This is a genomic window from Rhizobium lentis, assembly GCF_014200175.1.
GTDB lineage: Bacteria > Pseudomonadota > Alphaproteobacteria > Rhizobiales > Rhizobiaceae > Rhizobium > Rhizobium mulingense.
Genome location: NZ_JACHBD010000007.1, coordinates 281,913 through 339,106, shown reverse-complemented (window position 1 = coordinate 339,106; position 57,194 = coordinate 281,913). Strand labels below are relative to the sequence as shown.

52 protein-coding genes, 1 tRNA gene and 1 pseudogene (2 of these 54 cut by a window edge) are annotated in these 57,194 nt (G+C 62.2%); 17 read left to right on the top strand and 37 right to left on the bottom strand.

Annotated features, from left to right (window positions below; all coding sequences use genetic code 11):
- Positions 1-193 carry the 5' portion of a hypothetical protein gene (locus tag GGI60_RS18820; protein WP_183917645.1) on the bottom strand. It extends 41 nt beyond the left edge of the window, so only the first 193 of its 234 coding nucleotides appear in the window; its start codon is at positions 191-193; the stop codon falls past the left edge of the window.
- A gap of 113 nt (positions 194-306) precedes the next feature.
- Between GGI60_RS18820 and GGI60_RS18815 the strand changes: the two genes are divergently transcribed.
- Both GGI60_RS18815 and GGI60_RS18810 read left to right on the top strand, forming a co-directional pair.
- Positions 307-1,212 carry a CoA ester lyase gene (locus tag GGI60_RS18815; protein ID WP_183917643.1) on the top strand — a complete coding sequence of 302 codons (906 nt, stop codon included), beginning with the start codon at positions 307-309 and terminating at the stop codon, positions 1,210-1,212.
- Entirely contained in the window at positions 1,212-1,418 is a 207-nt protein-coding gene (locus GGI60_RS18810; RefSeq protein ID WP_009996762.1) for a DUF1737 domain-containing protein, read from the top strand. The genes GGI60_RS18815 and GGI60_RS18810 overlap by 1 nt, the downstream gene beginning before the upstream one ends.
- A 25-nt stretch (positions 1,419-1,443) precedes the next feature.
- Here GGI60_RS18810 and GGI60_RS18805 read toward each other — a convergent pair whose 3' ends face one another.
- Complete coding sequence (locus GGI60_RS18805; RefSeq protein ID WP_183917641.1) at positions 1,444-1,881, bottom strand: metallopeptidase family protein; 438 nt, start codon at positions 1,879-1,881, stop codon at positions 1,444-1,446.
- A 163-nt stretch (positions 1,882-2,044) separates the two neighbouring features.
- Between GGI60_RS18805 and GGI60_RS32095 the strand changes: the two genes are divergently transcribed.
- The 5 genes and pseudogenes from GGI60_RS32095 to bfr all read left to right on the top strand — a co-directional run bounded on the left by GGI60_RS32095 (position 2,045) and on the right by bfr (position 8,865).
- A complete protein-coding gene (locus GGI60_RS32095) occupies positions 2,045-2,989 on the top strand; it encodes an ImuA family protein (protein ID WP_246720435.1) in 945 nt (314 codons plus the stop codon).
- A complete protein-coding gene (locus tag GGI60_RS18800; protein WP_312862807.1) occupies positions 2,901-4,448 on the top strand; it encodes a DNA polymerase Y family protein in 1,548 nt (515 codons plus the stop codon). The genes GGI60_RS32095 and GGI60_RS18800 overlap by 89 nt, the downstream gene beginning before the upstream one ends.
- Complete coding sequence (locus tag GGI60_RS18795) at positions 4,445-7,891, top strand: error-prone DNA polymerase (protein WP_183917637.1); 3,447 nt, start codon at positions 4,445-4,447, stop codon at positions 7,889-7,891. Before GGI60_RS18800 ends, GGI60_RS18795 begins: the two co-directional genes overlap by 4 nt.
- A gap of 123 nt (positions 7,892-8,014) precedes the next feature.
- Positions 8,015-8,414, top strand: a pseudogene (locus GGI60_RS18790) ((2Fe-2S)-binding protein).
- On the top strand, positions 8,380-8,865 hold the full coding sequence (gene bfr, locus GGI60_RS18785; protein WP_047615824.1) for a bacterioferritin: 486 nt from the start codon (positions 8,380-8,382) through the stop codon (positions 8,863-8,865). The pseudogene GGI60_RS18790 and the gene bfr overlap by 35 nt, the downstream one beginning before the upstream one ends.
- Before the next feature lie 72 nt (positions 8,866-8,937).
- Here bfr and GGI60_RS18780 read toward each other — a convergent pair whose 3' ends face one another.
- The 6 genes from GGI60_RS18780 to rsfS form a co-directional block, all read right to left on the bottom strand.
- Entirely contained in the window at positions 8,938-9,471 is a 534-nt protein-coding gene (locus GGI60_RS18780) for an RNA pyrophosphohydrolase (protein WP_183917635.1), read from the bottom strand.
- A 24-nt stretch (positions 9,472-9,495) separates the two neighbouring features.
- Positions 9,496-10,686 (bottom strand): divergent polysaccharide deacetylase family protein, encoded by a 1,191-nt coding sequence (locus GGI60_RS18775; protein ID WP_183917633.1) that lies wholly within the window; start codon positions 10,684-10,686, stop codon positions 9,496-9,498.
- A 77-nt stretch (positions 10,687-10,763) separates the two neighbouring features.
- A complete protein-coding gene (locus GGI60_RS18770; protein WP_183917631.1) occupies positions 10,764-12,086 on the bottom strand; it encodes a S41 family peptidase in 1,323 nt (440 codons plus the stop codon).
- The gene (locus tag GGI60_RS18765) at positions 12,076-13,476 is read right to left on the bottom strand and encodes a murein hydrolase activator EnvC (protein ID WP_183917629.1); all 1,401 of its coding nucleotides are present in this window, start codon (positions 13,474-13,476) and stop codon (positions 12,076-12,078) included. The genes GGI60_RS18770 and GGI60_RS18765 overlap by 11 nt, the downstream gene beginning before the upstream one ends.
- A gap of 181 nt (positions 13,477-13,657) precedes the next feature.
- Positions 13,658-14,140: a 23S rRNA (pseudouridine(1915)-N(3))-methyltransferase RlmH gene (gene rlmH / locus GGI60_RS18760; protein WP_183917627.1), complete on the bottom strand. Its 483-nt coding sequence runs from the start codon at positions 14,138-14,140 to the stop codon at positions 13,658-13,660.
- A gap of 114 nt (positions 14,141-14,254) precedes the next feature.
- Positions 14,255-14,698, bottom strand: a complete 444-nt coding sequence (gene rsfS / locus GGI60_RS18755) for a ribosome silencing factor (protein WP_168295087.1) — start codon at positions 14,696-14,698, stop codon at positions 14,255-14,257.
- A 210-nt stretch (positions 14,699-14,908) separates the two neighbouring features.
- Between rsfS and GGI60_RS18750 the strand changes: the two genes are divergently transcribed.
- Entirely contained in the window at positions 14,909-15,286 is a 378-nt protein-coding gene (locus GGI60_RS18750) for a winged helix-turn-helix domain-containing protein (RefSeq protein ID WP_183917625.1), read from the top strand.
- Here GGI60_RS18750 and modC read toward each other — a convergent pair whose 3' ends face one another.
- The 8 genes from modC to obgE all read right to left on the bottom strand — a co-directional run bounded on the left by modC (position 15,287) and on the right by obgE (position 22,745).
- Positions 15,287-16,357 (bottom strand): molybdenum ABC transporter ATP-binding protein, encoded by a 1,071-nt coding sequence (modC, locus tag GGI60_RS18745; RefSeq protein WP_183917623.1) that lies wholly within the window; start codon positions 16,355-16,357, stop codon positions 15,287-15,289.
- Positions 16,354-17,055, bottom strand: coding sequence for a molybdate ABC transporter permease subunit (modB, locus tag GGI60_RS18740; protein WP_183917622.1), 702 nt, complete (start codon positions 17,053-17,055; stop codon positions 16,354-16,356). Before modB ends, modC begins: the two co-directional genes overlap by 4 nt.
- 256 nt (positions 17,056-17,311) lie before the next feature.
- A complete protein-coding gene (gene modA, locus GGI60_RS18735) occupies positions 17,312-18,103 on the bottom strand; it encodes a molybdate ABC transporter substrate-binding protein (protein ID WP_183917619.1) in 792 nt (263 codons plus the stop codon).
- A gap of 4 nt (positions 18,104-18,107) precedes the next feature.
- Entirely contained in the window at positions 18,108-18,494 is a 387-nt protein-coding gene (locus GGI60_RS18730; protein WP_183917617.1) for a hypothetical protein, read from the bottom strand.
- Between the two features lie 93 nt (positions 18,495-18,587).
- Complete coding sequence (locus tag GGI60_RS18725) at positions 18,588-19,187, bottom strand: nicotinate-nucleotide adenylyltransferase (RefSeq protein ID WP_210314501.1); 600 nt, start codon at positions 19,185-19,187, stop codon at positions 18,588-18,590.
- Between the two features lie 37 nt (positions 19,188-19,224).
- Positions 19,225-20,508, bottom strand: coding sequence for a glutamate-5-semialdehyde dehydrogenase (locus tag GGI60_RS18720; protein ID WP_183917615.1), 1,284 nt, complete (start codon positions 20,506-20,508; stop codon positions 19,225-19,227).
- Positions 20,501-21,670, bottom strand: coding sequence for a glutamate 5-kinase (gene proB, locus GGI60_RS18715; RefSeq protein ID WP_183917613.1), 1,170 nt, complete (start codon positions 21,668-21,670; stop codon positions 20,501-20,503). The genes GGI60_RS18720 and proB overlap by 8 nt, the downstream gene beginning before the upstream one ends.
- A complete protein-coding gene (obgE, locus tag GGI60_RS18710) occupies positions 21,657-22,745 on the bottom strand; it encodes a GTPase ObgE (RefSeq protein WP_183917611.1) in 1,089 nt (362 codons plus the stop codon). Before obgE ends, proB begins: the two co-directional genes overlap by 14 nt.
- 84 nt (positions 22,746-22,829) lie before the next feature.
- On the opposite strand from obgE, the gene GGI60_RS18705 reads away from it, so the two are divergent.
- On the top strand, positions 22,830-23,696 hold the full coding sequence (locus GGI60_RS18705) for an endonuclease/exonuclease/phosphatase family protein (protein ID WP_183917609.1): 867 nt from the start codon (positions 22,830-22,832) through the stop codon (positions 23,694-23,696).
- Between the two features lie 95 nt (positions 23,697-23,791).
- Here GGI60_RS18705 and GGI60_RS18700 read toward each other — a convergent pair whose 3' ends face one another.
- The 4 genes from GGI60_RS18700 to rplU all read right to left on the bottom strand — a co-directional run bounded on the left by GGI60_RS18700 (position 23,792) and on the right by rplU (position 25,779).
- Positions 23,792-24,379 (bottom strand): GNAT family N-acetyltransferase, encoded by a 588-nt coding sequence (locus GGI60_RS18700; RefSeq protein ID WP_183917607.1) that lies wholly within the window; start codon positions 24,377-24,379, stop codon positions 23,792-23,794.
- Positions 24,376-25,032: a GNAT family N-acetyltransferase gene (locus GGI60_RS18695; RefSeq protein ID WP_183917605.1), complete on the bottom strand. Its 657-nt coding sequence runs from the start codon at positions 25,030-25,032 to the stop codon at positions 24,376-24,378. Before GGI60_RS18695 ends, GGI60_RS18700 begins: the two co-directional genes overlap by 4 nt.
- A 125-nt stretch (positions 25,033-25,157) precedes the next feature.
- Entirely contained in the window at positions 25,158-25,427 is a 270-nt protein-coding gene (rpmA, locus tag GGI60_RS18690) for a 50S ribosomal protein L27 (RefSeq protein ID WP_004676172.1), read from the bottom strand.
- 34 nt (positions 25,428-25,461) lie between these two features.
- Entirely contained in the window at positions 25,462-25,779 is a 318-nt protein-coding gene (gene rplU / locus GGI60_RS18685) for a 50S ribosomal protein L21 (protein WP_064683935.1), read from the bottom strand.
- A 303-nt stretch (positions 25,780-26,082) separates the two neighbouring features.
- On the opposite strand from rplU, the gene GGI60_RS18680 reads away from it, so the two are divergent.
- A tRNA-Ser gene (locus tag GGI60_RS18680) sits at positions 26,083-26,172 on the top strand.
- A 570-nt stretch (positions 26,173-26,742) separates the two neighbouring features.
- Here the strand turns inward: GGI60_RS18680 and GGI60_RS32500 are convergent.
- The gene (locus GGI60_RS32500; RefSeq protein WP_281414026.1) at positions 26,743-26,868 is read right to left on the bottom strand and encodes a hypothetical protein; all 126 of its coding nucleotides are present in this window, start codon (positions 26,866-26,868) and stop codon (positions 26,743-26,745) included.
- A 280-nt stretch (positions 26,869-27,148) separates the two neighbouring features.
- Between GGI60_RS32500 and GGI60_RS18675 the strand changes: the two genes are divergently transcribed.
- From GGI60_RS18675 to GGI60_RS18665, 3 genes are all read left to right on the top strand, one after another.
- Positions 27,149-28,591, top strand: coding sequence for a M81 family metallopeptidase (locus GGI60_RS18675; protein ID WP_183917603.1), 1,443 nt, complete (start codon positions 27,149-27,151; stop codon positions 28,589-28,591).
- A gap of 47 nt (positions 28,592-28,638) precedes the next feature.
- The gene (locus GGI60_RS18670; protein ID WP_183917601.1) at positions 28,639-30,423 is read left to right on the top strand and encodes a gamma-glutamyltransferase family protein; all 1,785 of its coding nucleotides are present in this window, start codon (positions 28,639-28,641) and stop codon (positions 30,421-30,423) included.
- 251 nt (positions 30,424-30,674) lie between these two features.
- Positions 30,675-32,006 carry a glucoamylase family protein gene (locus GGI60_RS18665; RefSeq protein WP_183917600.1) on the top strand — a complete coding sequence of 444 codons (1,332 nt, stop codon included), beginning with the start codon at positions 30,675-30,677 and terminating at the stop codon, positions 32,004-32,006.
- 2 nt (positions 32,007-32,008) lie between these two features.
- Here GGI60_RS18665 and GGI60_RS18660 read toward each other — a convergent pair whose 3' ends face one another.
- The 6 genes from GGI60_RS18660 to GGI60_RS18635 all read right to left on the bottom strand — a co-directional run bounded on the left by GGI60_RS18660 (position 32,009) and on the right by GGI60_RS18635 (position 40,356).
- The gene (locus GGI60_RS18660) at positions 32,009-33,046 is read right to left on the bottom strand and encodes an ABC transporter ATP-binding protein (RefSeq protein ID WP_183934846.1); all 1,038 of its coding nucleotides are present in this window, start codon (positions 33,044-33,046) and stop codon (positions 32,009-32,011) included.
- Entirely contained in the window at positions 33,043-34,710 is a 1,668-nt protein-coding gene (locus GGI60_RS18655; RefSeq protein WP_183917596.1) for an ABC transporter permease, read from the bottom strand. Before GGI60_RS18655 ends, GGI60_RS18660 begins: the two co-directional genes overlap by 4 nt.
- Before the next feature lie 63 nt (positions 34,711-34,773).
- Positions 34,774-35,796, bottom strand: coding sequence for an iron ABC transporter substrate-binding protein (locus GGI60_RS18650; RefSeq protein ID WP_183917594.1), 1,023 nt, complete (start codon positions 35,794-35,796; stop codon positions 34,774-34,776).
- Between the two features lie 198 nt (positions 35,797-35,994).
- Positions 35,995-37,533, bottom strand: coding sequence for an aldehyde dehydrogenase family protein (locus GGI60_RS18645; protein WP_183917593.1), 1,539 nt, complete (start codon positions 37,531-37,533; stop codon positions 35,995-35,997).
- A gap of 59 nt (positions 37,534-37,592) precedes the next feature.
- Complete coding sequence (locus GGI60_RS18640) at positions 37,593-38,876, bottom strand: NAD(P)/FAD-dependent oxidoreductase (RefSeq protein ID WP_183917591.1); 1,284 nt, start codon at positions 38,874-38,876, stop codon at positions 37,593-37,595.
- Between the two features lie 67 nt (positions 38,877-38,943).
- Positions 38,944-40,356 (bottom strand): VOC family protein, encoded by a 1,413-nt coding sequence (locus GGI60_RS18635; RefSeq protein WP_183917589.1) that lies wholly within the window; start codon positions 40,354-40,356, stop codon positions 38,944-38,946.
- Between the two features lie 103 nt (positions 40,357-40,459).
- Between GGI60_RS18635 and GGI60_RS18630 the strand changes: the two genes are divergently transcribed.
- From GGI60_RS18630 to GGI60_RS18620, 3 genes are all read left to right on the top strand, one after another.
- Complete coding sequence (locus tag GGI60_RS18630; RefSeq protein ID WP_183917587.1) at positions 40,460-41,368, top strand: LysR family transcriptional regulator; 909 nt, start codon at positions 40,460-40,462, stop codon at positions 41,366-41,368.
- A 68-nt stretch (positions 41,369-41,436) separates the two neighbouring features.
- Positions 41,437-41,673 (top strand): Lrp/AsnC ligand binding domain-containing protein, encoded by a 237-nt coding sequence (locus tag GGI60_RS18625; RefSeq protein ID WP_010029047.1) that lies wholly within the window; start codon positions 41,437-41,439, stop codon positions 41,671-41,673.
- 144 nt (positions 41,674-41,817) lie between these two features.
- The gene (locus GGI60_RS18620) at positions 41,818-42,996 is read left to right on the top strand and encodes a glycosyltransferase family 4 protein (RefSeq protein WP_183917585.1); all 1,179 of its coding nucleotides are present in this window, start codon (positions 41,818-41,820) and stop codon (positions 42,994-42,996) included.
- A gap of 22 nt (positions 42,997-43,018) precedes the next feature.
- On the opposite strand, the gene GGI60_RS18615 is transcribed toward GGI60_RS18620, so the two are convergent.
- The 9 genes from GGI60_RS18615 to epmA form a co-directional block, all read right to left on the bottom strand.
- Positions 43,019-46,330: an oligosaccharide flippase family protein gene (locus GGI60_RS18615; RefSeq protein WP_183917583.1), complete on the bottom strand. Its 3,312-nt coding sequence runs from the start codon at positions 46,328-46,330 to the stop codon at positions 43,019-43,021.
- Between the two features lie 90 nt (positions 46,331-46,420).
- Positions 46,421-47,599, bottom strand: a complete 1,179-nt coding sequence (locus GGI60_RS18610) for a glycosyltransferase family 4 protein (RefSeq protein ID WP_183917581.1) — start codon at positions 47,597-47,599, stop codon at positions 46,421-46,423.
- Between the two features lie 40 nt (positions 47,600-47,639).
- Positions 47,640-50,120, bottom strand: coding sequence for a glycoside hydrolase family 2 protein (locus GGI60_RS18605; RefSeq protein WP_183917579.1), 2,481 nt, complete (start codon positions 50,118-50,120; stop codon positions 47,640-47,642).
- Positions 50,121-50,136: 16 nt separating this feature from the next.
- Entirely contained in the window at positions 50,137-51,099 is a 963-nt protein-coding gene (locus tag GGI60_RS18600; RefSeq protein ID WP_183917577.1) for a DUF1839 family protein, read from the bottom strand.
- Positions 51,100-51,107: 8 nt separating this feature from the next.
- Positions 51,108-52,016 carry an amino acid--[acyl-carrier-protein] ligase gene (locus tag GGI60_RS18595; protein WP_183917575.1) on the bottom strand — a complete coding sequence of 303 codons (909 nt, stop codon included), beginning with the start codon at positions 52,014-52,016 and terminating at the stop codon, positions 51,108-51,110.
- A gap of 5 nt (positions 52,017-52,021) precedes the next feature.
- Positions 52,022-53,203 carry an acyl-CoA dehydrogenase family protein gene (locus GGI60_RS18590; protein ID WP_183917573.1) on the bottom strand — a complete coding sequence of 394 codons (1,182 nt, stop codon included), beginning with the start codon at positions 53,201-53,203 and terminating at the stop codon, positions 52,022-52,024.
- On the bottom strand, positions 53,203-53,454 hold the full coding sequence (locus tag GGI60_RS18585; RefSeq protein ID WP_010031713.1) for an acyl carrier protein: 252 nt from the start codon (positions 53,452-53,454) through the stop codon (positions 53,203-53,205). Before GGI60_RS18585 ends, GGI60_RS18590 begins: the two co-directional genes overlap by 1 nt.
- A 262-nt stretch (positions 53,455-53,716) precedes the next feature.
- Positions 53,717-54,769 (bottom strand): lysine-2,3-aminomutase-like protein, encoded by a 1,053-nt coding sequence (locus tag GGI60_RS18580; protein ID WP_183917571.1) that lies wholly within the window; start codon positions 54,767-54,769, stop codon positions 53,717-53,719.
- Positions 54,766-55,827, bottom strand: coding sequence for an EF-P lysine aminoacylase EpmA (gene epmA, locus GGI60_RS18575; protein WP_183917569.1), 1,062 nt, complete (start codon positions 55,825-55,827; stop codon positions 54,766-54,768). Before epmA ends, GGI60_RS18580 begins: the two co-directional genes overlap by 4 nt.
- Before the next feature lie 147 nt (positions 55,828-55,974).
- Between epmA and efp the strand changes: the two genes are divergently transcribed.
- Positions 55,975-56,544, top strand: a complete 570-nt coding sequence (efp, locus tag GGI60_RS18570) for an elongation factor P (RefSeq protein WP_183917567.1) — start codon at positions 55,975-55,977, stop codon at positions 56,542-56,544.
- A 59-nt stretch (positions 56,545-56,603) separates the two neighbouring features.
- On the opposite strand, the gene GGI60_RS18565 is transcribed toward efp, so the two are convergent.
- On the bottom strand, positions 56,604-57,194 hold the 3' portion of the coding sequence (locus tag GGI60_RS18565) for an SIS domain-containing protein (protein ID WP_183917565.1). Its footprint extends 138 nt past the window's final position; 591 of the gene's 729 nt are visible here — the last part of the coding sequence; the start codon falls outside the window, past its right edge; it ends in the stop codon at positions 56,604-56,606.

Genomic DNA, 57,194 nt, shown 5'->3' with positions numbered 1-57,194 from the left:
GCATCTCGCGTTGGCGGTTGTTTGCCTTGGCGCGGACCGGAGCGGGCTTCATCTTCATCGAAAGGGCGCGGCCGACCATGAGAACGGTCAGGATGCCGCCGACGGCAAGCGTCACCGAGAAGGTGAGAAGCAGCATGGCGACAAAAACGGTGGCGCCGGCAAGCATGAAGAAGATGGAGCGAATGTTCTGCATGGGTTTGATACCTTTCTACAGAAAGGAATGTGGTCCTTCTTTTTTCTCTCTGCAAGGCAAGCATGGCTTTTTGTTGTCTTGCAGGGCTTTGCGAAGCTTGGCACTAATGGCTGATGAAGCCAACTATACCTCACCGTTCCCTACATCTGCGCCGCTCGGTGCTGAGCGTGCCCGCGATCAACCTCCGGGCGCTTGAAAAAAGCCATTCCCTTGAGTGCGATGCGGTTATTTTCGATCTGGAGGATTCCGTAGCGCCCGAGAAGAAGGGGCAGGCGCGGGAAAATCTGCGGGCCTTTTTTGCCGGGCCGCCGCTTGAGCGCAAGGAGAGGATCATCCGCATCAATTCTTTGTCATCCGAATTCGGGGCGGCGGACCTCGATCTGGTCAAGGCGCTTTTGCCCGACGCCGTTCTCCTGCCGAAGGTGGATGAGCCTGGCGATGTCCCTGACATCAGCGATCTGCTTGCCGATGCGGAGGCGCCGGAGGGGCTGCGCATCTGGGCGATGATCGAGACGCCGCGCGGTGTGCTGAATGTCGGAGCGATCGCCGAAGCCGGCCGCACGCCGGGCTCGCGGCTCGATTGCCTCGTTGTCGGCCTCAATGATCTGCGCAAAGAAACGGGCGTTTTGCCGCAGCCGGGACGGGGCTATCTCGTGCCGTGGCTGATGCAGGTCGTCCTTGCGGTCAGGGCCTATGGGCTCGATGCGATCGACAGTGTCTTCAATGATTTTAAGGATGCCGAAGGCTTCGACGCCGAATGTGGCCAGGGCCGCGCCATGGGTTTTGCCGGCAAAATGCTGATCCATCCCTCGCAGATCGAGCCCGCGAACCGGCATTTCGGACCGAGTGCGGAGGAGATTGCGGAAGCCGAGGCGGTCATATCAGCTTTTGCCGATCCTGACGCCGAGGGCCTCAACGTCATCAATGCCAACGGACGGATGATCGAACGGCTGCATCTTGTCCAGGCCGAGGCTCTGGTTCATAAAGCTCGCCTGATGTCTGCAAGAAAGCCCGCCTGATGAAACTCTACCGCTTCCTGACCGGTCCCGACGATGCTTCCTTCTGCCACAAGGTCACCGCCGCCCTCAACAAGGGCTGGTCGCTGGAGGGTTCGCCGACTTATGCCTTCAATGCCGCAACCGGCGCGATGCAGTGCGGCCAGGCCGTCGTCAAGACCGTCGAAGGCAAGGACTACGATCCGGAGATGAAACTCTCCGAGCAATAGCGCGTCCTACCGGACGCGCGGTGTTTCAGCGCTCCGCGGCTTCCTCGGCGCTGGCCTCGATCCGCTCCATGTCATCGTCGCTCAGCCCGAAATGGTGGCCGATCTCGTGGATCAGGACATGGGTGATGATATCGCCGAGCGTCTCGTCGTTTTCAGCCCAATAATCGAGGATGGGGCGCCGGTAGAGGCGGATGCGGTTCGGCATCTCGCCGGTTTCCACCGTGAAGCGTTCTGAAATGCCCCTGCCCTCGAAAAGGCCGAGCAGATCGAAAGGGGTTTCCAGCGCCATGTCCTCGAAAACGTCGTCATCGGGGAAATCCTCGATCTCAATCGTGAGGTTGGTTGTCAGCTGGCGGAATTCATCCGGAAGATGGCTGTAGGCCTCCATCGCCAGCGACTCGAAGGTGCTGATCGTCGGCGCATGGCGGTCCCGCCAATCATCGCTCTGGTCTACGCGGGCCATGAATATTCCTTCCTTTGCGGGCCCATATAGAACCTTTATTGCCGATTTTCGAGTGCGGAATCAAAGGCAGGAATAAATTCATAGAAAATGATTGTTGACTCTTCATTAGCTCTCTGGAATCTATAAGAACATAACAGGAACAAAACGGATCGGAGTGAACGCCATGGCGCAGAACGCCCTGGCGCGCGAGCGGCTTTTTGCGCTCCGCGAAACCATTGCCAGGTTGGAAGGAAAGCCCGCGCCGGCACTTGCGGCCGCGGAGCGGGAAGCCTTGGCGCAAGGACGCAAGACGCGCCAGGAGCGCATTCTGCCATCCCTGCCGTTCGGGGTGGAGCCTCTCGATCGAGCGTTGGATGGCGGCCTATCCCTCGATGCGATTACCGAATTCCGTTCCGCGCTGTCTCGCGATGCCGGCGCGGCAAGCGGACTGGCGATGGCTGTTGCCGCGCGGCTGCAGAAACAGGAATCAGATGCCGGCAGGCTTATGCCGTTGCTCTGGATCGGCGATGCAGTCGGTACGCTGGACGCCGGCCGTCCCTATGCTCCCGGGCTTCGGGATTTCGGGTTGAGCCCTGAGCGATTTCTCCATGCCGCGCCGCGCAAGTTGGACGAAGCGCTCTGGCTGGCGGAGGCGGCGGTGGAAAGCGCTGCTTTTTCGGCCGTCATCCTCGAAGTGCGGGGCAATCCTGTGCATTTCGGCCTGACCGAAAGCCGCAGGCTCAGCCTCAGGGCGCATGCTGCCCGCCGTCCGCTCTTTCTCGTGCGGCAGGCAGGGGCGGAGGAGGCCAGCAGTGCCGCCTTGCGCCTGCACGTCGAACCGGGACCGTCTGGTCTGCGGCCGTTGCCGGACGGATCGAAGCTTGCCGGCAGCATCGGCAATCCGATTTTCCATCTCACGCTGGAGAAGAGCCGTAATCCGGCCCCGCTCTCCTTTCTTCTGGAGTGGAGCCCCCATGAACGCGAATTTTTCCCTGTCACCCAACCAAACCTCATTCGTCCTTCAGGCGAACAGTCAGCGTATTCTGGCGCTCAGCTTCCCGCATCTGCCAACCGACCGTATCGCCCGCAGGCGATGGGGGCCCTCCTGGCGTTCGAAAGGGCGTCCTGAGGCGCCGCCCATCGTCTGTTCGGCCAAGCTCAACAATGCCATGCGGCTGACGGCATTGGACGAATTGGCCGAGCGGCTGGGACTCAAAAATGAGCAGGGCGTTGCCGAGGCGCGCGCCATGTATCCGACGCTCGAGGTGGTGGAAGAGGATCCGGCCGCCGACCGCCGGCTGCTGGAGGCAATTGCCGACTGGTGCGACCGTTATACGCCTTTGGTGGCGTTCGACGGCAAGGACGGTCTGTTTCTCGACATTACCGGCTGCACGCATCTTTTCGGCGGTGAGAAGGCGCTTCTCAAGGATGTTCTGTCGCGGCTCTTTCATATGGGGATCGATGCGCGCGGCGCGATCTCATCGTCACCGGGCCTTTCCTGGGCCGTGTCGCGTTTCGGTCAAAGCGGCGTGATCGGGGATGAGGAGATGGAGCGTGTGCTGATGTCTTTGCCGATCGCAGCCTTGCGGCTGCAAGGACAAACCGTCGATGCCCTGAAGAAGCTCGGCCTGAAATATATCGGCGACGTCATCAATGCGCCGCGGGCGCCACTGACCCGGCGGTTCGGGCCGGAATTGCTTCTGCGGCTCGACCAGGCGCTAGGGCATGAAGAAGAACCTGTTTCGCCCCGTCGCCCCGTCGCCAGTCTTTCGGCCGAAAGCCGCCTGATCGAGCCGATCGGAACGGAGGAACAGATCATTGCCGTCACCAGGCAGGTCGCCGTGTCGTTGCAGCCGTCGCTGGAAGCACGAGGTGCCGGCGGGCGGGTGTTCGAATTGGTTCTATTCCGCGTCGACGGCAGGGTCTTCCGTATTTCCGTCGGCGCTTCGCAACCGCTTCGCGAACCGAAATTTATCGCCGCGCTTTTTTCCGAACGACTGCAGGCGGTCTATGACGATCTCGATGCCGGCTATGGTTTCGAGATCGTGCGGCTGAATGTCTTGCAGCATGATCCCTTCAACGAAGCGCAGGCTGATTTCGAGGGCGATCGTCAGGACGAAATCTCCCTTTCGGCTTTCGTCGACCGTGTCTCCGCCCGGTTGGGTGCGGATTGCCTGCAAAGCTTCCAACTCCGTGAGAGCCACGTGCCGGAACGCGCCGTCATCGAAGTTCCGACGATGGATAAGCTTTCAAGACGGGGGAAGGCGGAACAGAGCGGTTCTCTCCCTTTGCGCGAAGAGCGTCCGTTACGGCTTTTTGCAACGCCGGAGCCTGTCGAGACCGTACTCGCCGAAGTGCCGGATGGCCCGCCGCAGATCTTCCGCTGGCGGCGCATGCAGCATCAAGTGACAAAAAGCGAAGGTCCGGAGCGGATTGCCATGGAGTGGTGGATCGACGGAAGCGACGCGGAGGCGCGCGATTATTTCCGTATCGAGGATGAGGCCGGACATCGCTTCTGGATCTATCGTCGAGGTTTCTATGGTCAGGAGCTCGACCCTCGCTGGTTCATGCACGGGGTATTCGCATGAAGGCCGAACGTGCATTCTTCGAGACTGGCGCGAGGACGAATTTCTCGTTTCTCGAAGGCACCTCCGGCCCCGAGGAGATGGTCGTGCAGGCCGCCCATCTCCGGCTCGGCGGCCTCGGGATAGCGGACAGGAATTCGGTTGCCGGCGTGGTCAGGGCGCATGCGCAGGCGTTGCAGATCGAGGAGAAGTACAAGAACAGACATGAGACGGATTTTCAGGCGAAGGAAGGCGAGGAAATTCTCGATCCGGTCAGGGTCCAGCCGGGTGCCCGTCTCGTCTTCTCCGATGATACGCCCGACATTCTCGCCTATCCCAGAAACCGCCGCGGCTGGGCGAATCTCTGCCGGCTTCTCAGCGCCGGCAATCTGAAGGAGGAAGCGGTCAAGGGAACCTGCATCCTGACGGAAGCGGAGCTCATGGAATGGGGAGACGAGATGATGCTTGCCCTCGTTCCGGATCGTACCCTTGTCGATCATCAGCAGGGCCAGTCGACGCTGGAAGATTATCTGGAGCGGTTTCGCAGACGGTTCCGCAAGGCTTTTTTCATGGCTTTGGCGCCGGCCTATGACGGCCGCGACAGGCAGGTCTTTGCGGTGCTTGCCATGCTTGCCGCTCGAAATCGGGTGCCGTTGATTGCCACCAACCAGCCACTTTACCACCATCCTGAACGCCGGCCGCTTTCGGATGTCGTGATCGCGATCCGGGAGCATGTGCAGATATCGCAAGCCGGATTCCTGCTGGCGCCAAATGCCGAGCGTTACCTCAAGGATTCACGTGAAATGGCCCGGATCTTCCGGGACTATCCTGGTGCGATCGAGAATACCCGGGTCTTTTTTGACAAGCTGACCTTTTCACTGAAGGAACTGGAGCATAATTATCCGCCTGAAAACGATCCCGGCGAAACGCCGCAGGAGAGCCTCGAAAGGCTGACGAGAGCGGGAGCAGTCAAACGCTATCCCGAAGGTGTGCCGCCCAAGGTGGCAAAGCAGATCGATTATGAACTGAAACTCATCGGCGATAAGAACTACGCCTCCTACTTCCTGACGGTTCACAGGATCATCCAACACGCCCGTTATGACCTCAAGGTCTTGTGCCAGGGGCGCGGATCGGCGGCAAATTCGGTCATCTGCTATTGTCTCGAAATAACGGAAGTTGACCCTCAGAAGAGCACGCTGCTCTTCGACCGTTTCATTTCGATGGACCGGGACGAACCGCCGGATATCGACGTCGATTTCGAGCATGACCGGCGTGAGGAAGTCATCCAGTTCATCTACGGACGATATGGCATCGAACATGCCGGGCTGACGGCGGGAGTGACCACCTACCGCACCCGTTCGGCTGGCCGCGAGGTCGCCAAAGCCTTCGGCCTGTCGGAGGATGTTCAGTCGGCGATCAGCAGCCTCGTCTGGGGTTGGTCGGAGGACAATCTCTCCGATCGGGATGCCAAGGCGGCCGGTCTCGACGTCAAGGATCCAGTGACCAAGAATGTGCTGCAATATGCCTCCGAGCTTCTCGGTTTCCCGCGCCACCTCACCCAGCATGTCGGCGGCTTCGTCATCACTCGGGACCGGCTCGACGAGGTCGTGCCGATCATGAAGACGGCTATGCCGGACCGCTACATGATCGAGTGGGACAAGGACGATCTCGACAACGTCAAGATCCTCAAAGTGGATGTGCTGGCGCTCGGCATGCTGACCTGCCTGCGGAAGGCGTTCTCGCTGCTTGAACTGCATTATGATGTCAAGAAGACGCTCGCAGACCTCGGCAACAGGGAGCATGGGGAGGAGGGCAAGCCGGTCTATGAGATGATGGGCCGGGCCGATACGCTTGGCGTCTTCCAGATCGAAAGCCGGGCGCAGATGAGCATGCTGCCGCGCCTGAAGCCGAAGATATTCTACGACCTTGTCATCGAGGTGGCGATCGTCCGGCCGGGGCCGATCCAGGGCGATATGGTCCATCCCTATCTGAAACGCCGGGAACAGCGCGCCAGGAACATCCCGATCGAATATCCGAGCAAGGAGCTGGAAGCGGTCCTCGAAAGAACCCTTGGCGTGCCCCTGTTTCAGGAGCAGGCGATGCAGATCGCGATCACCGCTGCAGGCTTCAGGCCGGCAGAGGCCGACAAGCTTCGCAGGGCGATGGCGACATTCAAGCGAACCGGTACGATCGGCGATTTCGAGAAGCGGTTCATCGAGGGAATGGTCTCAAAGAATTACGACCCCGAGTTCGCAAAACAATGCTTCAATCAGATCAAAGGCTTCGGTGAATATGGCTTTCCGGAAAGCCATGCCGCATCCTTTGCGCTGCTTGTCTATGCCTCTTCATGGCTCAAGGCCTACTATCCCGATGTCTTCTGCGCGGCGATGCTGAATTCCCAGCCGATGGGGTTCTATGCGCCGGCTCAGCTGGTGCGGGATGCACGCGAACATGGGGTAAAGATCCTGCCGGTCGACATCAATGAATCGGACTGGGATTGTACTTTGAAAGAGGCTGCCTTCGACCGAAAGACTGTCGATTTCCGACATGGGCGGATGCGGGAGATCATCAGGACCCGGCATGCAGTGCGGCTGGGTTTCCGGCAGATCAAAGGTCTCTCGTCAGACGATATGAAGCGGCTCGTCGACAATCGAGGGCAAGGATATGGTTCGGTGCGTGATCTCTGGCTGCGGTCCGGCCTGCAGAAATCGGTCATCGAGCGGCTGGCGGATGCGGATGCGTTCCGATCCATCCATCTGTCACGGCGCGAAGCGCTTTGGGCTGTGCGGGCACTGGATGTGAAGAGTGCAGCCGAAGAACTGCCCCTTTTCGAAAAGGTTCGTCATGTCGACCTTCAGCCCGAACCCGCGGCGGTGCTGCCGGATATGCTGCCGGGAGAGCAGGTGATCGAGGATTATCGTTATCTCTCGCTGTCGCTCAAAGCGCATCCGGTCTCCTTCCTGCGCGAGGAGCTCCGGAAGATCGGCATCACCCGCAATGTCGATCTTCTGACGGTGCCGAACGGAAAGAGGGTGACGATCGCCGGTCTGGTGCTCGTGCGCCAGCGCCCGGGTTCGGCCAAGGGCGTGATCTTCATGACGCTGGAGGACGAAACCGGGGTCGCCAATGCTATCGTCTGGAACAAGGTATTCGACAAATACCGGGCGATCGTCATGGGGGCTCGGCTCGTAAAAATCCGCGGCAGGCTGCAAAGCCATAGCGGCGTGATCCATACGGTCGTCGAGCATATCGAAGACATGACACCGGCGCTCGGCATCCTGCAACGCGAGGCTCGCCGTTTCGGCGCCTGCGAGCGGTCGGACGAGGTGCTGAGACAGGGAGGCGACCATCGGCAGATCGCCGACGCACGGAAGGGGGCGGAATTGGAAAAACGGGTGCTGGCAGACCGCCAGGCGGGCGTGGCGGAAACCGCTGAAGTCATGCCGCGCGGGCGGAATTTTCATTGACGTGCGGTCGCGCCGGTCGGGGATCATCCGGACATACGTTCAATGTGTGTGTGGACGTTACCGGCCGGAATCGCCCCATAATTTAGACAATCTGCAACAAGCGTTGCCCATCGTCGCTGCCCGATGGCGCCGGACTCGAATTTTTTCTTGACAGCCACCATCTTCTTTAGCAGAAAACACGATAGTCAGTGTCATGTTTGGAAATGAAGACGTGCTTGTCTGCAGCTGCAATTATATAACCGACAAGGAAATCCGGGAGGTTATCACCAACCTTCTCGACGAAGACTGTTGGCAGCTTATCGTGCCTGCGAAGGTCTATCACGCCATGGAAAAACGCGGCCGTTGCTGCGGCTGCTTCCCCAATGTGGTCGATATCATTATCCAGACGACCGAGGAATATCACGCCCGTCGCCACTCGACGGAGACCGAAATCTTTGATTTCATGTCACGCTTGAAACAGTTCCATGAGGAAAACAGGAGAGCGGACATTGAAAGGCGACAAAAAGGTCATCGAGCGGCTTAACGAGGCACTGTTCCTCGAGCTCGGGGCGGTCAATCAATATTGGGTTCATTATCGACTTCTCGAGGACTGGGGCTACACCAAGCTCGCCAAGAAAGAGCGGGCCGAATCCATCGAAGAAATGCACCATGCCGACAGGCTTGTCGCGCGCATCATCTTCCTCGAAGGCCATCCCAATCTGCAGACTCTGGCGCCCCTGCGCATCGGCCAGAACGTCAAGGAAGTGCTGGAAGCCGATCTTGCCGGCGAATATGACGCCCGCACCGCCTACAAGAAGTCGCGCGATATCTGTCACGAGGCCGGCGACTACGTTTCCATGAAACTCTTCGAAGAACTGCTGGCGGATGAGGAAGGCCATATCGACTTCCTCGAAACGCAGATCGATCTGCTCGAGAAAATCGGCGAGAGTAAATACGGCCAGCTCAACGCCGACTCCGCCGACGAAGCCGAATAATTCGGATGGAAATGCCGGCCGCTCCGCGCGGTCGGCATCTTCAATTCACACCTGCGAGCCTCGATCAGGCACTCAGTCTTCGGCCTGCAGCGCTGCCAGATGCCGGAACTCGGCGATCACCTGGTCATAGACGGCGCGCTTGAAGGGCACGATCAGGCCCGGCAGTTCCTGCATCGGCTTCCATTCCCAGGCGTCGAATTCCGGCTCGTGGCCGCCGGGCGGCGGGTTGATGGCGATCTCGCTTTCATCGCCCTCGAAGCGAAAGGCGAACCAGCGCTGTGTCTGGCCGCGGAACTTTCCTTTCAGTCCGATGCCGATCAGCGCCGGCGGCAGATCATAGTTGATCCAGTCGCTCGCTTCGGCAAGCAGGGTCACCGTTCTGATCCCGGTTTCCTCATAGAGCTCACGATAGGCGGCATCCAAGGGATCCTCGTCCTTGTCGATGCCACCCTGGGGCATCTGCCACAGCTGCGGCGAGCCGTCATATTCGGAATTTCCGTCGGCGATCCGTCGCCCGGCCCAGACCAGGCCATCGCGGTTCAGGATCATGACGCCGACGCAGGGACGGTAGGGCAGATCCTCGGCTTTTACGGTCGCCTGGCTCATCTTCTTCTCCGTTCAGAAATTATCTCAGGGGCTTCTGGGGTCGCTGGAAAGCGCGGCGACGCCGACGATCTCGATACCGCGCATGGACGCTTCCTCGCTCCACTTGGCGATGGCATCGATGCTTTCGTCGAAAGCCGAGGCGATGCCGATCGCCTGGCCATTCTTACGGGCGATGCGTTCGAGCTCGTCGAGCTTCTTCAGGATGGCGCTGATATCGAGCTGGCCGTCGAGCTGGAGGTCGGCAAAGGCATAGGGCAGTTCGGTGCCTTTGGCGACCGCCGCCGTTTTCGACTGCGCCGACGTGCCGTCGTCGAGGAAGAGCAGGCCGCGCTTGCCGATATCACGCATGACAGGTTCCATGGCGGCGGGGTCGGAGAGGAAACGGCCGCCGAGATAGTTCATGATGCCGGTATAATTGGTGATTTCGCCCATCGCCTTGTGCAGGTTCTCGATGTTGCGGGCCACCGGCTTCGACGTCAGCAGGGTCTCCGGACCGGGATCATTGGCCGGATAATCAAATGGCTCGAGCGGGACCTGCAGAAGGATCTCGTGGCCGCCGCGGCGGGCTTCCTGCATCCAGCGCTGCAGGCTGTTGCCGCTTGCGGCAAAGGCGAGGGTGATTTCCTCCGGCAACTCGGCGATGGCGCGCTGCGTCCCCGTCTGGCTGAGCCCGAGGCCGCTGACGACAATGGCAATGCGGATGCCGCGTGCGCCGGATGAGGGACGGGCATATTGGTCCATCGGCCGCCGGCCGTCGGGGCCGACGATCGGCAGCCTGCCAAAGGCCGTGTCTTCGAGTAGCGCTTCATTGGGTTGGGCTGCCATGCGCGGATCCTGGCCGATCTGCATGGCATCGACCAGCACCGGTCCACTGCCGTCGCGCGGGCGGGGACTATATTTGGTGACGACGGAGCCATCGCCGGTGATCATTTGTTCGACATTGGCGCCCGAGCGTGGATCGGCGCGGGGCATTCCGTCCGCCGCCTGGTCGGCAGCGGTCGTCGGCGGTTTGCCGGAAGCTTGGCTTGCCGCCTCTTCGGCCGCCGGCGGTTTGGCGCGTTCCAGCCCGTCGCCGCGAAATGCGGTGTAGAGAGAAAAGCCGCCTATCGCGAAAAGGCACAGACTGCCAGCAATGCGGCCGAGGCGCAGCACGCCAGGACGCCGGCTGCCGGTTTTGCGGTTGCGCCTCAAAGGCGCATGCAGGTCCGTTCCCAATTTTCTCACCCGCTCCAAAACCGGGAAACCGCAGAAAGGGTCAAGGCCGGGCGAGTGCCCGGCCTTGCGACAATCGATTACTTGGCGACGACGGCCTTGTCGGGGTTCGGCGGGAAGGCCGGATCGGTCTTCTTGCCGCGCAGAAGGTCGAGCGCGTAGTTCAGCTGAACGTCATCCTTCGGATCCGGCGGCACATAGGCAACGGACCCCGAACCTTCATCGGTTTCGCTCTGACCCTTGATGTGGCCGCGCAGGCTGGATTCGCCTTCGGTCACCATCTTGCCCTGCAGTTCTTCCGGCAACGGCTCTTCGACCTTGATGTCAGGTGTGATGCCGGTGCCCTGGATCGAGCGGCCCGACGGCGTGTAATAGAGTGCCGTGGTCAAGCGCAGCGCGCCGTTCTCGCCAAGCGGGATAATCGTCTGGACGGAACCCTTGCCGAAGGAACGGGTGCCGAGAACGGTGGCGCGGCGCAGATCCTGAAGCGCGCCGGCAACGATTTCCGATGCGGAGGCCGAACCGCCGTTGATCAGAACGATGACCGGCTTGCCGTCGGTCAGGTCGCCCGGGCCGGCGTTGAAGCGGCGGGTTTCATCAGGATTGCGGCCGCGGGTCGAGACGACCTCGCCGCGCTGCAGCAGGGCATCAGAGACATTGATCGCCTGGTCGAGCAGGCCGCCCGGGTTAAGGCGCAGGTCGAGGACGTAACCCTTCAACTTGTCGGCCGGAACGGTGTCCTTGATCTTCTTGATCGCCTTTTCCATGTCGGGATAGGTCTTCTCGGTGAAGGAGATGATGCGGAGGTAACCCACATCGTCCTCGACGCGTGATTTGACCGCCTGGACGGCGACGACGTCACGGACGATCGTCAGCTCGATCGGCTTGTCGGCGCCCTTGCGGATCAGTGTCAGCTTGATAGGCGTGTTGACGGCGCCGCGCATCTTCTCGACCGCGTCTTCCAGCTTCAGACCACGCACGGACTGACCGTCGATCTCGGAGATGTAGTCGCCGGCGAGAACGCCGGCCTTGGCGGCGGGCGTATCGTCGATCGGGGTGATCACCTTGACGAGCTCGTCTTCCATCGTGACTTCGATGCCGAGGCCGCCGAACTCACCCTTGGTCTGGGTGCGCATGTCCTCGGCGTCCTTCGCATTCATATAGCTCGAATGCGGATCGAGCGAGGAAAGCATGCCGTTGATGGCATTCTCGATCAGCTTATCTTCGGCCGGCGGCGTGACGTACTGCGCGCGCACGCGTTCGAAGACGTCGCCAAATACCGAGAGTTCCTTATATGTAGAGGATCCGGCCGCTTCTGCCGGCACACCTGCCGAGTAAATGACGCTCATCGCGGTCGCACCCATCAATGCGCCGACCAGAACAAGAGAAGTCCTACGAATCATTGCGTGCCTTTCCAGTGTCCTTGGCGGTCCACCACGGTCGGGAATCGACCGGTTTACCGTCTTTTCGAAATTCAATGTAAAGCGTTGGCCGGTCCGTTTCCAGCGCCAATGCAGTTGCGCTTGCCACTCTTTTCGCTCCCATCACGGCGAGCGGCTCGCCGGAGAAAACGAATTTTCCCTGACGGGTATTGATCGTATCCATTCCCGAGAGAACCAGGTGATATCCATCGCCCGCGTCAAGAATGATCATCTGGCCGTAACTTCGGAAAGCGCCGGCGAAAACCACCAGGCCGTCTGCAGGCGCCGTCACCACGGTCTCCGGGTTGGTGGCGACCGTCATTCCCATGGCTTCGTGCCCGGTGCCGTCGGCATCGCCGAACTGGCGCAGGATATCGCCTGCCACCGGCAGCTCCAATTTGGCCCTCAATTCTCCGAAGGGATATGCGGGCGCAATGCGGTTTTTATCGGGCACGCCGCTCTCGGCCAGAGCCTTGGCCTGTGCCCGCTGCTCGTCCGTCAGGAGCTTGCGGTTCTCCTCGGCCTGGCGGGCGGCGGCAGCCGCGTCGCGCACCGAAGCGATCTCGGATTCCATCGAAGCGACGAGGCCTTCGAGGCTGGTCGCCTTGCCGGCAAGTTCCTCCGAACGTTTCCTTTCGGCCTGTAGTTCGGCGGCGTTGCTGCGGCTGAGCTTGTCGTTTTCGGCAAGCAGCAGGTCCATGCGCCGCTCTTCCTCAATACTGTCGGTCATCGTCGCCGTCAGGCCGGCTTTCTCGGCCGCACTTGCCGTCTGCAGCGCGGTAAGGCTTGCAAGGTCTGCGGCGAGCTTGTCGGTTTCCTTGCGGATGCCGGGCACGACGGCGCCGAGCAGGATGGCGCTGCGCACGGAAGCGAGCGCGTCATCGGGAGTGACGAGCAAAGCCGGGGGCGGGTTGCGGCCCATGCGCTGGAGTGCGGCCAATACCTCGGCCAGCAAGCCGCGGCGCTCGTGCAGCGAACGGCGGATGCCATCCTGCTTGACGCCGAGATCGGCCAGCTTCTTCTCGCTTTCGAGGATCTGCTTCTCAAGCCCCTTGCGGCGGGCGGCGGAATCGATCAGCGCCTGGCGGATGCTCTGCGTGTTTTTTTCCAGATTGGCGATGCTTTGCTGGAGTTCACTCACCTTGTCCGAGGAAAGGGTGATTGATTTCGACAGGGTTTCGAGTTCGGCGCGGGTCTGATCGCGTTTGGCGGCAAGTTCAGCGGCCGGATCGGGTGGCGGCGGCTCGACTGCCGGCGGCTGCGCTGCAGATTGTGCCGCCTCGGGCGCGGCTTCCTGGGCCCGGACGGTGAAGGTGTTTGCGGACACGACGACGGCGACACCAAAACCGGCCGCAAGTGCCGGCAGAATCATGCGGTGTCGCCTGGTTGGTGTCGTCGTCATGCGTGTCGGGGCACTCTCTCAAATCGCGCGGAGACTAAGCTGATTTGGCCCACTTTGCCAGAAAGTTCGCAAGCGAACGGCCGGCCACACGAAACACGGCTGCGTGACAATGCGACGCATCGTCAAAGACTTGAGTTCCACGTGGAACATCTCAGACGCGGTGATAGGGATGGCCGGACAGGATGGTGACGGCGCGATAGAGCTGCTCGGCGATCAGCGTGCGGACGAGCTGGTGCGGCCAGGTCATTTTACCCAGGCAGAGCGTGGCGTCGGCGCGATCGTAGAGCGCGGGATCGAGGCCGTCGGCGCCGCCGATTGCGATCGTCAACTCGCGTTTGCCCTGGTCGCGATAGGCGCCGAGCAGATTTGCGAAGGCCTCGCTGTCGAGCGCCTTGCCGCGTTCGTCGAGAAGGATAAGGACGCTGCCTTCGGCAAGCGATTTCAACAGCATCGCCGCCTCCTCGCGTTTGCGGGTCTCCGCATTCGAAGCGCGGCTTTCGGCAACCTCGGCAATACGGGCAAGTTCGAGGCCGACCGCAGGGCCGACCTTGGCGAAACGGTCAAAATAGCGAGCCGCAAGATCCTTTTCGGGGCCGGATTTCAGCCGTCCCACCGCAAAAAGACCAACGCGCATTCACCCGCTCCCGCTCATGAGGCATCTGCGGCGCCCAAAGCGCCCACCGGCCGGCTTACGCTCCAGCCAGTCAATGCCACGTCTCAGGCGCCGATCAGAATGTCGGCCCGCCTGTCAGTGCCGTGTTTCTTCATCCATATCGGGAGCCGCCCACATCTTTTCGATGTTGTAGAACTCGCGGATTTCAGGACGGAACACATGCACGATAATGTCACCGGTGTCGATCAGGATCCAATCGCCGCCCTCCTGACCTTCGACGCGGGCCGTACCGAAGCCTTCGTCCTTGAGATCGGTGAGCAGGTGGTCCGAGATCGCCATGACATGCCTGTTCGAGCGGCCGGAGACGACGATCATGTAGTCTCCCAGCGCCGATTTTCCGGCAATGTCGATGGTGACGATATCTTCGGCTTTGGAGTCCTCGAGGCTGGCGAGGACGGCTTCTAGGGCGCGGGCAGCGGCATCGGCGCCACGTTCTGCGCTCTTCGGGAGAACGGCGAGCGTTTTTCCCTTGGCGTGTACTGTTGTCAGTGCTTTCCCTTTCCTGGAATGACAAACCATGCACAACACGGGATCCGATCACGACCGGATCATGGTTAAGATAGGCATCAAACCATTAATGTTTCAAGACGTGCTAACGTACGGAGCGGCGGAAAATCCAATCTGGCGACCGAATTGAACACTATTGCCGCCCTCGCTGCTTGTCGGCGCGGTGTACAGTTTTAAGGCCGGAGCGTAAAGTGCCGGGAATTCCAACATCTGCAGATTCGAATGACCGATCCGGCCGCAAAAACACTCGTTCCCATCTTGCGAATCAGCTTCCCGGATGCGGATCGGCTCGGGCGCGGCAAGATGGAGCTGCTGGAACACATCCGCGCGACCGGATCGATCTCCGCAGCCGGGCGAGCGATGGATATGTCCTATCGCCGCGCCTGGCTGCTGGTCAGCGAGATGAACCGGATGTTCTGCGAACAGGTGGTGGAATCGCAACGCGGCGGCCAGAAGGGCGGCGGTGCGGCGCTGACGCCGTTCGGCGAGCAATTGCTGGCGCGGTTTCGCCGGATGGAAAGCATTTTGAAAGCGAGTCTTGCCGAGGACCTTGCCTGGCTTGAAGCAAAGCGCAGCCCGCGGCAGGGCGAACAGGGCTGATCAGGACTCCAGGGCAACCGTCTTGATGACGGCGAAGACGGTTTTGCCGGGTCGAAGGTCGAGGCGCTCGCAGGAGAGCGCGGTGATGCGCGAGAGAATGCTATCGCCGCCGCAGTCGAGCCGGATTTCAACCGTTCCGTCCGCATCCTGAACTAGCTGTTCGATCCTGCCTTCGACAATGTTGAGGGCACTGAGCCCCTCCGGTCTTGCTGTCGCCAGCATGACGTCGCGCGACGGGATGCGGATGCGGACCGGCCTGCCGGGCGCGAGTGCCGCGCCGGGTATATGCAGCCGGCCGGATTTGAGGGCGACGGTCGAGAGGTGGTGACGCGCGTCGAAGCTTTCGACGATGCCTTGCAGCAGCGCGCCCGCTTCTTTCCGGTCAAAGGCCGCAGAGGCGCGGCTCAAAATGTCGACGGCCGGGCCGACCGCCTCGACCCTGCCGTCGCGCATGACCACCACTTTGTTTGCGAGCCGCGCGACCTCGGCGATCGAATGGCTGACATAGACAATCGGGATTTCGGTCTGATCGCGCAATCGCTCGAGATAGGGCAGGATCTCGGCCTTGCGCGCCTCGTCGAGGGCGGCCAGCGGCTCGTCCATCAACAGCAGCCGGGGCGAGCAGAGAAGGGCGCGGCCGATCGCGACCCGCTGCTTCTCGCCGCCGGAAAGTTTGGCGGGGCTGCGATCCAGCAGCGTCTCGATGTCGAGCAGGTCGACGACGTGATCGAAGCTCTCGCCGCGTGCAGGTCTTGGTGGCGCGAACCAGCGGCCGTAGGAAAGGTTGGCGCGGACGCTGAGATGCGGGAACAGCCGCGCCTCCTGGAAGACATAACCGAAATGACGGCGGTGTTTCGGAACGAAGCGGCCGGCTTTGGTTTCGGTCAGGGTTTCGCCGTCAAAGATGACGCGGCCCTCGTCCGGGCGGGCGAGGCCGGCAATGATGCGGATCAGTGAGGTCTTGCCGGAGCCGGAGCGTCCGAACAGCGCGGTCACGCCGCCTTCGGAGGTGAAGGCGGCGTCGAGAAGAAAGGCACCGAGCCTGTGTTTTGCCTCGACGATCAGCGTCATTCCGGATCGATCCTTCGGCCGGCGAAACGCGCGAGGAACTCAGAGGCGAGCAGGGCGGTCATGGAAATGATCACGGCGACGACCGTCAGGCGCAGCGCACCGGAATCGCCGCCGGGCACCTGGGTAAAGGTGTAGATGGCGGACGACAAGGTCTGGGTCTCGCCGGGAATGTTGGAGACGAAGGTGATTGTCGCGCCGAATTCGCCCATCGCCTTGGCGAAGGACAGGATCATGCCGGTGATGATGCCGGGCAGGGTCAGCGGCAGCGTAACCGTCAGAAAGACCAGGATCGGGCCGGCCCCCAGCGTTCCGGCGGCCTCCTCGAGTTTGCGGTCGACCGCCTCGATCGACAGGCGGATGCTGCGCACCATCAGCGGAAAGGCCATGACGGCGCAGGCGAGTGCCGCACCCGTCCAGCGGAAGGAAAAAACGATGCCGAAATACTGGTCGAGCAGGCTACCGATCGGTCCACGGCGGCCGAAGAGGATGAGGAGAAGAAAACCGGTGACAACAGGGGGCAGGATCAGCGGCAGGTGAACAATGCCGTTCAGCACCGACTTGCCCCAGAAACGGCCGCGGGCAAGCAGCAAAGCGACCATGATGCCGAGGGGCAGGCTCGCCAGCATGGCGACGACCGAGACGCGCAGGCTGAGCAGGATCGCCGTCCATTCTTCATCGCTCAGGCCGAACATATCCAAACGCAGTTGTCTCCCTGGAATCCGGTGTCACCCGGTTGCCCCTCATCCGCCTGCCGGCACCGCCGGGGTCGAGCCACGGGTCTCGACCCGTCCTTCGGACCCCACTCGCGGGGCGAAGGGGAGCAGCCGCAACCCTTCCGTCCGGCGCCAACTTTTCGCTGGGCACGTCCCTCGCCCCGTTTACGGAGAAAGGACTAGGGTGAGGGGCAGCTTCACGGTAAGCTGTCACCATCGATTCCGCAATCAATTCAGCCCATCATTTCGAGACAGTAAATCCCTCCGCCGTGAAGAAGCCGGCTGCCTTGCCGGATTTCAGGAAGTCGAGATAGGCTGCGGCGTCCGGATTCTTGCTTTCGGCAAGAATGGCGACCGGATAGATGATCGGCGGGTGGGAATCGGCCGGGAAGGTGCCGACGATGGCGACACCCTTATCGGCTGTCGCGTCCGTCTGGTAGACGATGCCATAGGGCGCCTCGCCGCGGGAGACCAGGGCAAGGGCGGCGCGCACGCTTTCGGCGCCGGCGACCTTGGTTTCGACCGATTTCCAAACACCGAGCTTTTCGAGCGCGGCCATGGCGTATTTGCCGGCCGGAACCGATTTCGGCTCACCCATGGCCAGCTTGCCGGCACCGAGCAGAGCGGCAAGATCGAAGCCTTGCTTGATCTCGACCGGTTTAGCCTTGTCCTTCTCGGCAACGAGCACGATCCGGTTTCCGAGCAGGTTGGTGCGGCTGTCGGTCTTGATCAGGTTCTTCTTGGCGACGTAATCCATCCAGTCGAGGTCGGCCGAGATGAAGATATCGGCAGGGGCCGCGTTTTCGATCTGTTTGGCGAGCGCGCCGCTTGCCGCATAGGAGGCGACGGCTTCCTTGCCGCTCTCCTTGGCCCAGGCAGCATTGGCGGCATCAAGCGCGTCCTTGAGGCTTGCTGCGGCAAAGACGGTCAGCTTTTCGGCGGCTTCTGCCGGTGTCGGCAGCGTTGCCGTGCCAAGCCAGAGAGCCCCGATTGCGGCGGTTGCCAGTTTCATGCATTGGCGGCGGTTCTGCATGATTCTATCCCCAAGCTTCGAAATATCTCAACGAATATAACGATGCTCGGGTTTTGGCCAGGGATATATCCAGGGAAATATAACCATACTGACTGCTGATGAGGATCCAAGCGTTCATGAAGCGCATGGCTGTTCCGAGAACAGGAGATTTAGCGGCACTGATATGCTTGGGAAAGCCGACGACAAACCGCAAGACCCGCGGTGACAATGTCCATTTTCGCCCGTCTTGCCGATAAAATCGGCAGCAGTCGCAGTCTTTCGGCCTCAGTGTTGCATCGCCAGCATTGCTGCATTGCACAAATCGATATTCACCTTCCTCAGGAATATGGTACAAGACACTCATCGAAACGGCTTTCTCCTCCTCCCATAAGCCGTTCGACAGGATCGACAACACTCCTCCTCCCAGTTGTCGATCGAGTTTATAAGCCCGACGGATCTCCTCCCCGTCGGGCTTTCTCGTTTCTGGGATTCCCTGAAAATCAGCCTATTTGACTGCGCCCGGCAACGCGCCGTTGCGGATCGCCGTCGAGCTCAGGCCGGACCGCGGGCCATGGATGAACGTCCAGGCCGGCGCCGGTTTCTTCCAGAGGACGCGCGCGTCATCCTCGTCGATGCGGGCGAAATCGAAGGTCCGCGTCATCTTCGAGGAGAGATAGGAGAGTGTGGCGCCGGGGCGGTCGATCACGGCGATCGGGAAGGTGCGGGCGATCTCCTGCCACTTCTGCCATTTGTGGAAGGTCTGCAGGCTGTCGGCGCCCATGATCCAGATGAAATGCACATGCGGATTGCGGGCCTTGATGCGGGCCAGCGTATTTGCGGTGTAGCTGACGCCGAGCGTCTGTTCGAAGGCGGTGACCTTGATGCGCGGATCGGCAGCCACACGCTCGCTTTCGGCAATGCGTTCCGCCAGCGGTGCGAGCTGGTTGCGGCTCTTCAGCGGATTGCCCGGGGTCACCATCCACCAGAGCTGGTCGAGGCCGAGCCGCTTGATGGCGATCTCGGCGACAAGCGCGTGGCCCTGATGCGGCGGATTGAACGAACCGCCGAACAGGCCGACGACCATGCCGCGTTCGCTGTGCGGCATGCGGAGATAGCGCCGATCGAGATTTTCCGTCGTCACGTCAAGGTCGGGTCTGTCCGGCACCGCGCACCCGGTATTTGAAGGAGGTGAGCTGCTCGACGCCGACGGGGCCGCGCGCATGCATTTTGCCCGTAGCGATGCCGATCTCCGCGCCCATGCCGAACTCGCCGCCATCGGCAAATTGCGTTGAGGCATTGTGCAGGAGGATCGCCGAATCGACCTCGGTGAAGAAACGCTCGACCACCGCGGGGTCTTCGGCGATCACGGCCTCGGTGTGGTTCGACGAATAGGTCTGAATATGGGCGATCGCGCCCGATATGCCGTCGACGACGGCGACCGAAATGATCGCGTCGAGATATTCGGTCGTCCAGTCCTCCTCGGTCGCCGGCTTGATGCCGGGGGCGACCTTCAGCACCGGCGCGGAGCCACGGATCTCGCAGCCGGCTTCGGCGAGGACCTCGAGCAGCGGCGTCAGATGCGTGCCGATCGCAGCGCCATCGACGAGCAGGGTTTCGGCCGCGCCGCAGATACCGGTGCGGCGCATCTTGGCATTGACGACGATCTGCTTCGCCATCTCGATGTCGGCGGAGGCATCGACATAGAGGTGGCAAAGGCCTTCGAGATGAGCAAAGACCGGCACGCGGGCCTCGCTCTGCACGCGGGCTACCAGGCTTTTGCCGCCGCGCGGCACGATGACGTCGATTGCCCCGTCCAGACCGCGCAGCATGGCGCCGACGGCAGCCCGATCGGTGACCGGAACGAGCTGGATAGCATGCTCTGGAAGTCCTGCCGCCTTCAGGCCGTCCACGAGGCAGGCATGGATAGCCTGCGATGAACGACGTGAATCCGAGCCGCAACGCAGGATCACGGCATTGCCGGCCTTGAGGCAGAGGGCGCCGGCATCCGCCGTGACGTTCGGCCGGCTTTCGAAGATGACGCCGATGACCCCGAGCGGCGTGCGGACGCGCTCGATCTTCAGGCCGTTCGGCCGGTCCCAGGCGGCGATGACTTCGCCGACCGGATCGGCAAGGGCCGCGATGGCGCGAATCCCCTCTGCCATCTCGGCGATGCGCTCGTCGGTCAGCGTCAGCCGGTCGACGAAGGAGGCAAGCGTCTCGCTGCCTTCGATCTTCTTCAAGTCTTTGGCATTCTCGGCAAGAATATGGGTGCTGTTGGCCAGGATGGCATCGGCCATGCCGTGCAAGGCGCGGTTCTTCGCCTCGGTGGATGCGAAGCCCAACGGTCGTGCGGCAGCCTTCGCCTTGCGGCCGATGTCGTTCATCAGCGCGTCAATGTCAGGGCTTAGCGCAACGGTATCAGGCATGGGCCGCGTCCTTCTTCTGCCTTTCCAATTTCTGTCTGATCTGTGTGGTCATCACCATGTCGTCGCGATGGACCATGGCGGCGCGGCCGGCATAACCGAGGATTGCCGCGATTTCGGCCGACTTGCGGCCGGCGATCCGGCGGGCGTCCTCGGCATCGTAGCTCACAAGCCCGCGGGCGATCTCGCGGCCTTCAGGACCGACGATCGCCACCGTATCGCCACGGCTGAAGAGGCCGGAAACGCTGCGCACACCGGCGGGAAGCAGGCTCTTGCCGGCCCCAAGGGCGGTGACGGCGCCGTCATCGACATGCAACTCGCCAGCCGGCTGCAACTGGCCGGCAATCCAGGTCTTGCGGGCAGTTACCGGCGTGCCCGACGGCGCGAACCAGGAGGAACGGGCGCCGTTTTCGATTGCCAACAGCGGACTGTCGGTCTTGCCGGAGGCGATGATCATGGCGCAGCCCGAGGTCGTGGCGATCTTGCCGGCATCGATCTTGGTGCGCATGCCGCCGCGTGAAAGCTCGGAAGCGGCACCCCCGGCCATCGCCTCGATGTCAGGGGTAATTTCGGCGATCGTCTCCAGGAAGGTCGCATTCGGATCGAGGTGCGGCGGCGCGGTATAAAGGCCGTCGATGTCGGAGAGAAGAATGAGCAGATCGGCGCCGGTCATGGTCGCGACGCGGGCGGCTAGGCGATCATTGTCGCCATAGCGGATTTCGCTGGTCGCGACCGTGTCGTTTTCGTTGATGATCGGCACGGCGCCGATTTTCAAAAGCTGGTTGATGGTGGCGCGCGCATTAAGATAGCGGCGGCGCTCTTCGGTATCGCCGAGGGTCAGCAGGATCTGGCCGGCGACGATCTCGTCATGCGACAGGCTTTCCGACCAGGCACGCGCGAGCGCGATCTGGCCGACGGCGGCCGCCGCCTGGCTCTCCTCGAGCTTCAGCGCGCCGGAGGGCAGGTCGAGCACCGAGCGGCCGAGCGCGATCGCGCCCGAGGAAACGACGAGCACATCGATCCCCTTGGCCTTCAGTCCCGCAATGTCTGCGCACATGGCGTCGAGCCAGGCCTTTTTCAGCCCGGCCTTGCGGTCGACGAGGAGGGCCGAGCCGATCTTGATGACGATGCGGCGGTAGCGGCCGAGCGGCTTACGGTTGGTCATCGGCCCCATCCTCGCCCGTGTCCTCTTCGGAGACGATCATGTCGCGATGCCTGAGCTTCGGCACCTTGGCCGGCTTTTCCTCGGCATTTTCTTCGACGATGATATCGCGCAGCGCCCGCAGGACCTCGGTCATGCCCTTGCCGGTGACGGCCGAAATCTGGAATGGCGTCTTGCCGCAGGCCTTGGCCAATTCCTTCGTCTTCTTCTTCAGTTCGGCCTCGTCGAGCACGTCGATCTGCGACAGCGCCACAATCTCCGGCTTGTCGGTGAGATCGTTGCCATAGGCTTCGAGTTCGTGCTTGACCGTCTTATATGCTTTGCCCACCTTTTCCTCCTGGGCGGAGACGAGATGGAGCAGCACGCGGGTGCGCTCGACATGGCCGAGGAACCGGTCGCCGATGCCTACGCCTTCATGGGCGCCTTCGATCAGGCCGGGAATGTCGGCAAGAATGAATTCCCGTTCGTCGATGGTGGCGACGCCGAGATTGGGATGCAGCGTGGTGAAGGGATAGTTGGCGATTTTCGGCCGGGCGCGGGTGACGGATGCCAGGAAGGTCGATTTGCCGGCATTGGGCAGGCCGACGAGACCGGCATCGGCAATCAGCTTCAGGCGCAGCCAGATGGTCTTTTCCTCACCGGGCAGGCCGGGATTGGCCCAATCCGGCGCCTGGTTGGTCGAGGTCTTGAAATGGGCGTTGCCGAAGCCGCCATTGCCGCCATGGGCGAGGCAGTAACGTTGACCTTCGACGGTGAGGTCGCAGATCAGCGTTTCCCGGTCTTCCTCGAAGATCTGGGTTCCCACAGGCACTTTGAGCGTCACGTCGCTGCCATTGGCGCCGGTGCGGTTCCTGCCCATGCCATGGGTGCCAGTCGTCGCCTTGAAATGCTGCTGGTAGCGGAAATCGATCAGCGTATTGAGGCCGTTGACCGTTTCCACCCAGACATCGCCGCCGCGTCCGCCGTCACCGCCGTCGGGGCCGCCGAACTCGATGAATTTCTCGCGCCGGAAGGAGACGCTGCCCGCGCCGCCGTCTCCGGATCGGATATAGACCTTTGCTTCGTCGAGAAATTTCATTTTACTTCCAGTATCCGGTGGCAGTTGGACGGCCCGTCTTGGCCCATTCGATATAGGCGGTTCCGACGGAGGTCAAAGATTATCGTGAATTTTGCGAGCTATAACATACAGTACGGCTTCGGTCTCGACGGCAGATACGATCTCCCGCGCATTGCCCGGAGCCTCGAAGGCGCCGATATCATCGCGCTGCAGGAGGTGACCCGCGGCTTCTCGCGCAACGGTTTTGCCGACATGGTCGCCGGTATTGCCGCCCTCTTTCCCGACCATTTCTGGGTGTATGGGCCGGCCTGCGACCTGCATGTCGAGGCTGTTCACGGCAAGTCCGCGCCGGCACCGGGCAGGCGTTTTCAGTTCGGCAATATGGTGCTGTCGCGCTGGCCGATCGCCTCGACCCGGACGCTGCTTCTGCCGCGCAGCCGCACGATCGGAAAGATCAACCCGCAGCGCGGCGCGACCGAGGCGGTCATCACAGTGCCCGGGGGCGCGATCCGCGTCTACTCCGTCCATCTCGACCACGTTTCTCCCGACGAACGCATCCGCCAGCTGCAATTTTTGAACGCGTATATCAATGCTTTCGTCCAGGAGGGCGGGTCGCTGACTGGGGCGGCCGAATTCGATCTGCCGGAGCCGCCGCTGCCGGAAGATTACGTTATTCTGGGCGATTTCAACATGGAGCCGGAATCGCCGGAATATTGCGCGCTTGCCGGTGCTGCCGGCGGGTATTACGGCCGCGTCGCCAGGATAGGCACGCCGGTCGACGCCTTCGCGGCGCTCGAAGCCTACCGCCCCGAGAGCTACAGCTGGATGGATCCCGAGGACCACGGCAAACGCATGCATCTCGATTATTGCTTCGTCAGTTGCGGCCTCGTCAGCCGGTTGAAATCCGCCCGGATCGACATCCAATCCGTCGGCTCCGATCATTTCCCGCTCTGGGTCGAAATCGGCGAGTGACAGAGACGCCGCCGGTGGCGGCGTCTCTGTTTCTCAATTGGTTGAGAGCATGATGTTGTCCGAAAACCGCTCACACTTTTCGGCATCCTGCTCCGTCAGGCCACCTTCCGCGGTTGCAGCATGCCCGGCTGCAGCACGGTTTCGATGTGCGACACCATGGTGTTGCGGGCGAAACAATAGATTTCGCCGCAACCCGTCATGCGGAACCCGAGCTTTTCCTGCAGCCGCAGCGACGCCGGGTTGTCGGCGAAGACGCCGGAATGGATCGGCGTCTCCGGCATGCGGCGCAAGAAGCGCTCGATGATCGCCGCCACCGCCTCGCTCATATAGCCGCGCCGCCAGTAGTAGCGGTTCAGCCAGTAGCCGAGGTGCCAGCGGCCGTGGCGCAGCTCGATCGAGACGTTGCCGATATGGACATCGTCCTGACCGGTGATCGCGAGCGGCCAGTCGGGCAGGGTGTCCGAGGTGACCGGCATCAGCCAGTCCAGCGCATCCTGCCGGTCGAACGGCGCGGGAACGCGGGACAACATGCGCGTGACCGCGAAATCGGAAAGCGATTCCGCGATCGCAGGCGCATCGCTCAGCCGGTGGGGGCGGAGCGTCAGCCGGGCGGTCGAGATGACAGGGGCGGGACCGGGCATCATCGGCCCGGTGTCCGGCCTTTGCAGCGCGGTCGTGCTCATGCGATGTTCCCCCAGCTTCTCAGCGACATCCAGGTCTTGCGGTCGAGCCTGTACCATTCCACAGGCACGTTGCTGCCGAGCGCCAGCGAGGCGGCAAGCCCCGAGCCCTGGAACTGGAAGCCGCACTTCTGGATGACGCGCCGCGAGGCGACGTTCATCACCCGGCAGCGGGCGTCGATCTGGTCGACGTCCTGACGGGTCCTGAACACCATATCGACCAGGGCATGGCAGGCCTCGGTCGTATAACCCTGGTTCCAATAGGGCTCACCCAGCCAGTAGCCGATCTCGACGGTCCTGCCGTCGGTATGCGGTTCCACGCCGCAGCAGCCGATAAAGGCGCCGTTTTCCGCTTTGGTGATGGCATAGACGCACTTACCAATCTCGCCATTTCGCGTACGCCAAACAAAGTCGGCGGCATCATTGGCGGTATAAGGGTGCGGCATACGCGATACCATGGTGGCGACTTTGGCGTTGTTGGCGAGATGGGCAAGGGCGTCGATGTCTTCTTCGTGGGGCGCGCGCATGACGAGCCTTTCCGATAACAAGACAGGGCAATCGGTCCTTAACCGTTCCGGCCTCAGCCGTTCTATGGAAGACCGCTGGTCTTCCCGGGGAGACCGTGATTGGTCTGCCCTCAACAATTCGCCTTGCATGTTCAGTCCTCCTGTTTGGACAAAGAAAAAGGGGAGATGGCGCCCCATCTCCCCTGTTTTCTGGACTGAACCTGGTACGGCCAGCCGGGTCGATGAGACGCCGGCTGTTTTTGAGCGCTACCGGCTTATTCCGCTGCTTCCGCTTTCGGCATGACAGACACGTAGACGCGACCGTTGGCCTTCGTTCGGTAGTCCACATTGCCGGCGGTAAGTGCAAAGATCGTGTGATCCTTGCCGAGGCCGACGTTGGAACCGGGATGCCACTGCGTACCGCGCTGACGCACGATGATGTTGCCTGCGATGACGGCTTCGCCGCCGAACTTCTTCACGCCAAGGCGCTTGGATTCGGAATCGCGACCGTTGCGCGAGGAACCGCCAGCTTTTTTATGTGCCATTGGAGTTCTCCTTTAAACCTGAAACCCGTTGATCTTACTTGGCTGCCACGATGTCCGTGATACGGACGACCGTGTGATGCTGGCGATGGCCGCGCGAACGCTTCGAATTCTGACGACGGCGCTTCTTGAAGGCGATGACCTTCTTGCCGCGGTTCTGTTCGACGACTTCCGCCTTGACGGAGGCGCCGGCAACGAAGGGCGCACCGATCGCCGCGTCGGCGCCTTCGCCGATCACGAGGACTTCGGTAAATTCAATGGAGTCGCCAGCGGATGCTTCAAGCTTCTCGATGGTCAGCACGTCATTGGCTGCCACTCGGTACTGCTTACCGCCGGTCTTGATGACTGCGAACATTTTTTATCCTTTCATGTTCGTTCCGGCGCTCCCCGCATCGGAGCAGGTGGCCGTCTTTTTATCAGTCTAGGTTAAGCAGGGATTTCAGGGAGCTAGCCCGGAATTCTGGTCTGCCGGTGAAACCCCGCGCAAGCGCGAGGCGGGCAAGGGGCGGACTACTCCGCTCCTATTGCGGATGCGGGATACGCGAGTGACGGAAAGGTGTCAAGGCAAAAGGATGGAAAAGCTTGAGATTTCGGCTTGCCAACCTGTCATGGGCCCGTTATGAGAACGCCCGCGCCGAACAAGCGCCGACCTGACCGCGGAGAGGTGGCAGAGTGGTCGAATGCACCGCACTCGAAATGCGGCATACCTGCAAGGGTATCGTGGGTTCAAATCCCACCCTCTCCGCCATGTTTTCAAGCCTTCTCCATCATATCCAGATAACTACTCTGGAATTCCAGCAGATTGTTCAGCCGATAGCTCTTTGAAGAGAGAGCCTTGGCATGATGCACAGGTCGTCCGGCGATACGGATGAACCGCGCAGCTCTCGTCACGTTTTACCGGCCTATGAATCTGTCCGGCATTGAAGGGCTTAAAAACGAGATCGAGCCGCTGCGCCTCCGACGAGCAAAACGCCAGCTATTATCGCAAGCGGGATATTTGTCGTGGTCCTATCGCCATTGTCCCCCGCTTTAGGAGCGAAATGAAGTCTTCCCACAGGATCACCAGACCTAGCGAGAAGCTTCCAATCGGGACCATCCAGAAAAGAAGCGTTACGGGGCCCCTGTTCAGGAACATGTAGGCAAAGCCCCAAACTCCGCGATCAGTAAGCCAAGCCCCAAGATGATAGAAATGAAATTTCGCACGACTCCCCCGACGCCGCTCCAACTTTGACTTGCAAGCCTCTCATTGATTTCGCGGGATTTCAATCCGAGCCACTGCGGGAATTTGGCTTCATGCCGGCTCATAGGTTCTGATTCTTCAGAGGAAATCGGTGCGCGGCTGCCGCGCCGCCGGATCGGCGCGGCAGTTGTTGAGCGGGCCGCCATCCTGGCACGCCTTCACCATCGCCATGGCGCCCAGGCCATCGGCGAGCTTCGCCTTCACATCCGCTTTGAAGCTGGCAGACAGTGCTTCGGGTGGTGAGCCACTTTAACCGCTCGATTACGCATGGGCGCCTCCTGAAGAAGCCTTTCCGTAAGCTGAGTCCGGTCCTGGATCCCGGCTGATACTCGAATGAATTTTGTCATTTATTGCGGTTGATCAGCTTGTTTTGCGAACTATCATCAGGATCAGAGGGCGGCGGCGCGACCGCCGAATCGCCGCCCCCGATCTTCAGTTCATCGCCAGCCCTATATTGTAATTGCTCCCACATCCGAGGTTTTCCATGCGCATCGCCGTCGGTGGCATCCATATTGAATGCAGCACTTACAATCCCGTTCTGAACGAGGAGAGTGATTTTCGCGTGTTGCGCGGGGAGGGGCTGCTGGAATCGCCCTACTTTGCCTTCCTCAGAGACTACGACGCGGAATTCATGCCGACGATCCATGCCCGCGCCATTGCCGGCGGGCCGGTTTCGCGTGCCACCTATGAGGCGTTCAAGAGCGAATTCCTCGAGCGGCTAAAACCGCTGCTGCCGCTCGACGGCCTGTATCTTGCCATGCACGGCGCCATGTATGTGGACGGCATGGAGGATGCCGAGGGCGACTGGATTAGTGCCGCCCGCGCGCTGGTCGGCGAGGATTGTACGGTTTCGGCGAGCTATGACCTGCACGGCAACGTCACCCAACGCATCATTGATGCACTCGATGTCTATTCGACCTATCGGACGGCGCCGCATATCGATGTCGAGGAGACAATGCGCCGCTCGGTGTCCATGCTGGTAAGGAGTCTGAAAACAGGCGTGAAGCCGCTTGTTCTCTGGGCGCCGATTCCGGTCGTGCTGCCGGGCGAACGCACAAGCACTGTCGATGAACCGGCTAGGAGCCTCTATGCGATTCTGCCCGAAATCGATGCGATTGATGGTGTCTGGGATGCGTCGCTGATGGTCGGCTACGTCTGGGCCGACGAGCCGCGTGCTACAGCCGCCGCCATCATGACCGGTACCGATCGCGCCGTGCTCGAGCGTGAGGCCATACGCCTCGCCCAAGCCTATTGGGATGCGCGCGAGGACTTTATCTTCGGCTGCGAGACCGGATCTGTCGAGGAATGCGTAGCGAGAGCTATCGCCAGCCCGACGGCTCCTGTCGTGCTCGCCGAATCCGGCGACAACCCGACCGGCGGCGGCGTCGGAGATCGAGCCGACGTCCTGGCCGAACTGATTTCCAGAAACGCCACCGGTGTCGTCTTTGCCGGTATTGCCGACCGCGAAGCGACCGAGGCCTGTTACGCTGCCGGCGTAGGTCGCGAGCTCGAACTCAGCGTCGGCGCCTCGCTCGATACCCAAGGCAGCAAGCCGGTCATTGGCCGTTTCATCGTCAAGTTCCTGCACGAAACGTCGGACCCTTCAGACCGTCAGGCGGTGGTCTCGCTCGGCGGCATCGATCTCGTGCTGTCGGCCAAACGGCGGCCTTATCACCATATCACCGATTTTACCCGGCTGGGCCTCGACCCGCATGCGGCCAAAATCATCGTCGTCAAATCGGGCTATCTCTCCCCGGAACTGGCCCCGATCGCCAATCCGAACCTGATGGCGCTGTCGGAGGGCGTCGTCGATCAGTTCGTCGAGCGCCTGCCACGGCTGCGCAAACAGCATCCAACCTATCCTTTCGACAAGGATTTTGCCTTCGAGCCGCAGGTCTTCCTCTCCGCGCGGTCACCGCAGGCTTAAAATTTCACCGAAGCCGGCGAGATAATTTCCCAAAAAGGATGTTCGGCATGACCGGATTTACGACCCGACCTGAAATTCTCGGCACGTTCGGCGTCGTCACGTCGACTCACTGGATCGGCTCCGCGGTCGGTATGAGCATTCTCGAAAAGGGCGGCAATGCCTTCGATGCCGCGGTCGCGACCGGCTTCGTGCTGCAGATCGTCGAGCCGCATCTCTGTGGCCCCGGCGGCGATCTGCCGGCGGTGATTTATTCCAGGAAGAAAGACAAGGTCGAGGTCATCTCAGCCCAGGGGCCTGCACCGGCGGGCGCGACGATCGAGCACTACAGGCGCGAGGGCCTAACGCTGATCCCCGGCGATGGCCTGCTTGCAACGGTCATTCCCGGCGCCTTCGACGGCTGGATGCTGATGCTGCGCGACTACGGCACGATGAGCGTGCGCGAGGTGCTGGAACCAGCGATCTTTTACGCCGAACACGGCCATCCCTTGCTGCCGCGCGTCTCAGCGACCATCAAGGGACTTGCGGCTTTCTTCGAAAAGGAATGGCCGACGTCCCACGAGACCTGGCTGCCGGGCGGACGTGTCCCCAAAGCGCAGGCGAATTTCCGCAATCCGGCGCTTGCCGAAACCTGGAAGCGCGTCATTGCCGAAGCCGAGGCAAAAAGCGGTCGGGAAGCACAGGTGCAGGCGGCCCGCGACGCTTTCTATCGCGGCTTCATCGCCGAAAAGATCGACGCCTATATGAAAACCGCCGAAGTGATGGACGCAAGCGGCAGCCGCCACAGGGGCGTTTTGACCGCCAATGACATGGCGGACTGGTCGGCGACGATCGAGGAACCGCTGACCTATGATTATCACGGCTGGACCGTCGCCAAGACCGGTCCCTGGGGCCAGGGTCCCGTCTTCCTGCAGGCGCTGTCGATCCTGAAAGATTTCGACCTCGCTGCGATGAACCCGGATGGGGCCGAGTTCGTTCATACCGTCGTCGAGGCGATGAAGCTCGCCTTCGCCGACCGCGAGGTCTATTACGGCGATCCCGGTTTTTCCGAGATCCCCGTCGCGCATCTGCTGTCGGAGACCTATGCTGCCGAACGCCGCAAGCTGATCGGCGCGGACGCCTCCTTCGATCTTCGCCCCGGCATCGTTCCGGGCTTCGAGGCACAGCGTGATCTGACGATGAGTATGCTCGGCGCCGATTCCAAGACCGGCGCCGTTTACGAGCCCACGATGGCGCATCTGTCCGAAAAGCGCGGCGACACCGTGCATATCGACGTGATCGATCGCGACGGCAACATGGTCTCCGTTACCCCGTCCGGCGGCTGGCTGCAGTCTTCGCCGACCGTGCCCGGCCTCGGCTTCTGCCTCAATTCCCGTGCGCAGATGTTCTGGCTGAAGCCGGGCCTGCCGACCTCGCTTGCTCCGGGGAAACGGCCGCGCACGACGCTGACGCCGTCACTCGGCCTCTATGAAGGCCGCCCGACCCTTGCCTTCGGCACGCCGGGCGGCGATCAGCAGGAGCAATGGCAGCTTTCCTTCTTCCTGCGCCATGTCAATCACAAGCTGAACCTGCAGGCGGCGATCGACCGGCCGCTCTTTCACACCGCCCATTTTCCGAGCTCGTTCTATCCGCGCACCCGCGAACCCGGCAGCCTGATGGCGGAAGAGAGCTTTGGCTCGGATGTGCTCGGCGCGCTCGCCCGGAAGGGTCACAAGCTGACGATTACCGATGCCTGGACGATCGGCCGGCTGACTGCCGCACGGCGCGATGCCGACGGGCTGCTGCGTGCCGCAGCCACCCCGCGCCTGATGCAGGCCTATGCGATCGGCCGATAGGCGACCGCGTTGCAGGGCGCCGGGAGGCAACAAGTATTGCGGGAGATAAGCTGTGCCGCCGCGGCGCGGCGCTCTCTTTTTGCTGCACCGCTTATATGACTTATGCTAGATATTATTTCACCGATAATTGTTAACGACCGATACCCGTCGTTTGTGTTCTCTTATCCTTGCGAATCAAAAAGGTTTGATTTGCCCGGGGGACGGCCCTCATGTTCAACCATGGGGGCGATGCAACAGTTGGGTAGGAGCCTATGCTGCAACGGATTGAAGACATTGATGCCGCCCTGGTCGACAGGTTGCAGCATTCGGCATTCAAGTACTTCCTGAAATATTCCAATCCCGAGAATGGCCTGGTCGCGGATACCTCGATCGGCGGGGTGCCGGCGAGCATCGCGGCCGTCGGCTTTGCCCTTTCCTCCTATACCGTTGGTGTCGAACGTTGCTGGATCACCCGCAAGGAAGCGGCCGAACGCACGCTCAATACGCTGCGTTTCTTTGCCGAGGCGCGCCAAGGCGAGGAACGTCATGCGACCGGCCACCGCGGCTTCTTCTACCATTTCCTGCACATGGACACCGGCAACCGCGCCTGGAACAGCGAGCTTTCGACCATCGACACCGCTCTGCTCGTTGCCGGTATCCTGACATCAGCGCAATATTTCGATCGCCAGGACGAGACCGAGACCGAAATCCGTGAGCTTGCGACCCTCATCTACGAACGCGTCGACTGGCGCTGGGCGCTGAACAAGGGCGACACCATTTCCATGGGTTGGAAGCCCTCATCGGGCTTTCTGCGCTGGCGCTATCACGGCTTCGACGAGGCGATCATCCTTTATGCGCTGGCGCTCGCCTCGCCGTCGCATCCCATCCCGCAATCGTGCTATGACGCCTTCACGTCAAGCTATTCCTGGATGATCCACGGCGAACAGCCCTATCTCTATGCCGGCCCGCTGTTCATCCATCTCTTCTCCCATGCCTGGATCGATTTCCGCGGCATCCAGGACAAGCCAATGGCGGAGCGGAACTGGGATTATTTCCGTAACACCCAGGTCGTCATCAATGTCCAGCGGGATTACGCCGAGCGCAATCCCGGCCAGTTTGTCGGCTATAACAGGAATATCTGGGGCTTCTCCGCCTGCGACGGCCCGCCGCCGACCCGGCGCATGCGCGGCGGCCGCCAGCCGAAGGTTCTGGGTTATGCCGCGCGCGGCGCGCCGCTTGGCCCGGATGACGGGACGATCGCGCCGTGGGCGGCCCTTGCCTGCCTGCCCTACGACCGGCAGGCGGCCCTCGACGGCACCAAGGCGCTTCTGACCAGCTATCCGAACCTGCTCTTGGAAGGCGGCTTTCCCGGCGGCTTCAATCCGACGGTCAAGACGAAGCGGCCGGAGGGCTGGGTCGACGACCGCACCGTCGGCATCGACCAGGGTCTTCTCGTCATGACCATCGAAAATGCGCGCTCCGACTTCATCTGGAGACTGATGCGGCAGTCGCCGACCATCCGCCTTGGCCTCGAGCGCGCCGGTTTTGCCGGCGGCTGGCTGGAAGGCATCGAGCCGGAAGAACTGGTGCGCAAGGTCGGCTGATTTTACCGTTCGAATACATGCGCATTGCCTGAGATATCCAGGCGAACGAGATCGCCGCGAGAGGGAAGGCCGACGCTCGATGTCTTGATCCGGATCGGCGGCAGGGCAACGTCGTCGAGCGAAACGGCAACGGTGCAGACCGCGCCGCCGAACTCCACCTCGACGACACGTCCGCCATAGCTGCGATCGCCATCGTCGGCAACGACGCGAATCTGCTCGGGCCGCAGCATGATCTCCGCCTTGCCCTGACGATTGCCCTCGACGACGACGCGACCGAGGGCGCAGTCGGCCAGCCCGTTCCGGATGATGGCGGGAAGCAGTACGGCATCGCCGAGGAACAGCGCCGTCTCGCGATCCCTGGGATGCAGATATAATGATTGTGGCGATCCGGCCTGGATCAGCCGCCCCTCTCTCAAGACCGCCACCTGATCGGCGAAGCTCAGCGCTTCTTCCTGATCGTGCGTTACCAGAACGGCGGTAATGCCGGCCGCTTGCAGCACGCGCGCCACAACCTTGCGCATATTTTCACGCAAGCCGGTATCGAGCGCCGAGAAAGGCTCGTCGAGCAGCATCAGCCGCGGCTTACGGCCGAGCGCGCGGGCGAGCGCTACGCGCTGCTGCTGGCCGCCGGAAAGCTGGTGCGGGCGCCGCGCCAGCATGCCGCGATCGAGCTCGACCAGGTCGAGCAGATCGACGATGCGCTTCTCGCGATCCGCGGCCCCTTTCTCGAAACCGAAGCCGATATTCTCGGCGACGCTCAGATGCGGAAACAGCGCTCCGTCCTGCGAGACGATGCCGATGCCGCGCTTGTGGGCCGGAACCGCGGCCGGACCGTCTGCCAGCACATCCCCATCCAGGGTCACCCTGCCGGTGTCGGCCTGCTCGAAACCGGCAATGATGCGCAGCAGCGTCGTTTTGCCCGAGCCGGACGGCCCGACGACTGCGGTGCGGCTGCCCGCCTGCACTTCGAGCGAAATATCCTTCAGCGCCTGGACCGGGCCGTAACGCTTGCTGATGTTCTCGATCGTAAGCAGCGTCATTGGCCGGCAGTCCGTTTCGATTGCGTATAGAGCGTCAGGGTGAGCGGCAGCGACAGCACGACCATCATGAAGGCGTAGGGGGCGGCGGAGACATAATCGATTTCGCTGGTCAGCGACCAGAATTTCGTCGCCAGCGTATCGACGCCATTGGGCGAAAGCATCAGCGTCGCCGTGAGTTCATTGGTGATGCCCAGTGCGGCGAGCGCCACGCTGGCGGCGGCTCCGGGCGCTGCAAGCCGCATGGTGATCTGCCGCACCGCCTGGCCAGGCGTGCGGCCGAGGCCCATCGCGGCGCGCTCCAGTTCCACCGGCGCCTGGGCGATGCTGGTGCGAAGCCCGACCATGGCGCGCGGCAGAAAAAGCATCACATAGGCAACGAGCAGGGTTGCGAAGGTCTGATAGAGCGGCAGCATCAGGCGCACGGTGATCGTCACCAGCGCCAGCGCCACGACGACACCCGGCAGCGAGCCGACATAATAGTGGCAGGCTTCGAGCAGGCGCTGCAAGCGACCGGGTGCACGCACGGACAGCCACGCCATCGGGGCTGCGGCAATCGTCGCCAGCACGCCGCCAGCAAGGGCGAGCACGATCGTCTGCACGAAGGCGCTGGCGACCTCGATACGCCAGATCTCGCCGCCGCCGAGATAGAGCCAGCGGCCAAGCGTCACCAGCGGCACGCCAAGCGTCAGCACCGCCAGGACGACGGGCAGCGAGATGGCCGGCACCATGAACCAGCCGAGACGCCGACGGTCGGCCGGACGCGGTGAGCCGGCGCCGACGCGGGCATAACGTTCGTTGCCGCGCAGCAGCACTTCGAGGCCAAGCAGGAAAAGACAGCAGGCGACGAGCACGCCGCCAAGCATGTTGGAGGCCGGACTGTTGTAGGAAGACTGGAACTGGTCGACGATCGCGGTCGCGAAAGTGTCGAAGCGGATCATGACGAACAGGCCGTATTCCGAAAGCAGGTGCAGGGCGATCAGCAGCGAGCCGCCGCAGATGGCGAATCTCAGTTGCGGCAGCACGGCACGGAAGAAGACACGCCAGGGATTGAGGCCGAGCGAGGCGGCGGCATCCTCGATGGCCGGATCGAGACGGCGCAAGGCTGCGGCGACCGGCAGATAGAGGAAGGGGTAATAGGCGATCACCGAAACGAAGACGCCGCTCTGCAGGCCGCGCATGCCGGGAATGAGGCTGACCCAGGCATAGCTGTGCACGAAGGCCGGCACGGCGAGCGGCGCGATCGCCAGCCAGGCCCAAAGCCTTGGGAAAGGAACATCCGTCCGCTCGGTCAGCCAGGCGAGCGTCACGGCCAGCGCGACCGACAGCGGAATGGTGAGTGATTCCAGCAGCACCGTATTGATGAGGAGGTCGCCGACGCGCGAGCGGAAGACGAGCGCCTGCACGGTCTCCCAGCCGACATCATAGGTGATCCAGCCGATGAAGCCGAGCGGCACGAGACTGAACAGCGCGACCACGGTCGCGAGGAGCACGACGGAGGCGTGCGGCATGCGCGCGCGCGGCAAAACCATTCGCATAGTCCCCGGCGCGGCCGGCGCCTCGGCACCGGATGCGAGCAATCTGTTGTCCTGCAGCAAGGCCGATGCCTTCACACGCTGAAAAAGGAAGGCAACCGCCTGTGAAGGACGGCTGCCGGATTTCGTCATGCCCTAAGGTTTTCTTGAGCCAAAAGCAATAGTTTTGGCGGCTGCAAGCCTGCGGCAGAAGTGTCAGATAAGGCCGGCGGCGGTCATCAGCTCCACCACCTTCTTGCTATCAAGCGTCGAAGCCTCGACTTTCGGCGCGTTGAGATCGGCGAGCGGCGTCAGCTTGCTGTTGGAGGCTGCGTCCTTGCCGACTGCATATTCATAGGACGTGCCGTCCTTCAGAACCGCCTGGCCCGCCTTGCCGGTGATGAACTTCAGGAAAGCCTGAGCTTCCTTCATGTGCTGCGTGGACTTCAGGACACCGCCGCCGGAAACGCTGACGAAAGCGCCCGGATCCTGGTTCTTGAAGTAGTGCATGCCGACATTCTTGCTGTTCTCGCCGGTTTTGGCCTGATCGCCGAACCAATAATAGTGATAGATGACCGCGCCTTCGACTTCGCCTGCATTGACCGCCTTCATAGCGACGCTGTTGCCCTTGTAGGGGGTGGCATTGTCCTTGAGGCCCTTCAGCCATGCCTTGGTGGCGTCTTCGCCCTTCAGCTGCAGCAGCGCGGCGACGATAGCCTGGAAGTCGGCGCCGGCCGGGGCTGCACCCCAGCGGCCCTTCCAGGCGGGATCGGCGAGATCGAGCAGCGACTTCGGCAGCTTGTCCTCGCTGAGCTTGGTCTTGTCATAGGCAAAGACCGTCGTGCGGGCGGCAATGCCGGTCCACATGCCATCGGCCGGGCGATACTGCTCCGGGACCTGATCCAGTGTATCCTTTTCGACCGGGGCGAAGAGGCCGGCGCCGTCGACCAGCGTCATGGCCGGCGAATTCTCTGTGAGAAATACGTCAGCCGGAGAGGCGTCGCCTTCCTGGATGATCTGGTTGGCGAACTGCATGTCGCCGCCCTGACGCATGGTGACCTTGATGCCGGTCTTTTTGGTGAATGCTTCGACCCACTCGCGGCCAAGGCTTTCATGCTGGGCATTGTAGACGACGAGACCTGCGTCCTGCGCATGGGCGCTGCCGGCGAACGCGGTGGCGGAGAGAAGCGAGGCGGCAAGCGCAAACGCGTGGGATAAGAGATTAAGTTTAATTGTCAAGATGGCCTCCGTGGCGATGTTACCCGAGCTCCCAAGGGCGATCAGAGGCGTATATTTTTCCTGAGTGATTATTTCAAGTTTGTTGTGAGCAAAAAAAGCATCACAATATCTTGACGCAACAGCTCAGTTTCGAGGGAATAATTTCGAGCCGATAGAAAAGGCGGCACTTCGGGAACGCCGCCTTTCTCGTCACCGCGCCTATTCGACGTCGAACTTGACGCCCTGCGCAAGCGGCAGCGTGCTGCCGTAATTGATCGTGTTGGTGGCGCGGCGCATATAGGCCTTCCAGGCATCGGAGCCGGATTCGCGTCCGCCGCCGGTCTCCTTCTCGCCGCCGAAGGCGCCGCCGATCTCGGCGCCCGAAGGCCCGAGGTTGACGTTGGCGATGCCGCAGTCCGAACCGCGAGCCGAGACGAAGGTTTCCGCCTCGCGCATATCGTTGGTGAAGATCGACGAGGACAACCCCTGCGGCACGGCGTTATGCAGGGCCAGCACCGCGTCGAAATCGCTGTATTTCATCACGTAAAGAATGGGCGCGAAGGTCTCGTGCTCGACCGGTCCAGTCTGATCGGGCATTTCGACCAGCGCGGGGCGAACATAGAAGGCATCGGCCGAACCGTTGTCGACACGCTCGCCGCCGGTGACCTTGCCGCCCGCCGATTTCGCCTGGCCAAGCGCTGCCTGCATCTTCTCAAAGGCCTGACCGTCGATCAGGGGTCCGACCAGCGTGCCGGTTTCGAGCGGATTGCCGATGGTGACGGAGCCGTAGGCCTTCTGCAGGCGCGGCACCAGCTGGTCGTAGACGCTTTCATGGACGAAAAGGCGGCGCAGAGTCGTGCAGCGTTGGCCGGCCGTGCCCATGGCGGAGAAGGCGACGCCGCGCAGCGTCAGGTCGAGATCGGCGCTCGGGCAGACGATCGCGGCATTGTTGCCGCCGAGTTCGAGGATGGCGCGGGCAAAACGCTGCGACAGGCGTGGGCCGACGGTGCGACCCATGGCGGTCGATCCGGTGGCGGATACGAGCGGGATTTTCGGATGATCGACCAGCACTTCGCCGACCTCGCGGCCGCCGATGATCAGTGTTGACAGATTGGCCGGCGCGATGCCGCCCTCAGCAATGAAGCGCTTCAGCGCCTTTTCAAACAACGCCTGCACGGCAAGTGCGGTCAACGGCGTCTTTTCCGAAGGTTTCCAGACGGTGGAATTGCCGCAGACCATTGCCAGTGCTGCATTCCACGACCAGACGGCAACCGGAAAGTTGAAGGCGGAGATGATGCCAACCACGCCAAGCGGATGCCAGCTTTCCATCATCCGGTGCTCGGAGCGCTCGGTGGCGATCGTCAGACCGTAGAGCTGACGGGACAGGCCGACGGCAAAATCGCAGATATCGATCATCTCCTGCACTTCGCCGAGACCTTCCGAGGTGATCTTGCCGACCTCGATCGAGACGAGACGGCCGAGCGCCGTCTTGGCGGCCCGCAGCTCCTCACCGAGGAGGCGGACCAGCTCGCCGCGCTTCGGCGCCGGAACGGAACGCCATTCGAGGAAAGCCTTGTGCGCCTCTTCGATCGCCGCCTTCGTCTCGGAAACCGTGTGCTCTTTGAGTTTGCCGATTTCCTGGCCCGTAACAGGCGAGGTGACGGAAAGCGTGCCGCCCTGATAGCGGCCGGCGTCGACGCCGAGTTCGGCGAGCAGCTTGGCGGTTTCGGTGGCGAGATCGAGGACGGCGATATTCATTGTCGTGGTTCCAATCTTGTTATTCCAGAAGCGAGTTTCGCCTCTCAGAAGCGCGGTTCTCAGAAGCGGGCATCAGCGAAGTGGGCGACCTGAGCGCCGGCTTCGTACCATAATTCCCGAAGCGCCCGGAAGCTCGGTTCGGTGGGCGAGGTCAGCGGCAGCGGCAGATCGGCTTCCGAAAGCCGGCCGAGAATATGCTCGGCCAGTGTCCGGCCGAAAACCGTGCCGGGGGCGATGCCGCGGCCATTATAACCCGAAAAGCCGATCAAGCCGGGAGCGAATTTATGAAAGCGCGGCAGCGCATTATCGGTCATGCCGATCTGGCCGTACCATTCGCATTCGAATTCGACGTCACCGATCATGGGGAAGAGCCGCTTCAGGGCGCGCTTGGCCCAGCCCTTATGCACGGCGAGCCCGGTATTGCGCAGTGCTCCGACACTGCCGAAGACGAGACGGCCGGCCTGGTCCATGCGGAAGGAGGAGAGGATGTCCTTGGTATCCCACGCACCTTCCCGCCCCGGCAGGATCGATTGGCGCAGATTGTGGCCGAGCGGCACGGTGGCGAAATTGAAATAGGGCAGGTAGACCTGTTCGTTGCGCACCTGCTCGAAGGGGCCGGTGCTATAGGCGTCGGTTGCGACGATGATCCAGTCCGCGCTGACCTGGCCCTTCGCTGTCTTCACGGTCCAGCGGCTGCCGCTGCGCTCCGTTGCGGTGACGGGGCTCGACGTATGGATCGTGACAGCCGCCTTGACGGCGGCATGGGCAAGGCCGCGCGCATAGGCCAGCGGCTGCAGCGTTCCGGCGCGCAAGTCGAGCAGCGAGCCAGTATAGGCGTCGCTGCCGATGCGTCTGGCCGTCTCCGCCGCATTGAGCAGCGTCACGGGCGCGCCGCGGGCGGACCATTGCGCCGCGCGTTCTTCGATTTCCTTCAGCCCCTCCGCGCCGACCGCGCAGTGCAGCGTGCCGTTGCGTTCGAGTTCGCAGGCAATGCCATGCCTGTCGATCAGTTCCATGACGAGCTTCGGCGCATTGCCGAGCAGCTCGAGCAGGCGCTCGCCGTGCAGCGGGCCGAGCACGCCGGGCAGATCGTCGGGCATCACCCACATGCCGGCATTGATCAGGCCGACATTGCGCCCCGCGCCGCCGAAACCGATCTCCTTCGCCTCCAGCAGCACCACCTCCGAGCCGGCTTCGGCAAGATGCAGGGCGGAGGAGAGGCCGGTGTAGCCGCCGCCGACGATGACGACGTCGGCCGATACCGCGCCTGCGAGAGGCGAGGTTACAGGCGGTTCGGCTGCGGTCTTTTCCCAGAGGCCGTGGGAGCGCGGATCATTCAGCATGGTTCAGTCCGAGTGGAACGAAATCGCGGTAGTTTAACCCATATGATGAAGCGTTGAAGCTCGCATTTCACGCAACGGTCTTCAAGTAGACGCCCGCAAGGCCAAGCGTTTCCATCGCTGCATCCAGCGATGCGGCCTGGCGCTCGGCATAAAGCGCCAGCTCGTCCTGAACGGTGGCGCCGAGTGCGGCCTCGAAGGCGTCGCGGTTCGAGCGCGTGGTATAATTCTGCTGCTGATCGGTGCCGAGATTCGACTGGAAGATGCCGGCCGCGCTGACGGGCAGGAAGTCTTCGTAGACGATCGGCGAGAAGGCAAGGTGACCCTTGGCGATCAGCGCTTCCGGATCGCCAGGCAGCGTGCCGTTGACCGCGGCGGCAATGCCTTCTGACGTGGCGGAATAACGGAAGAAGGCCAGGTCTTGCCTGCGCAGCTCGTCCCAGCTGTCTGGTAGCGCCTTGAAACGACCGGCGAGTTCCTGATCGTAAGCGCCGGCCTTGGCGCCGCCGGCGCCGACCTGCACTTCCCCGCGAACCGAGGCGAGCAGCCGGTCGTAGAGCGCCCGGCCCTTGGCCGTCAACGCCACGCCGCGCTGTTCGATCTCGCCGAAACGGGCGGTATGCGTCCCCTGAACGGCTTCCGCTTCACCGGCAAAGACGATCGCCTCCTCCAGCGCCTTGAAGCTCGTCTGCCGCAGCAGGATATCGCAATGACGGCGCGGCGGCCCTTCGATGACGGCCTTCGGTGTGATGCCGCGTTCCGGCATGCGGGCCTGGACCGCGTCGATATCGAGCGTGCGCGGCGTCAGATGATTGATATGCGGGCCCTTGAAGCTGACGACGTCGGCGATCAGCCGATGGGCGTCGTGCAGGCGCTTGTAGGTTTCGGCGCTGACCGTCGCCTCGCTGTGCCAGCGGAAGGTTTCGAGCACCTCGGCGACGAATTCCGCTGCTTCCGCTTCCGTCAGACCGCCATTCTGCTCGTGGCGCTCGATCAGCGCGACGGCGCGCGGCGTATAGATGCGCCGCTTTGCCAAAATCGCCTCGGCTTCGCTGCGCAGCCCTTCGTCTTCGATCAGTTCCAGGCGCAGCAACGAGGTGAAGACTCGGAATGGATTGATGTTGAGTGCGGTCTCGTCGATTGGCCGGAAGCAGGTGGAGTGGACCGGCACGCCGGCAACGGAGAGATCGTAGTAGCCGACCGCCTGCATGCCCATGACGGCGAACAGCCGGCGAATGGTGAAAAGCTCGTCAGCCGTGCCGAGGCGGATGGCGCCGTGACGCTCGACATCGATGCGCTCGAGCTCGCCGGCGCGGGCCAGGCGCTCGCGCAGATCCGGATCGCGTTCGAGGCAGCCGGCATTCACATCGGCGACCAGCTCGATCAGCGTGCCGTATTGCGGCACCTCCGTCCGATACATCTGCGACATCGCCTCGGTGAAAAGCGAACGGATGCGGTCAGTGGAAACGAAGGTTTGCGGCATCTTGAAAACTCCGGCTCATTCCGTTTTTGCAGGATGAAACTCTTTACAACCGCTGCGAAGCCGGAAATATCGCTATTTCGGAAATAGCTCATTCTGAAACGGAATGATCATGCTTGGCTCTAGACGCTTTCTGCCGTCGATTTCACATCTCGCCGCCTTCGAGGCGGTCGCCCGCACCGGCAGCGTCACGGCGGCCGCACGCGAGCTCGATCTGACGCAGAGCGCCGTCAGCCGCCAGGTGAGCGCGCTGGAAGAGCAGCTCGGCGTCGAGCTCTTCCTGCGCGAACGCCAGACCATGCGGCTGACGCTGGCCGGCGACAGCTACGCCCGCGAAATCCGCGAGGCGCTGCGGCGGATATCCAGTGCCTCCTTGAACCTGCGCGCCAATCCGCATGGCGGCACGCTCAATCTCGCCATCCTGCCGACCTTCGGCACGCGCTGGCTGGCGCCGCGCCTCGGACGCTTCCTCGCCGCCAATCCAGGTGTAACCATCAATCTGGCGACCCGGCTTTCACCCTTCGATTTTCGCCTCGATTCCATCGATGCCGCGATCCATTTCGGCCATCCGCACTGGCCGGGGGCGGAATTGACCTTGCTGATGTCGGAACACACGGTGCCGGCCTGCAGCCCTGACTTTCTCAAGCGATACACGATCACAGGGCCGCAGGATCTGCTCGCCGTTCCGCTTCTGCATCTGACGACGCGCCCGGATGCGTGGGAGCAGTGGTTCGCCGGCAACGGCGTTTCCTTCGAAAGCGTGCACGGAATGCTCTTCGACCAGTTCGCCACCGCCGCGCAGGCGGCGATCGCCGGTCTCGGCGTCGCCCTGCTGCCGACATTCCTGATGCAAGAGGAGCTCAGGCGCGGCGATCTTGTCGCCGCCGTCGATCGGGAGATGGAGAGCCGTGAGCGCTATTATCTTGCCTTTCCGCGCGAGCGCGCCGACTATGCGCCGCTCGCCGCCTTCCGCGACTGGATCGTCGCGGAAGGCGGCGCCAATCCGGCTGCGTGAGGAACGGCTTGCATCGGCATGGCGCTTTCGACCATTATATCAGCCAAACAACCTCTGCAGGAAATCCCATGAAGCCGATCTTCGTCCAGCTCCAATGCGCCCCCGGCAAAACCTATGAGGTCGCCGACGCCATCTACCAGACCGAACTGGTTTCGGAGCTCTATTCCACCAGCGGCGACTACGATCTGCTGCTGAAGGTCTACATCGAGGAAGGCCAGGACATCGGCAAGTTCATCAACGACAACCTCGCCAATATTCCCGGCATCGTCCGCTCGCTGACGACGTTGACCTTCAAGGCGTTCTGAATTCCCGTCAGACACGGTTAACCTTTTTCGCGAAGAATCGCCTCCGCAGGACGCCGCTGCAACCACGCCTTAACGCCGGGGGTATCTGGTCGTTGCTATAAATCCGCGCCAACACGAGTTGGCACGCGCAGCGATAGGTGGGAAATGGCGATCGTCGAGGCAGACAGGGTGCGCGAGAGGCCGCAGCCGGAAACGGCGCCGCTGATCGTCCATGTCGTGCGCCAGTTTTTGCCCAATCGCGGCGGCCTGGAAGATGTGGTCGCCAATCTTGCCCGCCAGACCGTCCGGCGCGGTTATCGCGTTCGCGTCGTCACACTCGATTCGCTGTTCACCGCACCGAAGAATAAACTGCCGGCGCGCGAAGACATCGACGGCATCGAGGTGGTGCGCATTCCCTGGTCCGGCAGCAGCCGATATCCGCTGGCGCCCCAGGTTTTCCGCCATCTCGCCGATGCCGATCTCGTGCATGTCCATGCCATCGACTTCTTCTTCGATGCGCTCGCCTGGGGCCGGCTGCTGCATCGCAAGCCGATGATCGTCACCACCCATGGCGGCTTCTTCCACACCCGGAAATACGCCGCGATCAAGAAGATCTGGTTCCGCACGCTGACCCGCGCTTCGGCACTGGCCTACCGGCGCGTCGTCTGCTGCAGCGCCTCCGATCTCAAGCAGTTTTCCGTGATCGCACCCGACAGCCTGCTGATCGAAAACGGCGCCGATATCGGCAAGTTCGCCGGCAGCGCGTCGCAGCGGCCGAGGCGCCGCATCGTCACCATCGGCCGCTTCTCGGTGAACAAGCGGCTGGACCATCTGCTCGACGCGATGTCCGTGCTGAAGAGCCGCGATACGGATTGGCATCTCGACATCGTCGGAGCCGAATCCGACCTGAACCGGGCCGATGTCGAAGCCGCCATCGAAAGCCGCAGCCTTGCCGGCGGCGTCACCCTGCACGTCTCGCCCGACAACGGCGCCATCCGGCGCATCATTGCCGAGGCCTCGCTCTTCGCCTCCGCCTCGGAGTATGAAGGTTTCGGGCTGGTGGCGCTGGAGGCGATGAGCGCCGGCCTGTTGCCGGTGCTGAATGCCAATGACGCCTTTACAACGCTTGCCGGCCGGCATCCCGTTATCAAGCTAGCCGATTTCACCCACCCGGAGACCGCGGCGACGGTGATTGAAGCGGCCTATGAAACACTCGCGCGCCAACCGGATGGCGTTCGCGACGAGCTGGTCGACGCCGTGCGCGGCTATTCCTGGGATATTGTCGCCGGACTTTATGTCGATCTTTACCGATCGCTCAACGTCGCCGCTGCCGACCGGGTCTGATCCCAACAGTCTGAAATTTCCGTCACGCTTTGGCGAGACGGATAATCTCATCGAGCACGAACCTGCGTGATTGCGGCGGCGTCAGATTGTGATCGGCGTCCGGCAGCATCAGCAGCCGCACGTTCGGATAGCGGGAAAGCTTGGCGCCGCGCGGTCCAAAGTGGAAATAGACGTGGTCGAGGCCGACATCACCTTCGCTGTAGATCAGCGTCAACGGCACCTTACGCTTACCGAACTGAGCGAAGGAATGCCGGACTTCGCGGGCGATGTGGCGCCGGTCGGGGAGCAGCTCGAGCAGCGGCGCGATCCATGGGGACAGACGACGACCGGCAGCGATGACCATGTTCTGCAGCGCAGAGACGACATCCACCTGGCCGCGCAGCAACCGCTTTAGCGTATCGAGCCGCGCCAGGCGCTGGCCGTAATCATCGAGGCTGCGGGGAACCGAGACAACATGTTCCTTACGCACCGGTATCTCAGGATCCCAGTAATAAACGAAGGGATTGATCGACACGACGGCCTTCAGCCGCTCATCGGCGACGCCGGCGCGGAAGGCGACATAGCCGCCACTGCATCGGCCGGCCACCATCACCGGGCCGGGGGCGATGCCCTCGAGCAGATCGAGCGCGGCGACCGCATCGGCGGTCTGGGTAGCGGAATAGAGCACCTGCTCCGGTGCGTCGGGCCGTGGCGGACTGTCGCCGACATTGGCGGAATCGAAGCGCAGCGAAATCACGCCCTGGCGCGCAAGCTCGCGCGCCATATCAACCGTCGTCCGCCCCCAGCCGGCGTGCCGGTCATAGGCCGTCGACAGAAAGAGTACTGCACTGCCCTTGATCTCGCCGGGCGGCCGGCTGACGACGCCGACCAGGTGACCATGGCTTCCGAAACGGACCGGCATTTCGACAAACCCATCGCCGGCCAGCGGCGGGTTCTTGATTTCTGCCGGCGAAGGGGCGGCGGATGTCTCCACCGTGGCGCCCTCCAGCCAGGTCGTCAGCAGCGCGACGACAGCCATTGGGGTCTTGGCGAAGAGCGGATTGGTGACGAGCTCGTCATAGCCTTCGAAAACCGTCTGCTCGACATCGGCGCCAAGCGCCTTCAGTGTGTCCGCAAAGCCGGTATCGTCGGCCCTGGCGGGACGTTCGAGGATTAGATAGCGGGACGCCGCCGATCCCTGCGGCGAGGCGATGTTGAGCTTGGCGAGCTCGCCGGCGATCTCCTCGGGCATGACGAGCCCGGCGATCTGAACCTTGGCGGTCTGGACATGCTCCTTGCCGAGGCCGAGATCGGCATCGATGATCTTCGACCACATGGTGAGTTCACGCAGATAGGCCCGGCCGCTCAGCACCGGCGCCAGCATGACAAGGCTGTCGACGCCTTCGATCGAAGAGCCGATGCGTTGGGCAAGCGTTGCGCCGAGGCCCTGACCGATGAGGACGATGCGATCGCAACCGGTGAGCGACTTCAGCTTGACGGCCGCTGCGCGGATCGAATCTTCCCAGGTTTCCAGCCTTGCCGGCAGCGCGTCGAAATCCAGCGCGTCGCCGGTGCCGCGATAGTCGAACCGCAGGCTCGGCACACCGATATCCGAAAAATGCTCGGCCGCAACCCGGAAAAACTTGCGGCTGCACATCTCCTCGAAACCCCAGGGGCTGACGAAGAGCACGGCGGCCGACCGCTTCTTCACTCCCGCATTCTCAGGCATGAACAGACCGATCGTGCCGTCGAAGACGACCGGCAGGGCAGCGCTGCGTCCAGCCCCCTCGGCCGGTTCGAGCGAGAACTCGCCGGGAGCGACCTTGGCGCGATCGGGATCGCCGGGAAGCGCCGGCGCAATGAAATTGATTGCGTGCCCGACCGGCTTGCGCAGCACGGATGGCATCTTGTCGAGAATGGAGCGCATGACGTCGACATCTTCGGCCGGTACGGCGCGCAGCACCCGCAGCGCTGCGAAATAGCAGAACGTGCCGGCCATGATCGCGCCGACCAGTCCGGCCGGACCATGGACAAATTCCAGCACGGAGATGGCGCCGCAAGCGCACAGCACGGAGGCGAGCGTCACCTTCGTCAGGCTTCTATAGAGACCCGAAAGTTGGGATCCGAATCCGGTCTGTCTGATCATCATCACCGACATTGCAACGAAGACGAGGATGCGCACCAGCGCGGCGCCCTCGGCTGCAAGCCTAGGTACGATCAGTAAACAACCCGCTACCATTACCAGGCCACCGACCACACTGGTATTCAGGCGGGCGCGGGCCCTGTCCATCGATAAGAGGTAGAGGCTGAGGATCTGCATGAAAGTATAGGCGGGCGCCACCAGTGCCAGCAGCGCCACTACCGTGCCGCTGCGGCCGAACGCCTCGCCGAACACGACCAGCACCAGTTCGCTGGAGATTGCCGCAAGCCCGAGGCTCATCGGCAGCACGATATAGGCCATGCTGCGGGTGACGGCGGCGAAAACCTCGACCGGCAATGTCGAATCGTCGCTGTTGTGCCGCCGCTCGGAGTAATAGGGCAGCAGGCTGCCGGTCATCTGGATCGGCAGCTGCAACGCGATATTGGCGATCGACAGGCCGACGGCGTAATAACCGACCATCTCCACCGACCAGAACTGCTGCAGAAACAGCAGCTCGAGCCGGTTGAGGAAGATGGAATCGATGATGAACTGGAGCGAGAGGATGACGGAGGAGGAGGCGAGGTACTTCAGCGACACCCCGCACCAGTCCCGCCGCGCAAGCAGGATCGGCAGTGTGGCGAAAAACAAGACAAGCTGGCCGAGCGCATAGCCGACGAGAACCCCCTCGACACCATAGAGGACGGCGCCGCCGGCGACGCCGGCAAGCTGCACGATCGAGACGACGACGGTCAGGCGGAAGAAGGCGCCGAGCTTCTTCTCTCCGATCAGGTAGAATTTGACGAAGGATCCGATCGCCTGGACGAAGAACAGCCCGCCGGTGACCAGAGCGACGGACGGCGCGGTATCGGCCCAGTGCATCTCCTCGGAGGTCAGGAAAAACAGCGCGTAGAGGGCCAGCAGCACGACTGTCGAAAACATCATGAAGCTGACGAGGATGGCGGCAAACCCCCGCCGCCGGCGTGCGTCGTAACCTTCTGCCGATAGCTGCGGCAGTGTCTTCAGGAGCGTGATGCTGGAGCCGAGTTCGGCGATCGAGGCGCCGGTCACCACTAGCCAGAGCGAAAAGGCAACGATGCCGTTCGCTTCCGGCCCCAGCAGCCGAGCGGTGATGATCGAGGAAACGAATCCCGTCAGCAACAGCAGCATACCCGCCGCCGCATTCATCACCGAATTTGCGATAATACCCTTCGACATCTGTCCATCCGTCAGGATCGGCTCACTAGGCCGGACACTCGCCATCTCTAATGCGAAAATGTTAAAATAAAGCGGAGTGACGACCTCAGCTTAGCTCGCCTGCATCGCCGCCAGCCTCTGAAGCGCCTTCTCGTAGCTATTCTCAGCGAGATAGCGCAGCAGGAACGCCCGGGCCTTCGCCGCCTTGTCCAGCGCAAGCTCGGGCGCGCGGAAGATGTCCCTGAGGTGCGCGGCCGCAGCTTCAGGAGAGGGATCGGCCCAGACAGCGCCCGCGAGCCCGGCAAATTCCGGATGAGTATCGACCACGGGAATGAGGGGAGAGTCGACCAGCCATGTATTGTCTGGATCGCAGAAATCCGCCGTGCCCGACCAGGCGGTGGAGATAACAGGGGTACGCTGCATGATCGCCTCGGCGACCGTCAGACCGAAACCCTCGGACCGATGGAGCGAAAGATAGGCGTCTGAACAGCGGATGAGACCGTTGATATCGGCGTTCGACAGCCTGTCGGTGACGATCTTGATGCGGCTGTCGCCCTTAACCGACGCAATCAGCTCGCGCAGGCCTCCATCCTTGTTCACATCGCCGCTGGCCTTCATCAGCAGGACAGCGCCTGGGGCTTCGGCGGCAAAGATCCTGAAGGCATCGACGACGGCCTGCGGATTCTTCCGGTTGATCGAGGAGCCGGCGCTGAAGATGAAGCTGACGAGAAAGGCATCCTTCCCAATGCCGAACCTCTCTCGCATGCCGTCGGTCGCCACCGCCTCGGTGACCGGATGTGGAACGACAATGACCGGCGCCTTGGTCAGCGGCGCGATCGCCCGCCGGGTGAATTCCGACGGCACGAAGACGGCGTTCATGTAATGCATCGCATTGCGCCACTCCGCCGGCACGACTTCGAGCTCCCAGGCGAAATAGCCGATATTGAAGGCGCGGGTGAAATTCGCGACGCCCTTCTTCAGGATGGCGCGCGGCAGCATCGGCGGATTGAGATGCCAGATACGGCTTCCCGGTAGTTCGGTGGAGAGACCCGACGGCGTCCAACCGGCGAAGGAATTCTCGTTGGGATGGGTGCTGACGTCGGAGAGCGAAATCGTCCGTCCGACCTCCGACAGAGCCCCGGCGCAGAGCCTTGCCGATTCGCCGACGCCGACGGCCATCGAGAGATAGCCGACGATTTCCACCGGCCTGCGCGAATTGAAGGCCAGACGCGACCGCGGGATCAGCCGCTGCAGGAGATGGGCACGCAGAAAGCGGTATATCGTTCTCAAAATACGGGTCTTTCTCAATGCGGCGGGATTATTGTTGGCATCAGCCCTGGAGCATGACGCGATGTGAGCTGCCCAGACTTCTGATCTCGCCCGCAGGTGGAAGATCGCTTTCCGTGCCCGAGAGCGCGTGAAGCTTCACGCGCCGCACCCCGCCGGGGGCCAGATGGAACCAATCGTCGTCGGCCCGATAGCCTTCGACGTCGATATGCACTGATTGCGCCAGCCGGTCGGTCCTGAGATCGAGGAACCAATCGTCGCCGACCTTGCCGACCGATGCCTCAATGCCCGCATCGTGAAGCGCTTTGCCGCGTCCTAAGGGGAAGTGGAAGCTTTCGGCAAGAACGGTGCCGTCGGCTAGCGAGCGCAGTCGCGCCACGCTCACATCGTGCGCTGGCGGGCCGAAGCGAAAGGCATAGGTCGTATCGAAGAAGGCGCCGAACAGTGCAGTGGACGCAAAACGTTCCACGCTCCTTGCCGCCAGCGTAAAACCCGTATTGCCGCTGACGACCTGCTGCTTGCCGTCGCGCAGGCAGAAAACTTCGAGCTCCACGTCGAGTGCGGCGTCCGTCTCGTTGACGACATGCACATCAAGGCCGTTGGTTCCCTCATCGGTAAAGACAGTCTGAACCGGCCGGAAGGCACGGCGCATCGCATACCAGACCGGCTTGGGCTCGCCGGTCGAATCGATCACGCCCCAGCCGGGGCCGGGCAATAGGTCCTGCAGCGTCCAGACGAGCGCGCCGCTGCAGCCGGAGCCCTTGCGCCGCCATTCGGCAAAGGTTTCCTCGAGTACCTCGCCGGTGACGGCGCGGGAGAGATCGAGATAATGTTCCGGGTCCTCACGGCGCAACCGGGCCGGATCGCAGCCGTAAAGAAGCTCCAGATAGAAGTCGCGAACGTCCTCGAAATCCCACGACGCGCTGCGGTCGCGTGGCACCCGCGCCTTCCAGAGTGGGCTGTGGACGGCCGGCGCGTCGAGATGACGATGCAGCGTCCTCTGCTGCGGCACATGCGCGAAGGCGAGGCTTTCGGAGGCAAACCGCACCTCGGCGCGGCGGGCGTCGGCAATCGGCCGCATATAGGCGCCGACGCCGTAATAATGCGCGATACTGGCGTTCGGCGAAAAAGGCATTGCGCCGCCATAGGGAGAATTCGGGACATAGGGCACGTCGGGACGTATGCGCGCGATCACGGCGGGGATGATCTCATCGGTGATCGGCCCACTCCAGAATTCCATCGGCAGGCCGAGCATCGCCGCCTGTTGGTGGATCTCGCTGCCGCCGCAGAGCACCGCGAGCGAAGGCGAGGCCTGGACGCCGTGCAGGAATTCCTCGACCTCGGCATGCACGTGACCGAGAAAAGCCTTGTCGTTGCGCGGATAGTCAAAATTGGCGAACATGAAGTCCTGCCACACGAGCAGGCCGAGCTCGTCGCAGAGCGCAAAGAAATCCGGCGTCTCATAAGCCATGGTGCCGCCGATGCGGATCATGTTCATGCCGGCGCCAGTGGCAAGTCGCAGGAACGGCTCGTAGTCCGCCCGTCGGCCCGGCAAGCGTGCGATATCCGCCGTCGTCCACACCGCGCCGCGGCAGAAGATGCGCTCGCCATTGATGAGAATCGCGAAGTCGTCGCCGTCATCGCCACGCTCGACCTCGATACGCCGGAAGCCGGTGCTGCCGAGCGAGTACTCGGCGCCATCGGAAACCAGCGTCAGTTCGTAGAGACGTGCAGCGCCATGCGTGTGCGGCCACCAGGGCTCGATGTCGGCCAGCTTGAGGATAGCCGAATAATGATTGTTGCCGACCTTCTCGAACGGCTGTTCCATGCCGCCGCAGCGCAGCAGCATCGAATGGTTCTCGGCATTGTTGTGCAGAGAAACGCTCAGCCGGCCGACGCCACTCTCCTCCAAAACGGCGCGGATGGAGACATTGTCGATCGAGACCGGATTGCGCCGCAGCAGCGAAATTGGTCGCCACGGGCCGACCGCATGAATATCGGGGCACCAGCCCGGCATATGGCCGAGCAGCGTCGTGCGGAAATTTCTCAAGCCCACCGGCGTGATCATCTGCGGCCGCCAGCGCGCGCGCGGGCCGGGCTCCGACAGACGCGGGCCAAGCGCACGGAAACAAAGCGCCAGCTCGTCACCGCCCGTAAGCGTCACCGGAATCTCGTGCGCCGTAAACATGCTTTCGGAAAAGAGAATTTCCTGGCCGTTCAGGAACACATGGCACAGCGTCGCAAGCCCTTCGAAACGCAGGATCGCTTCGCCGGGCTCGGCATCGAAGAGCCGGCAGAGATACCAGGCGTCTTTCGTGTTCAGCGGTTCCGGATTTTCCCGGTCGAAGAGCCCGGCTTTTTCGAGTGCGGCGGCGACGGTGCCGGGAACGGGTGCGGGAATGAACTGCGCGGAGAGCGGAATGTCGTGCGGCACCGCGCAGGCATCCGGTTCCGTCAGGACCAGGTTCCAGCCTTCGGAAAGCACGCTTTCCTCGGCTCCGATGCTTGCCAAACGCCCCCGCATGGTCTGATCTCCGGCCTCAGATTCGCTCTGCAAGCGATGCCATCATCAAATCCCACGCATCGGCGGCCGGATCAAGAGCTGCCTGCAGCGGCTCGAACTTCCTGCGGACGACGGCGCGGGCAAGCTGGAACTGCACGGATTTCGCTGCGTCGGAAATGCGCCTGGCATGCTCCGCGGCGGTTGCGAATTCATCCGCGGAGAGCCACGCCAGATGATCGGCCGCCAGCTCGAAATTGGCGCCGACCTGGCGAAGCGTATTGAAGGCATATTTATGAAAGAAGCCGAACGGCCGCTCAGCCACCGCTTCCACCTGTTGCGGAAAGACGGCGGCGAAGGCGCGGATCGGGTTCTGTCCTGGTCGCCTGATGAAATGAACCCCGGCGAGCCGACGCGCGGTCGCGCGCAGATGTGCTTCGTCGGCTGGCTTTTCCGGGAACCGCGCAAATTCCGTGTAAGGCAGGTACGGCGGGCCGTTCTCCGTCAGCTGCAGCTGGAACAGCCCGTCGAAATCCTCGCCTTCGAGGCGGAAATAGCCAGCATTATGGAAATAGTCGACACGCTTTGCCGCAACGTCCAGCCGGTTGATCGCAACCGTCGTCTTGCCGTGTTCCTGCCGGTAGGCGGTGCCGCGCGTATCCGGCATGTAGAAGGAATCCATCTCGATCAGGCAGAGGCGGCCCCGCGCGATCTGCACCTCGACATGCCGCTCGACCCGGTCATAGATGGCAAGCTCGGTCGCGTGGATGCCGTAAAGTGTCTCGAGATCCTCGAGCGGTACCTTGAAGAAGGTGAACTGGTCGCCTTCGAAATCCTGCGCCAGGGTGAAACCCAGCATCGCCTCGGGTGCCACCCCTGACGTCGCCAGCACTTCGATCCAGAGATCGACGTAACAGTTGGTTTCCGGCCAGGCGCGCTCGCTGGAATGCAGCGCGTGCTGACAGTAGCTTTCCGGGCTGATCCCCGGGAATACCGATGTCATCGAATAGCTCAGCCCCACAGCGCTTTCCGTACATTGGCCGGCCATGCCTTCACGTCGAACCCGTGATGGTGGAACAGCGCAAGCGCGATGCGCTCGAGCCCGAAGCCGACACACGCCGTGTGCGCAACGCTGCCGTCCTCGAGGTTGAGGCCCCATTTCGCGCCGAAGGCATCCTGATGATAGTTGAAGCTCATGCAGGCGGTCGGATTGGCGGCCGAGGTGATCGGGATCAGCAGTTCGAATTTCAGGTTCTGGTCACGCTGGTTGTTGGCGAGCATCTTGCCGGCGCGGCCGAAGAACGGATCGTTGGCGATGTCGATCGTCACCTCGAGGCCGACGGCCTTCATCATCTCGACGCCGCGGTCCATCCAGCGCTGGCGGAATTCGGTGACGTGCTCTTCGGTACCCATGCAGACATATTCGCGCATGCGGAAGAGCTGCTGGCGGGCCGGATCTTTCGACGGTTCGTGGCGGAAGCAGTAGGATTGGAGGTCGAAGAGGCCGCCCGTCTTCGGCAGATTGCCGCGCTTGGCGATCGTCGGATAGAGCGGATAGCAGGCCGCCGGCGTCAGCACGATGTCGGTCGCCTCCTGCCCCTTGGTCCAGTCCTCACCGACCTCCATGCATTGCAGCAGGCTGACATGATCGAGTTCGCTGCCGCAGAAGCTGTGCACCGTGCCGGCCAGTTGCGGGAAGCTCTTCATGTAGCCGCTCTTTTCGAAGAAGGCGCGGTTCATGCCCGGAGGAAAGCGCATGGCCTCCGCACCGTCGGCGCCGCCGACCTTATCGATGAGGCGCTCGAAGGCAGCGATCACCTCCTCGAACTGGCCGCTGCGGCCATAGAGTCCATCGATGCCCGTGTCGATCAGCAGGCCGGCTTCGAAAAGCCGGTCGAGAAACGAGGTCTGCATATCCATGACTGTTACCCCAGTAGGCTAGTGTCCTGCTTGTGGACAAGAAGCATGCTCGACGTATTGCCGAGGATGCGGTCGTTCGAGATCATGAGTTGTGCGGAATGTGCGTCGCGCAGATGGCGTCCGAGGCTGAAGGGCGTGCCGTTCTTGTAGCCCATGATGCCGCAGATCAGCATGGCATGGTTGACGATCTCCAGGATCGTCTCGGACGAGGCGATCTTGACGTTGTTCATCGCCACGGCAAAGCCCATCGCCGACAGCCTGTCGGGATCGGCTTTTGCATGTTCATAGGCCTTCAGGCCGGCCACCACGTTGGATTTCACCATCTGCAGCAGGTTCGAGACCTCGGCGAGGCGCAGGGCGCCGGGCGGCTGGGAATCGGGGGACTTGCGGGCGGCGGCGCGCACGAAAGCCTGGGCACGGGCGACGGCGTCGACCGCAATCCCGTACCAGACGCCGCTCCACAACAGGTGCGAGGACGCGAGCATGGACTGCGCGGCGATCTCGGCGAAAGGCTTCGGCAGGATTTGATGCGCCGGCGCTTGCCCTTTGAAGAGGAAGCCGTCGGAACAGGTGCCGCGCATGCCGAGCGTGTTCCAGACGTGCGTCTTTTCGAGCGTATACTGGTCCTTGAGGAAGGCCGTCAGCACCTGATCGGAGGAGGCGGCCTGGGCGTGGGCACGCGAGGTGATGAGAATGGCGTCGGCATGGGAGCCGTAGGAAATGACGGTGGCATCCTTTTCGAGGCGGCAGATATCGCCATCGACTTCGACCGCGCAAATACTGTTGCGCAGATTTCCGCCGATCCCGCCTTCGGTGGTGGCGGAGGCGATCAGCAGCTGCTCGGCAGCAATGCTGCGCATGAAGTCGCGATGCCATTCGCTGTCAGCGCCGTGTTCGACAAGGCTCGACAGCTTGATGTGGTGCATGGCGAAGACCATGGCGCTCGCCGCGCAAGCCTGGCCGAGCATCGAGCACAATTCGGCGATCTCAGTGATCGAGGCCGATTCACCGCCGAGATGGTGCGGCACCTGAATGCCGAGCAGCCTCTCGGCCTTCATGGCACCCACGGATTCCCGTGGGAAACGGCCCTCGGCGTCAACAGCATCGGCATGTTTGGCCGCGATTTCGGCGACGCGAGCCACCCTTGCGACAAGACCGTCCTGTATGATCTTGACGGGGAAATTCATCAGGCGACTTTCCGACCGTCCCGGATGAGATCGACGGTTTTAGCGATCGCCGAGATGCTCGCGAAGGATTTGCGGTTCAAGAGATTGTCGGGGAATTCGATGTCGAAGGCTTCTTCAATGCCGAGCATCAGCTGCACCGAAGCGAAGGACGTCAGACCTGCTGCATAAAGGTCGGCATCGTCGGCGATCTGGTCAATCGACGTCGGAAGCTTGCCGAATTTGGCTACGAGGTCGCGGATTGTCGTATTCATCCCATCACTCCAAGATTCTCATGATCCCGAACCGGCGTTCATCGCCTTGTCATGAGCGTCCTTTTAGTGCGGAAAACAGAACATTCCGCTAATTTGTTGGGTTAAATATGGTAGTCACTCACAGTTAGGATTTTAGCGATCGGCCCGGCCGGGCTGAATATAAGAATGTCACATCAATAGTTTAATAGATTTCCGACGGCGAAGCTTGCGGCGCTGTTCGAGGCGACGAGTACAGAAATGACACGCAACGCGCCATTTTGCGTCAACCGGCGGGGGGATAGGAATGCTCGCCGCCGCGATAGTCCGAGACGGAATGACATCCGTCCCCTGTTGTCCGGATAACGCTTTCGCTGATGACGGCCTTGCCGTGACCACCCGGGATATCGAGGATATAGGCCGGCTGGCAAAGCCCGGAAATCCGTCCGCGCAGCGCCGCGACGATCCGCTGCCCCTCGTCGATCGTCAATCTGAAATGGCCGGTGCCGGGCGCGAGATCCGGATGGTGCAGGTAATAGGGTTTGACGCGGATTTCGACGAAGGCCTTCATCAGTTCGGCAAGCACGTCGGGATCGTCATTAACGCCCTTCAGCAGTACCGACTGGCTGATCATGGCGATGCCGGCATCGACCAGGCGGGCGCAAGCCGCGCGCGCTTCGCTTGTCAGTTCCCTCGAATGATTGGCGTGCAGCGCCACATAGACCGTCTTGCCGCTCGCCTTCAGGGCAGCGATCAGCGCCGCGTCGATCTTTTCGGGATCGACCACGGGAACGCGGGTGTGGAAGCGTATGATCTTGACATGCGCGATTGCCGCGAGCGCCTCCATGATGTCGCGGAGCCGGCGCGCGGAAAGCACCAGTGGATCGCCGCCGGTGAGGATGACTTCCCAGATCTCCTGGTGACCGGCTATGTAATCGAAGGCTTTCCGCATCGCCGCCGCATCGAGCGTGCCGAGACCCTGCGGCCCGACCATTTCGCGTCGGAAGCAGAAGCGGCAATAGACCGGGCAGATATGCACGGCTTTGAGCAATACGCGATCGGGATAGCGGTGGACGATGCCTTCGACGGGGCTGTGGGCATGATCGCCGATCGGATCGGCGCGTTCCCCCGGCGCGACCGTCAGTTCGGCCGCGTCGGGCACGAATTGCCGTGCGATCGGATCATCAGGATCGGCCCGATCTATCAGCCTGGTGATAATAGGTGTCAGGGCGATCGCATAACGCGCGGCCACCTCGTCGAGCATTGCGCGATCGGGGGGCGAGGCCAGCCCTGCCTGTAGAAGATCATCGACGCTCTTGATCGGCTTGACGGCGTTCATCGCCCATACTCCGCAACCGGTGCCCAGAGCACCTGATCGATGCGCGAAGCGCCCGTCGCCAGCATCACCAGCCGGTCAAAACCGAGCGCGATGCCGCTTGCCTCGGGCATCGATGACAGCGCCGCCAGGAAATCCTCGTCGATCGGGTAGGTCTCACCATAGACGCGCATCTTCTCGGCCATCTCGATCTCGAACCGCTGCTTCTGTTCGGCGGCGTTGGTGAGCTCGCCGAAGCCGTTGGCGAGCTCGACGCCGCAGGCATAGAGTTCGAAACGCTCGGCAACACGCGGATCGCCGGCTGAAGGGCGGGCAAGGGCCGCCTCCGAGACCGGATATTCGTCGAGGATGGTGATGCGGCCGAAGCCGAGATGCGGCTCGATTTTCTCGACAAGCACCCGGCTGAAGAGATCGGCCCAGCCGTCGTCTTCGGCCATACGCATGCCGGCGCGCCTGAGCTCGGCCGCCAGATGCTCACGATCGGTCGAACCGTCGGCGGCGACCGAGGCGAGAAGATCGATGCCGGCGTGACGCTCGAAGGCTTCGGCGACGCTCACCCGCTCCGGCCCCGCAAAGGGATCGCTCTCACGGCCGCGATAGACAAGCCTGTCAGTCTTCGCCGTCTCGGCCGCAAGCGCCAGAATGCGCACGCAATCCATCATCAGGCTCTCATAGCTTTCGCCCGCCCGATACCATTCGAGCATGGTGAATTCCGGGTGATGCAGCGGCCCGCGCTCGCGATTGCGGTAGACATGGGCAAAGCACGAGATGCGCTGCTCACCGGCTGCGAGCAGCTTCTTGCAGGCGAATTCCGGCGAGGTGTGCAGATAAAACGGCGCTCTTTGCCCGTCCGTCGTCACCGCTTCCGTCGCGAAGGCATGCAGGTGCGCCTCGTTGCCCGGCGAGATTTGCAGCACCGCTGTATCCACCTCGATGAAATCCTCGCGCGCAAAAAAACCGCGCAATGCCGCCTGGATCGCATTGCGCCCGATGAGGAACGGGCGGCGATCGGCATGCACGGACGGGGTCCACCAGGGGGACGCTTTGGCCGCAGAGTTCATTCCAAGCTTTCTTCGCCGGAGAAGCCGGTATGGGGTGGCTATTTCCCGGATTTTAGGTTAGTTGCGCCCCCAAAGAAAAACATTTGCGTCTTCGGGGCGTTTCGACAGTCCTCTACGACGCCGAAAGCCGAGTTACAAGGAAGTCTTATGGTCAAGGTCATCGCCTCTTCGGTCCGCAAGGGCAACGTTCTCGATGTCGACGGCAAGCTCTACGTCGTTCTCACCGCCCAGAACTTTCATCCGGGCAAGGGCACGCCGGTCACCCAGGTCGACATGCGCCGCATCGTCGACGGCGTGAAGGTTTCCGAGCGCTGGCGCACCACCGAACAGGTCGAGCGCGCCTTCGTCGAAGACGTCTCCTTCCAGTATCTCTATGAAGACGGCGAAGGCTTCCACTTCATGAACCCGGCGACCTACGACCAGGTCGTGGTCGACGTCGAAACCATGGGCGACCAGAAAGCCTATCTGCAGGAAGGCATGTCCTGCATCCTGTCGATCCACGAAGGCATTCCGCTGGCGCTGGAACTGCCGCGCCACGTCACGCTCGAAATCACCGAGACCGAGCCGGTCGTCAAGGGCCAGACGGCGTCGTCCTCCTACAAGCCGGCCATGCTGTCGAACGGCGTGCGCACCATGGTGCCGCCGCACATCAATGCCGGCACCCGCGTCGTCATCGCGACCGAAGACAATTCCTACGTCGAGCGCGCAAAGGACTGATCCTGGTTGCATCTCGCGCAAAAGGCCGGCTCAGACCGGCCTTTTTTCTATCCGCGATATCAGAGATGCGGATTGCGCGGCCTGTACTTCTCCACCAGCTTCTGATTGATCTCGGCCGCCCCCGGCATGTTGGCGCTGAGATAGACCGGCGCATCGCCGGATCTGGAAAGCTCCGAGGCGACTTCGGCAAAGATCGCATTGATGACTGTGACCCCGACTGCCGTCGAGACCGGGCCGACCCGAAGTCCTGTGCCTGCGAGGTCGAGAACGGCATCACCCGGCGGCAGCCCGTTGTCGAGCACGATATCGGCGACTTCTGCGAGCCGCCGGCGGCCATTGGCGATCGCTGCGGAATAGGCGATCGAGGTGATGGCGATGACCTTGGCGCCGATTTCATGCGCATAGTCGGCGGCCTCGATCGGCGCGGCGTTCACGCCGGAATTCGAGGCAATGATAATAACGTCGCCCGGCTGCATGCCGTAACGCTCCAGCATCGGCCGCACGAGGCCCTGTGTGCGTTCATAGACCGAGCTGATGACCGCTCCCTCGTGCAGCATGGCCGACCCAACAAGCACCGGCACGGTGAAGGCAAGCCCGCCGGCGCGGTAGTGCACCTCTTCCGCCAGCATGTGCGAATGGCCGGTGCCGAA

Coding starts and splice junctions, on each gene's coding strand:
- GGI60_RS18815 (WP_183917643.1), top strand. CDS start 307: ATGAAGCCAACTATACCTCACCGTTCCCTACATCTGCGCCGCTCGGTG.
- GGI60_RS18810 (WP_009996762.1), top strand. CDS start 1,212: ATGAAACTCTACCGCTTCCTGACCGGTCCCGACGATGCTTCCTTCTGC.
- GGI60_RS18805 (WP_183917641.1), bottom strand. CDS start 1,881: ATGGCCCGCGTAGACCAGAGCGATGATTGGCGGGACCGCCATGCGCCG.
- GGI60_RS32095 (WP_246720435.1), top strand. CDS start 2,045: ATGGCGCAGAACGCCCTGGCGCGCGAGCGGCTTTTTGCGCTCCGCGAA.
- GGI60_RS18795 (WP_183917637.1), top strand. CDS start 4,445: ATGAAGGCCGAACGTGCATTCTTCGAGACTGGCGCGAGGACGAATTTC.
- GGI60_RS18780 (WP_183917635.1), bottom strand. CDS start 9,471: ATGAGCCAGGCGACCGTAAAAGCCGAGGATCTGCCCTACCGTCCCTGC.
- GGI60_RS18770 (WP_183917631.1), bottom strand. CDS start 12,086: ATGATTCGTAGGACTTCTCTTGTTCTGGTCGGCGCATTGATGGGTGCG.
- GGI60_RS18765 (WP_183917629.1), bottom strand. CDS start 13,476: ATGATTCTGCCGGCACTTGCGGCCGGTTTTGGTGTCGCCGTCGTCGTG.
- rlmH (WP_183917627.1), bottom strand. CDS start 14,140: ATGCGCGTTGGTCTTTTTGCGGTGGGACGGCTGAAATCCGGCCCCGAA.
- rsfS (WP_168295087.1), bottom strand. CDS start 14,698: ATGGTTTGTCATTCCAGGAAAGGGAAAGCACTGACAACAGTACACGCC.
- GGI60_RS18750 (WP_183917625.1), top strand. CDS start 14,909: ATGACCGATCCGGCCGCAAAAACACTCGTTCCCATCTTGCGAATCAGC.
- modC (WP_183917623.1), bottom strand. CDS start 16,357: ATGACGCTGATCGTCGAGGCAAAACACAGGCTCGGTGCCTTTCTTCTC.
- modA (WP_183917619.1), bottom strand. CDS start 18,103: ATGCAGAACCGCCGCCAATGCATGAAACTGGCAACCGCCGCAATCGGG.
- GGI60_RS18725 (WP_210314501.1), bottom strand. CDS start 19,187: ATGCCGCACAGCGAACGCGGCATGGTCGTCGGCCTGTTCGGCGGTTCG.
- GGI60_RS18720 (WP_183917615.1), bottom strand. CDS start 20,508: ATGCCTGATACCGTTGCGCTAAGCCCTGACATTGACGCGCTGATGAAC.
- proB (WP_183917613.1), bottom strand. CDS start 21,670: ATGACCAACCGTAAGCCGCTCGGCCGCTACCGCCGCATCGTCATCAAG.
- obgE (WP_183917611.1), bottom strand. CDS start 22,745: ATGAAATTTCTCGACGAAGCAAAGGTCTATATCCGATCCGGAGACGGC.
- GGI60_RS18700 (WP_183917607.1), bottom strand. CDS start 24,379: ATGAGCACGACCGCGCTGCAAAGGCCGGACACCGGGCCGATGATGCCC.
- GGI60_RS18695 (WP_183917605.1), bottom strand. CDS start 25,032: ATGCAAGGCGAATTGTTGAGGGCAGACCAATCACGGTCTCCCCGGGAA.
- rpmA (WP_004676172.1), bottom strand. CDS start 25,427: ATGGCACATAAAAAAGCTGGCGGTTCCTCGCGCAACGGTCGCGATTCC.
- rplU (WP_064683935.1), bottom strand. CDS start 25,779: ATGTTCGCAGTCATCAAGACCGGCGGTAAGCAGTACCGAGTGGCAGCC.
- GGI60_RS18675 (WP_183917603.1), top strand. CDS start 27,149: ATGCGCATCGCCGTCGGTGGCATCCATATTGAATGCAGCACTTACAAT.
- GGI60_RS18670 (WP_183917601.1), top strand. CDS start 28,639: ATGACCGGATTTACGACCCGACCTGAAATTCTCGGCACGTTCGGCGTC.
- GGI60_RS18665 (WP_183917600.1), top strand. CDS start 30,675: ATGCTGCAACGGATTGAAGACATTGATGCCGCCCTGGTCGACAGGTTG.
- GGI60_RS18660 (WP_183934846.1), bottom strand. CDS start 33,046: ATGACGCTGCTTACGATCGAGAACATCAGCAAGCGTTACGGCCCGGTC.
- GGI60_RS18655 (WP_183917596.1), bottom strand. CDS start 34,710: ATGACGAAATCCGGCAGCCGTCCTTCACAGGCGGTTGCCTTCCTTTTT.
- GGI60_RS18645 (WP_183917593.1), bottom strand. CDS start 37,533: ATGAATATCGCCGTCCTCGATCTCGCCACCGAAACCGCCAAGCTGCTC.
- GGI60_RS18640 (WP_183917591.1), bottom strand. CDS start 38,876: ATGCTGAATGATCCGCGCTCCCACGGCCTCTGGGAAAAGACCGCAGCC.
- GGI60_RS18635 (WP_183917589.1), bottom strand. CDS start 40,356: ATGCCGCAAACCTTCGTTTCCACTGACCGCATCCGTTCGCTTTTCACC.
- GGI60_RS18630 (WP_183917587.1), top strand. CDS start 40,460: ATGATCATGCTTGGCTCTAGACGCTTTCTGCCGTCGATTTCACATCTC.
- GGI60_RS18625 (WP_010029047.1), top strand. CDS start 41,437: ATGAAGCCGATCTTCGTCCAGCTCCAATGCGCCCCCGGCAAAACCTAT.
- GGI60_RS18620 (WP_183917585.1), top strand. CDS start 41,818: ATGGCGATCGTCGAGGCAGACAGGGTGCGCGAGAGGCCGCAGCCGGAA.
- GGI60_RS18615 (WP_183917583.1), bottom strand. CDS start 46,330: ATGTCGAAGGGTATTATCGCAAATTCGGTGATGAATGCGGCGGCGGGT.
- GGI60_RS18605 (WP_183917579.1), bottom strand. CDS start 50,120: ATGCGGGGGCGTTTGGCAAGCATCGGAGCCGAGGAAAGCGTGCTTTCC.
- GGI60_RS18600 (WP_183917577.1), bottom strand. CDS start 51,099: ATGACATCGGTATTCCCGGGGATCAGCCCGGAAAGCTACTGTCAGCAC.
- GGI60_RS18595 (WP_183917575.1), bottom strand. CDS start 52,016: ATGGATATGCAGACCTCGTTTCTCGACCGGCTTTTCGAAGCCGGCCTG.
- GGI60_RS18590 (WP_183917573.1), bottom strand. CDS start 53,203: ATGAATTTCCCCGTCAAGATCATACAGGACGGTCTTGTCGCAAGGGTG.
- GGI60_RS18585 (WP_010031713.1), bottom strand. CDS start 53,454: ATGAATACGACAATCCGCGACCTCGTAGCCAAATTCGGCAAGCTTCCG.
- GGI60_RS18580 (WP_183917571.1), bottom strand. CDS start 54,769: ATGAACGCCGTCAAGCCGATCAAGAGCGTCGATGATCTTCTACAGGCA.
- epmA (WP_183917569.1), bottom strand. CDS start 55,827: ATGAACTCTGCGGCCAAAGCGTCCCCCTGGTGGACCCCGTCCGTGCAT.
- efp (WP_183917567.1), top strand. CDS start 55,975: ATGGTCAAGGTCATCGCCTCTTCGGTCCGCAAGGGCAACGTTCTCGAT.